The sequence below is a fragment of the Trinickia acidisoli genome (assembly GCF_017315725.1).
In the GTDB taxonomy this organism is placed as follows: domain Bacteria; phylum Pseudomonadota; class Gammaproteobacteria; order Burkholderiales; family Burkholderiaceae; genus Trinickia; species Trinickia acidisoli.
Genome location: NZ_JAFLRG010000001.1, coordinates 1,601,370 through 1,659,040, shown reverse-complemented (window position 1 = coordinate 1,659,040; position 57,671 = coordinate 1,601,370). Strand labels below are relative to the sequence as shown.

Annotated in this window: 53 protein-coding genes (2 of these 53 cut by a window edge); 17 read left to right on the top strand and 36 right to left on the bottom strand. The window is 64.2% G+C overall.

Translation table 11 applies throughout. The annotated features are described in order from the left end of the window. Together mutS and J3485_RS07715 are read left to right on the top strand one after the other, a co-directional pair. Positions 1-1,169, top strand: the final stretch of a protein-coding gene (mutS, locus tag J3485_RS07720; protein ID WP_206951920.1) for a DNA mismatch repair protein MutS. 1,531 nt of this gene lie to the left of the window's left edge; 1,169 of the gene's 2,700 nt are visible here — the last part of the coding sequence; its start codon lies beyond the left edge, outside the window; it ends in the stop codon at positions 1,167-1,169. Further along, positions 1,166-2,527 carry a hypothetical protein gene (locus tag J3485_RS07715; RefSeq protein WP_309476984.1) on the top strand — a complete coding sequence of 454 codons (1,362 nt, stop codon included), beginning with the start codon at positions 1,166-1,168 and terminating at the stop codon, positions 2,525-2,527. The genes mutS and J3485_RS07715 overlap by 4 nt, the downstream gene beginning before the upstream one ends. Here J3485_RS07715 and J3485_RS07710 read toward each other — a convergent pair. Further along, positions 2,504-3,046, bottom strand: coding sequence for an FKBP-type peptidyl-prolyl cis-trans isomerase (locus J3485_RS07710; protein WP_206951919.1), 543 nt, complete (start codon positions 3,044-3,046; stop codon positions 2,504-2,506). The genes J3485_RS07715 and J3485_RS07710 overlap by 24 nt on opposite strands. 31 nt (positions 3,047-3,077) lie before the next feature. On the opposite strand from J3485_RS07710, the gene J3485_RS07705 reads away from it, so the two are divergent. Further along, positions 3,078-4,328 carry a JmjC domain-containing protein gene (locus tag J3485_RS07705; RefSeq protein WP_206951918.1) on the top strand — a complete coding sequence of 417 codons (1,251 nt, stop codon included), beginning with the start codon at positions 3,078-3,080 and terminating at the stop codon, positions 4,326-4,328. A 230-nt stretch (positions 4,329-4,558) separates the two neighbouring features. Continuing rightward, the gene (locus tag J3485_RS28855; RefSeq protein ID WP_242538517.1) at positions 4,559-4,846 is read left to right on the top strand and encodes a hypothetical protein; all 288 of its coding nucleotides are present in this window, start codon (positions 4,559-4,561) and stop codon (positions 4,844-4,846) included. 136 nt (positions 4,847-4,982) lie between these two features. On the opposite strand, the gene J3485_RS07700 is transcribed toward J3485_RS28855, so the two are convergent. The 10 genes from J3485_RS07700 to J3485_RS07655 form a co-directional block, all read right to left on the bottom strand. Further along, positions 4,983-5,765: an MBL fold metallo-hydrolase gene (locus J3485_RS07700; RefSeq protein WP_206951917.1), complete on the bottom strand. Its 783-nt coding sequence runs from the start codon at positions 5,763-5,765 to the stop codon at positions 4,983-4,985. Positions 5,766-5,775: 10 nt separating this feature from the next. Then, entirely contained in the window at positions 5,776-6,912 is a 1,137-nt protein-coding gene (gene bamC / locus J3485_RS07695; protein WP_206951916.1) for an NlpB/DapX family lipoprotein, read from the bottom strand. Positions 6,913-7,027: 115 nt separating this feature from the next. Continuing rightward, complete coding sequence (dapA, locus tag J3485_RS07690) at positions 7,028-7,945, bottom strand: 4-hydroxy-tetrahydrodipicolinate synthase (protein ID WP_206951915.1); 918 nt, start codon at positions 7,943-7,945, stop codon at positions 7,028-7,030. Between the two features lie 42 nt (positions 7,946-7,987). Continuing rightward, complete coding sequence (locus tag J3485_RS07685) at positions 7,988-8,608, bottom strand: class I SAM-dependent methyltransferase (protein ID WP_206951914.1); 621 nt, start codon at positions 8,606-8,608, stop codon at positions 7,988-7,990. Between the two features lie 37 nt (positions 8,609-8,645). Then, a complete protein-coding gene (locus J3485_RS07680; protein WP_206951913.1) occupies positions 8,646-9,848 on the bottom strand; it encodes a tryptophan--tRNA ligase in 1,203 nt (400 codons plus the stop codon). Positions 9,849-9,852: 4 nt separating this feature from the next. Then, entirely contained in the window at positions 9,853-10,518 is a 666-nt protein-coding gene (locus tag J3485_RS07675; RefSeq protein WP_206951912.1) for a site-2 protease family protein, read from the bottom strand. 48 nt (positions 10,519-10,566) lie between these two features. After that, the gene (locus tag J3485_RS07670) at positions 10,567-11,199 is read right to left on the bottom strand and encodes an L-threonylcarbamoyladenylate synthase (protein WP_206951911.1); all 633 of its coding nucleotides are present in this window, start codon (positions 11,197-11,199) and stop codon (positions 10,567-10,569) included. Between the two features lie 83 nt (positions 11,200-11,282). Further along, on the bottom strand, positions 11,283-12,113 hold the full coding sequence (locus J3485_RS07665; protein WP_206951910.1) for a 3',5'-nucleoside bisphosphate phosphatase: 831 nt from the start codon (positions 12,111-12,113) through the stop codon (positions 11,283-11,285). A 169-nt stretch (positions 12,114-12,282) separates the two neighbouring features. Beyond that, entirely contained in the window at positions 12,283-13,167 is an 885-nt protein-coding gene (locus J3485_RS07660) for an alpha/beta fold hydrolase (protein WP_206951909.1), read from the bottom strand. Between the two features lie 149 nt (positions 13,168-13,316). Continuing rightward, the gene (locus tag J3485_RS07655; RefSeq protein WP_242538516.1) at positions 13,317-14,162 is read right to left on the bottom strand and encodes a ferritin-like domain-containing protein; all 846 of its coding nucleotides are present in this window, start codon (positions 14,160-14,162) and stop codon (positions 13,317-13,319) included. A 213-nt stretch (positions 14,163-14,375) separates the two neighbouring features. Here J3485_RS07655 and J3485_RS07650 point away from each other — a divergent pair, with 213 nt between their 5' ends. From J3485_RS07650 to J3485_RS07640, 3 genes are all read left to right on the top strand, one after another. Next, positions 14,376-14,900 carry a gamma carbonic anhydrase family protein gene (locus J3485_RS07650; RefSeq protein WP_206951907.1) on the top strand — a complete coding sequence of 175 codons (525 nt, stop codon included), beginning with the start codon at positions 14,376-14,378 and terminating at the stop codon, positions 14,898-14,900. 56 nt (positions 14,901-14,956) lie between these two features. After that, a complete protein-coding gene (hslO, locus tag J3485_RS07645) occupies positions 14,957-15,907 on the top strand; it encodes an Hsp33 family molecular chaperone HslO (protein WP_206951906.1) in 951 nt (316 codons plus the stop codon). An 81-nt stretch (positions 15,908-15,988) separates the two neighbouring features. Continuing rightward, complete coding sequence (locus J3485_RS07640; protein WP_242538515.1) at positions 15,989-16,390, top strand: hypothetical protein; 402 nt, start codon at positions 15,989-15,991, stop codon at positions 16,388-16,390. Between the two features lie 31 nt (positions 16,391-16,421). On the opposite strand, the gene ftsB is transcribed toward J3485_RS07640, so the two are convergent. From ftsB to J3485_RS07595, 9 genes are all read right to left on the bottom strand, one after another. Then, entirely contained in the window at positions 16,422-16,889 is a 468-nt protein-coding gene (gene ftsB / locus J3485_RS07635) for a cell division protein FtsB (protein ID WP_206951905.1), read from the bottom strand. 83 nt (positions 16,890-16,972) lie between these two features. Then, positions 16,973-18,256 carry a phosphopyruvate hydratase gene (gene eno, locus J3485_RS07630; protein ID WP_206951904.1) on the bottom strand — a complete coding sequence of 428 codons (1,284 nt, stop codon included), beginning with the start codon at positions 18,254-18,256 and terminating at the stop codon, positions 16,973-16,975. A gap of 57 nt (positions 18,257-18,313) precedes the next feature. After that, positions 18,314-19,168 (bottom strand): 3-deoxy-8-phosphooctulonate synthase, encoded by an 855-nt coding sequence (gene kdsA, locus J3485_RS07625; protein WP_206951903.1) that lies wholly within the window; start codon positions 19,166-19,168, stop codon positions 18,314-18,316. Beyond that, complete coding sequence (pyrG, locus tag J3485_RS07620) at positions 19,165-20,823, bottom strand: CTP synthase (RefSeq protein WP_206951902.1); 1,659 nt, start codon at positions 20,821-20,823, stop codon at positions 19,165-19,167. Before pyrG ends, kdsA begins: the two co-directional genes overlap by 4 nt. 65 nt (positions 20,824-20,888) lie before the next feature. Then, positions 20,889-21,704, bottom strand: coding sequence for an alpha/beta hydrolase (locus J3485_RS07615; RefSeq protein WP_206951901.1), 816 nt, complete (start codon positions 21,702-21,704; stop codon positions 20,889-20,891). 29 nt (positions 21,705-21,733) lie between these two features. Then, complete coding sequence (locus J3485_RS07610) at positions 21,734-24,331, bottom strand: DNA internalization-related competence protein ComEC/Rec2 (RefSeq protein WP_206951900.1); 2,598 nt, start codon at positions 24,329-24,331, stop codon at positions 21,734-21,736. Positions 24,332-24,423: 92 nt separating this feature from the next. Beyond that, entirely contained in the window at positions 24,424-25,212 is a 789-nt protein-coding gene (locus tag J3485_RS07605; RefSeq protein ID WP_206951899.1) for a TatD family hydrolase, read from the bottom strand. 33 nt (positions 25,213-25,245) lie between these two features. Continuing rightward, complete coding sequence (gene lolD, locus J3485_RS07600) at positions 25,246-25,989, bottom strand: lipoprotein-releasing ABC transporter ATP-binding protein LolD (protein ID WP_242538700.1); 744 nt, start codon at positions 25,987-25,989, stop codon at positions 25,246-25,248. 4 nt (positions 25,990-25,993) lie between these two features. Further along, positions 25,994-27,247 carry a lipoprotein-releasing ABC transporter permease subunit gene (locus J3485_RS07595; protein WP_206951897.1) on the bottom strand — a complete coding sequence of 418 codons (1,254 nt, stop codon included), beginning with the start codon at positions 27,245-27,247 and terminating at the stop codon, positions 25,994-25,996. A gap of 141 nt (positions 27,248-27,388) precedes the next feature. Between J3485_RS07595 and J3485_RS07590 the strand changes: the two genes are divergently transcribed. The 5 genes from J3485_RS07590 (at position 27,389) to J3485_RS07570 (ending at position 33,998) form a co-directional block, all read left to right on the top strand. Then, on the top strand, positions 27,389-28,468 hold the full coding sequence (locus tag J3485_RS07590; protein WP_206951896.1) for a regulator: 1,080 nt from the start codon (positions 27,389-27,391) through the stop codon (positions 28,466-28,468). 103 nt (positions 28,469-28,571) lie between these two features. Then, on the top strand, positions 28,572-30,269 hold the full coding sequence (gene recJ / locus J3485_RS07585) for a single-stranded-DNA-specific exonuclease RecJ (protein ID WP_206951895.1): 1,698 nt from the start codon (positions 28,572-28,574) through the stop codon (positions 30,267-30,269). 56 nt (positions 30,270-30,325) lie between these two features. Further along, positions 30,326-31,430, top strand: a protein-coding gene (prfB, locus tag J3485_RS07580) for a peptide chain release factor 2 (protein WP_206951894.1) whose coding sequence is annotated in 2 segments (ribosomal slippage) — positions 30,326-30,406 and positions 30,408-31,430 — 1,104 coding nt in all. Because the reading frame shifts where the segments join, the coding sequence is not laid out codon by codon here. A gap of 16 nt (positions 31,431-31,446) precedes the next feature. Further along, the gene (gene lysS / locus J3485_RS07575; RefSeq protein ID WP_206951893.1) at positions 31,447-32,973 is read left to right on the top strand and encodes a lysine--tRNA ligase; all 1,527 of its coding nucleotides are present in this window, start codon (positions 31,447-31,449) and stop codon (positions 32,971-32,973) included. Positions 32,974-33,224: 251 nt separating this feature from the next. After that, the gene (locus tag J3485_RS07570) at positions 33,225-33,998 is read left to right on the top strand and encodes an outer membrane lipoprotein (RefSeq protein WP_206951892.1); all 774 of its coding nucleotides are present in this window, start codon (positions 33,225-33,227) and stop codon (positions 33,996-33,998) included. Positions 33,999-34,112: 114 nt separating this feature from the next. On the opposite strand, the gene iscX is transcribed toward J3485_RS07570, so the two are convergent. The 12 genes from iscX to J3485_RS07510 form a co-directional block, all read right to left on the bottom strand. Beyond that, positions 34,113-34,310, bottom strand: a complete 198-nt coding sequence (gene iscX, locus J3485_RS07565) for a Fe-S cluster assembly protein IscX (RefSeq protein WP_206951891.1) — start codon at positions 34,308-34,310, stop codon at positions 34,113-34,115. 16 nt (positions 34,311-34,326) lie between these two features. Further along, the gene (fdx, locus tag J3485_RS07560; protein WP_206951890.1) at positions 34,327-34,668 is read right to left on the bottom strand and encodes an ISC system 2Fe-2S type ferredoxin; all 342 of its coding nucleotides are present in this window, start codon (positions 34,666-34,668) and stop codon (positions 34,327-34,329) included. Positions 34,669-34,748: 80 nt separating this feature from the next. Next, positions 34,749-36,614 carry a Fe-S protein assembly chaperone HscA gene (gene hscA / locus J3485_RS07555; RefSeq protein WP_206955699.1) on the bottom strand — a complete coding sequence of 622 codons (1,866 nt, stop codon included), beginning with the start codon at positions 36,612-36,614 and terminating at the stop codon, positions 34,749-34,751. Positions 36,615-36,762: 148 nt separating this feature from the next. Then, positions 36,763-37,290 (bottom strand): Fe-S protein assembly co-chaperone HscB, encoded by a 528-nt coding sequence (gene hscB / locus J3485_RS07550; RefSeq protein ID WP_206951889.1) that lies wholly within the window; start codon positions 37,288-37,290, stop codon positions 36,763-36,765. A 147-nt stretch (positions 37,291-37,437) separates the two neighbouring features. Continuing rightward, positions 37,438-37,761: an iron-sulfur cluster assembly protein IscA gene (iscA, locus tag J3485_RS07545; RefSeq protein ID WP_115534432.1), complete on the bottom strand. Its 324-nt coding sequence runs from the start codon at positions 37,759-37,761 to the stop codon at positions 37,438-37,440. Positions 37,762-37,774: 13 nt separating this feature from the next. Next, on the bottom strand, positions 37,775-38,194 hold the full coding sequence (iscU, locus tag J3485_RS07540; RefSeq protein WP_206951888.1) for a Fe-S cluster assembly scaffold IscU: 420 nt from the start codon (positions 38,192-38,194) through the stop codon (positions 37,775-37,777). A 44-nt stretch (positions 38,195-38,238) separates the two neighbouring features. Continuing rightward, positions 38,239-39,462, bottom strand: a complete 1,224-nt coding sequence (locus tag J3485_RS07535) for an IscS subfamily cysteine desulfurase (RefSeq protein ID WP_206951887.1) — start codon at positions 39,460-39,462, stop codon at positions 38,239-38,241. An 80-nt stretch (positions 39,463-39,542) separates the two neighbouring features. Then, complete coding sequence (iscR, locus tag J3485_RS07530; RefSeq protein ID WP_206951886.1) at positions 39,543-40,073, bottom strand: Fe-S cluster assembly transcriptional regulator IscR; 531 nt, start codon at positions 40,071-40,073, stop codon at positions 39,543-39,545. Between the two features lie 119 nt (positions 40,074-40,192). Beyond that, positions 40,193-40,678 (bottom strand): low molecular weight protein-tyrosine-phosphatase, encoded by a 486-nt coding sequence (locus J3485_RS07525; protein ID WP_206951885.1) that lies wholly within the window; start codon positions 40,676-40,678, stop codon positions 40,193-40,195. An 88-nt stretch (positions 40,679-40,766) separates the two neighbouring features. Further along, positions 40,767-41,018, bottom strand: a complete 252-nt coding sequence (locus tag J3485_RS07520; protein ID WP_206951884.1) for a hypothetical protein — start codon at positions 41,016-41,018, stop codon at positions 40,767-40,769. A gap of 163 nt (positions 41,019-41,181) precedes the next feature. Then, positions 41,182-42,594, bottom strand: coding sequence for a LutB/LldF family L-lactate oxidation iron-sulfur protein (locus J3485_RS07515; RefSeq protein ID WP_206951883.1), 1,413 nt, complete (start codon positions 42,592-42,594; stop codon positions 41,182-41,184). Positions 42,595-42,633: 39 nt separating this feature from the next. Then, on the bottom strand, positions 42,634-43,362 hold the full coding sequence (locus tag J3485_RS07510) for a (Fe-S)-binding protein (protein WP_206951882.1): 729 nt from the start codon (positions 43,360-43,362) through the stop codon (positions 42,634-42,636). 176 nt (positions 43,363-43,538) lie between these two features. On the opposite strand from J3485_RS07510, the gene J3485_RS07505 reads away from it, so the two are divergent. Beyond that, positions 43,539-44,357, top strand: a complete 819-nt coding sequence (locus J3485_RS07505) for an IclR family transcriptional regulator (RefSeq protein WP_206951881.1) — start codon at positions 43,539-43,541, stop codon at positions 44,355-44,357. Positions 44,358-44,486: 129 nt separating this feature from the next. Here the strand turns inward: J3485_RS07505 and pbpG are convergent, their stop codons facing one another. Next, the gene (pbpG, locus tag J3485_RS07500) at positions 44,487-45,656 is read right to left on the bottom strand and encodes a D-alanyl-D-alanine endopeptidase (protein WP_206951880.1); all 1,170 of its coding nucleotides are present in this window, start codon (positions 45,654-45,656) and stop codon (positions 44,487-44,489) included. 633 nt (positions 45,657-46,289) lie between these two features. On the opposite strand from pbpG, the gene J3485_RS07495 reads away from it, so the two are divergent. Beyond that, entirely contained in the window at positions 46,290-46,871 is a 582-nt protein-coding gene (locus tag J3485_RS07495) for a phasin family protein (RefSeq protein WP_206951879.1), read from the top strand. Positions 46,872-47,072: 201 nt separating this feature from the next. Here J3485_RS07495 and lpdA read toward each other — a convergent pair whose 3' ends face one another. From lpdA to aceE, 3 genes are all read right to left on the bottom strand, one after another. After that, on the bottom strand, positions 47,073-48,848 hold the full coding sequence (lpdA, locus tag J3485_RS07490) for a dihydrolipoyl dehydrogenase (protein WP_206951878.1): 1,776 nt from the start codon (positions 48,846-48,848) through the stop codon (positions 47,073-47,075). 26 nt (positions 48,849-48,874) lie between these two features. Next, the gene (gene aceF, locus J3485_RS07485; RefSeq protein ID WP_206951877.1) at positions 48,875-50,536 is read right to left on the bottom strand and encodes a dihydrolipoyllysine-residue acetyltransferase; all 1,662 of its coding nucleotides are present in this window, start codon (positions 50,534-50,536) and stop codon (positions 48,875-48,877) included. A gap of 85 nt (positions 50,537-50,621) precedes the next feature. Next, positions 50,622-53,318, bottom strand: a complete 2,697-nt coding sequence (aceE, locus tag J3485_RS07480; RefSeq protein ID WP_206951876.1) for a pyruvate dehydrogenase (acetyl-transferring), homodimeric type — start codon at positions 53,316-53,318, stop codon at positions 50,622-50,624. Positions 53,319-53,591: 273 nt separating this feature from the next. On the opposite strand from aceE, the gene fixL reads away from it, so the two are divergent. The 3 genes from fixL to folD all read left to right on the top strand — a co-directional run. Beyond that, the gene (fixL, locus tag J3485_RS07475; protein WP_206951875.1) at positions 53,592-56,108 is read left to right on the top strand and encodes an oxygen sensor histidine kinase FixL; all 2,517 of its coding nucleotides are present in this window, start codon (positions 53,592-53,594) and stop codon (positions 56,106-56,108) included. Beyond that, the gene (fixJ, locus tag J3485_RS07470) at positions 56,105-56,749 is read left to right on the top strand and encodes an oxygen response regulator transcription factor FixJ (protein ID WP_206951874.1); all 645 of its coding nucleotides are present in this window, start codon (positions 56,105-56,107) and stop codon (positions 56,747-56,749) included. The genes fixL and fixJ overlap by 4 nt, the downstream gene beginning before the upstream one ends. A gap of 340 nt (positions 56,750-57,089) precedes the next feature. Further along, positions 57,090-57,671, top strand: the 5' portion of a protein-coding gene (gene folD / locus J3485_RS07465; protein ID WP_206951873.1) for a bifunctional methylenetetrahydrofolate dehydrogenase/methenyltetrahydrofolate cyclohydrolase FolD. It continues 276 nt past the right edge of the window; the window shows 582 of its 858 coding nt (coding positions 1-582); its start codon is at positions 57,090-57,092; the stop codon falls past the right edge of the window.

The window sequence follows — 57,671 nt, the reverse complement described above, 5'->3', positions numbered from 1 at the left end:
GCCGGCAGACGCTGAAGAATGCGGAGCGTTACATCACGCCCGAGCTCAAGGCGTTCGAGGACAAAGCGCTGTCGGCGCAAGAGCGCGCACTCGCGCGCGAGCGAGCGCTTTACGAAGCGCTGCTGCAAACCCTACTGCCGTTCATCGAAGATTGTCAGCGCGTGGCCGCGGCGCTCGCCGAACTCGATCTGCTCGCCGCGTTTGCAGAACGCGCGCAGGCGCTCGGCTGGGTTGCGCCGGAATTCTCCGAAGACGGCGGGATCGACGTCGAGCAAGGGCGCCATCCCGTCGTCGAGGCGCAGGTCGAACAGTTCGTCGCCAACGATTGCCGTTTGAGCGCGGAGCGCAAACTGCTTTTGATCACGGGCCCGAATATGGGAGGTAAATCGACCTTCATGCGGCAGACCGCGCTCATCGCGCTGATGGCGTACGTCGGCAGCTACGTCCCCGCGCGCCGTGCTCGCTTCGGCCCGATCGATCGCATCTTCACGCGCATCGGCGCGGCCGACGATCTCGCCGGCGGCCGCTCGACGTTCATGGTCGAGATGACCGAGGCCGCCGCGATCCTGAACGATGCCACCGAGCGCAGCCTCGTGCTGATGGACGAGATCGGCCGTGGCACGTCGACGTTCGACGGCCTCGCGCTCGCTTGGGCCATCGCGCGCCACCTGTTGTCCGCCAACGGCTGCTACACGTTGTTCGCGACGCATTACTTCGAACTCACGCAGTTGCCCACCGAGTTCGCGCAGGCGGCCAACGTGCACTTGTCGGCCGTCGAGCACGGCCACGGCATCGTGTTCCTGCATGCCGTCAGCGAAGGGCCGGCGAGCCAGAGCTATGGCTTGCAGGTCGCGCAGTTGGCCGGCGTGCCGCCGGCCGTGATTCGGGCCGCGCGCAAGCACCTTGCCCATCTCGAACAGCAGTCGATCGCGCAGGGCACGCCGCAACTCGATTTGTTCGCGACAGCCGTTTATGCCGAAGACGCACCCGGCGATATGCACGGCACGCGCGACGAAGCAATCGCATCCGCGCCTCATCCCGCGCTCGAACGGCTCAAAGGTATCGACCCGAACGAGCTTCGGCCGCGGGAGGCGCTCGATCTGATCTACGAGTTGCAGGAACTCGCGAACGCCGCAAGCGGGAGCTGCGGGCCGGAGTGCGAGCGGTGAAGGCAACACGGCCGATGGGTACGCGCGGCGGCGGCGTGCTGCTCGCGCTGGCACTCGTCTGCCTATCATCGCTCGCCGCGCGCGCTTATGCGGCCGAGCCACACTATGCCTTCGCAGTAGTGTCGGGCATCATGCAACGCCCGACGGACGAGGCCGCCGCGCAGCGCTTGATCGAAGCCATCGGACTGGATCAAGGCCTCTCGTTCGTCGTCTACGACGGCAATATCAAAGGTGCCGACGAGCGATGCGCCGATACGCTCTACGACCGGCGCCAGCAGTTGCTCGAAGCGTCTACCGTGCCGCTCGTCGTCATCCCCGGTCAGCATGATTGGGCCGATTGCGGAACAACCGCGGACGGCGGCTACGACGCCGCGGAGCGGCTCGATTTTCTGCGGCAGACGCTGTATTCGGACTCGACCTCATTGGGGTCGCCCACGCTCGCACTGACGCGCGAAAGCGAAGCCGCGCGATTTCATTCGTTCCGCGAAAACGTTCGATGGGAGAGGGACGATACGGTCTTCGTCGGCCTTAACGTCGTCGGCGGCAACAATCACTACTCGGATGCGGGCGGCCGCAACGGCGAGTTCGACGATCGCGCTATTGCGTCGGCATTTTGGCTCGAACATGCGGCCGAGTATGCGAAGCGTCATCGCGCAAAAGCGCTCGTCGTCTTCGTCGAGGCGAATCCGAATTTCTCACGCTACGAAGAGCACGTCGACCGATTCGCATGGCTTCGCTTCGCGCGACATCGCAAGCCCGACGGGTACCTCGAATTCAAGCGAAGCCTCGTGAACGCGGCGCAAACGTTTCGTGGGCCCGTCATTCTGATTCATCACGACGCGCGCGCGCTGGCCGGCGGATTCGCTATCGATCAGCCGCTTTACAACGACAAGGGAGTGCGTGTCGCCAACTTGACACGCATTGCGATCGCGCCGCACGACGCGTCTAGGCAATGGGTTTTATTCGATGTGAATTACGGCCGACGCGCGCCGTTTCGTGTCAGCGTACGGGCGGTGCCGAAGACACTGCCGACGCCTCCTGCCGCCGTGACGACCGTCCCTATGCAAGCGCCGGCTTCGATGGCCGGCGCTCCCGGGCCGGCCATCGCGCCGCTGCCGGGCATCCAGTACGTAATGCCGGCGCCTCCGCCGGCCGTGACACTTCCGGCGTCCGAGCCGCAACCGCAACCAGCGCCGGCAATGCCCGCCTCCGAACCGCCGCTGCTACCCGATAGCTTCACCGAAGCGCCGCCGTCGGCCGCCTCCGAAACACAAACGCCGCCCGCAAGCGCGCCGCCGGCATCCGGCAACGCGCTACCGCCCGCGGTTCAGCGTTCAGTGCAAGGTGGGGGCGCCTGAAGCGTCTTCCTCGTCGTCATCGTCTTCGTCGACGACCTCGATGCCTTCCGCGCCATGGACATGCGCGTGCTCGATCTCGTCGGCCGTGGCTTCCCTCACTTCCTTCACGGTCAGCGCGAATCGCAAAGCCATGCCCGCCAGCGGGTGATTGCCGTCGAGCACGACTTTGTCTTCTCCCAGGTCGGTGACCGTATAGATCAGCGCGTCGATATCGTCGTCACCATCTTCGGGCGTGCCCTCGAACTGCATGCCGACTTCGAGCGGCTCGGGAAAGCGATTGCGCGGCTCGACCTTCACGAGCTCGGGATCGTATTCGCCGAATGCGTCTTGAGGTTCGAGCTGGATCTGCGCTTGAAAGCCCGGCTCGTGGCCGTCGAGCTCTTCCTCGATTTTAGGGAACGTGCCATCATAACCGCCGTGCAGATAGACCATCGGCTCGTCGCTTTCTTCAATGAGGTTGCCCTGGGCATCCGAGAGCTTGTAAGCGACCGACACAACGGTGTTCTTTGCAATTTTCATTCGAGTCTCCAAAATACGGTCCCATTATACGATGCCCAAGCGGCCCCTCCATCATCGGGCCGGTATGTCCGCCCTGTCTGCCCTGTCCACGTTACCGGCAACGCCTGCGGCTCCCCCGTCGCCCGATGTTGCCACCCCGCTGTTGGGCGGCCTCACGCCGTCGCAATTCATGCGGCGCTACTGGCAAAAAAAGCCATTGCTGATACGCGGCGCCATACCTGACGCCGCCGCCCCGCTCTCTCGCGACGCGCTGTTCGAACTGGCCGCGAGCGAAGACGCCGAATCGCGGCTCGTCTCGCAGATACGCGGACGCTGGCGCCTCGAGCATGGCCCCTTCGACACCGATGCGTTGCCGAGCGTCAAGCGCCGCGAATGGACATTGCTCGTGCAGGGTGTGGATCTGCACGACGACCATGCGCGCGCGCTCCTCGACCGGTTTCGCTTCGTGCCGGACGCCCGCCTCGACGATCTGATGATCTCCTACGCGACGGACGGCGGCGGCGTCGGCCCGCATTTCGATTCTTACGACGTCTTTTTGCTGCAGGTGCACGGCAAGCGTCGGTGGCGCATTTCGGCGCAGCGCGATCTGACGTTAAAACCTGGACTGCCCTTGAAGGTTTTACAGCATTTCGAACCCGAGCAAGAATGGCTGCTCGAGCCCGGTGACATGCTGTATCTGCCGCCCCACATCGCGCACGACGGCGTCGCCGAGGGCGAATGCATGACCTGCTCGATCGGATTTCGAGCGCCGTCCGCCAACGAGCTCATCGGCCAATTTCTCTACTATCTGGCCGAACGCGGCGATACCGCGCGCACGCAAGCGGGCGAGCGGCTCTATCGCGACCCGCACCAGAGCGCCGTCGCCCATCCGGCCGCGCTGCCCGCCGCCCTGATCGACGAGCTTGGCTCGATCCTTGCGCGCGTAAGCTGGACGGAACGCGATTTGGCCTCGTTCCTCGGCAGCTATTTGAGCGAGCCGAAGTCTCATGTGGTGTTCGACGCGCCCGATCGGCCGCTCGGCGAAGCGGCATTCATCCGGCGCGCACAGACGTCGGGCGTGCGCCTCGACAACAAGACGGCGCTCCTCTATGGCACACGGAGCTACTTCATCAACGGCGAGGAATCGGCTTTTCCGCGCGGCCGCAAATGGCTCTTCGAATTAGCCGATGCCAGGCGAATTGAGGGGAAACGCTTTGTAACACTATCGGCTGACCGAGCGATGACAGCGCTGCTATACGAGTGGTATTGTGCCGGCTGGGTTCGAGTCGGCGCATCCTCATGACGCTGGCCGCGCCTACCCTATCGCATACGGTTGAATTCTGTATGAGAAAGGCAACGTATTGACCCTGCTTTGTCGACGGTCGGTACGAAAGTGCATATAATTTCCGCCCAAGCCGTGGGAAAGATTCACGCTCTGAAGTGCGTCCCACCAGCGGCCTAGGTTGGTGTTGGAGCACATTACCGGTATTATTTCGCGCTGTTGCTTACCTTTAACCATAAAAGGACGTGATCATGAAGAAATCCCTCCTCGTAGCATCCCTGTTGGCGGCTGTTGCACTGGCTGCGTGCAACAAGAGCAGCGACCAAAACGCTGCCGCTCCGGCTAGCGACACGACGGCTGCATCGGCTCCGGCTGCTGCTGCTTCGGACACGGGCGCTGCTGCTTCGAGCGCTGCCGCTGCTGCGAGCGACTCCTCGGCTGCTGCGAGCGACGCTGGTGCTGCTGCTTCGGGCGCTGCTGCTGCCGCTTCGGACGCTGGCGCTTCGGCCGCTGCTCCTGCTTCGGGCGCAAGCCAGTAAGCTTTTGCCTGTCACGAGGCAACAAAAAACCGGCCCTGAGCCGGTTTTTTGTTGCCTGCGCGAAGCAATCACAGCGTATTGTCGAGCGCCACCCACCGTTGGCATCCCGGCCTTCCCTCTCGAATCCCCCTGCCGCCTAGCCTGCGCCGCAGCCGAGCCAATCGAACCCGCACTCCTGCGAGGCGACCATCACTTCGCCGGCCGCAGCACCGAGCACGCCCGCCAGGGCTGTCTGCGCAAGCTCGGGTAGATTGTTTTGCTGACTCAAATGTGCCGCGACAACATGCGTTAGCCGCGACCTATCCAACGCCGCCAGAATCGACGCCGCCGCGTCATTGCTCAAATGCCCATGATTGCCGCCGATACGCGCCTTCAACGACTGCGGATAGCGGCTCGTTGCGAGCATCCGCACGTCGTGATTGCATTCGAGTACGAGCGCATCGCAGCCGCTCAGCATGCTCGTGATGTGCGGCGTCGACGTACCGACATCCGTTAGGATACCTAAGCGACGCGCACCGTCGGAAAAGACGAATTGAAGCGGCTCACGAGCGTCGTGAGGCACAGTGTAGGGCAACACCTGAAGATCGCCGATGGCGGCCGTCTCGTCGCCCCAGAGCACGTGCAAATCGACGTCGGCACTATCGGCCCCGACCGCCTTTGCCGTGCCCCAACTCATATAGAGCGGCAGCGACCACTTGCGCGCGAGCGTCAACGCGCTGCCGATGTGATCGCTGTGTTCGTGCGTGATGAGGATGGCGTCGAGCGCATCGACGCCACATTGAAGCCGCGCAAGGCGACGCTCGAGTTCTTTTGCGGAGAACCCGCAGTCGAGCAGCACACGCGTGGTGGTGTGACCGCTCGCCGCCTCGACAACGAGTGCATTGCCCTCGCTACCGCTGCCGAGGCTAGCAAAGCGCATGGCGTGAAGATCAGTTCAGTTGCGCGTGCAGCAGCGAAATCAAGCTCTTTGCCTCGGACGACGTATCGATCTGGCCGCTCGCATCGACGACGGACACTTCGGTGCCGGCGCCGTTCGCGTGAACGTTGACGAGGAATTCCTTGGTGGGCTTTTGCTTGGACGATTTGCTGAAGAACAACTTGCCGAACAAGCCATCGCCCTTGAGTTCCTGCTCCGAATCGGCGTAGCGAACGTAATAGATGCCCTTTTCGCGATCGCGATTGTCGACGGTGAAGTTCGTGCGATCGAGCGCGAGCCCCACGCGCAGCCAAGCAACGTCGAAGCGATCCGCCAGAGCGAGGGTTGTCGCGCCCCCGCTCATGTCGATCTTGGCCGGCGCCGCAGCGGGCTGCGCGTCGACGAGCAATTGCTTCGATTGCGCGTCGGTGAGGCCGAATTTCTCCATCAGCTTCGACAGGAACACGGCCTCGAGCACCGGGTTGCGCGGGCGCTCGACCCAGCGCGAGGAATCCTTGTCCTGCCCCGTCAACACCTCTTCGAGCGCGCTGTGCGTGATCGAGACGTCCGTCGCCCCCCCCGCGCCGCGCACCACGAGCGTTCGGAAGCGGTCGCGCGTGCCCGAGGAATAGGCGAAATCGATGACATGGCCGATTGTGCGGCGGAACCAGTCGTCGGAGATGTTCGCGCGATTTTCGGCCCAGTCGGTCGTCATGATGCCCGTTGCGGGCGAGTCGGTCTTCAGCACGAAGCCGTTGTCGCGCCAGAACTCTTCGAGCTGGGGCCAAAGTTGATCGGGCGTGCGACCGTCTATGACGAGCCAGCGGCGGTCGCCGTCACGCTCGATATGCATGCCGAGCGGATCTTGCGCGGTCGGCACGCCCTCGCTCGAATTGCCGGCCACCGTGACGTTGCGCTTCGGCGCACCGCCCAGCGCCGCGGTAACGGGCGGCGCCGTGTACTGCGACTTGACTGTCGCCTCCGTGAGGTCGCTAGGCACCTGCAGCGGCGGGGCCGAACCCGTCGCCTTGTAATCGACGCGGTCGGAAGAGAACCAGTCGTTGAGCGTGTCACACCCCGCGAGCGTCGAGATGGCAAACACGAGCGCCGCTGCGCGGATGGCATGGAGAGAAAAAGCAGAACGTTTCATGAGGTCCTTCGTAATGCGCAACACATGCCTGCGACGACGCTGAGCGTGTGACTCGATATCGACGTCGATGAATGCGGACAATCCAATGCGGCGACAACACTGCTCGCCGGACGCTTTAGGCGAGCACGCCCGCTTCGACGAGCGCCGAGCGCACCGCCTCGTGGCAGCGTGCGTCGAGCGGCGTCAGCGGCAGCCGGATGCCACCCTTCATCCGCCCCATCTGCTCGAGCGCCCACTTCGTCGGAATCGGGTTCGACTCGATAAACAGATTCTTGTGCAACGACAACAGTTTCAGATGGATCTCGCGCGCTGTCTTGGCATCGCCCGCGATCGCCGCCTTGCAAAGCTCGCTCATCGCGCGCGGCGCGACGTTCGCCGTCACGGAAATGTTGCCGTGCCCGCCGAGCAGCATCAGGGCAATCGCCGTCGGATCGTCGCCGCTGAAGATCGAGAAATGCGTGGGCGCCGCTTTGATCAGATGCGCCGCGCGATCGATGTTGCCCGTCGCCTCCTTGATGCCGATGATGCCCGGCACTTGCGCGAGGCGCAGCGCTGTTTCGTGCGACATGTCGGCCACGGTGCGGCCCGGCACGTTGTAGAGAATGACGGGTAGGTCGACCGATTCAGCGATTTTCGCGAAGTGGCGATAGATCCCCTCTTGCGTCGGCTTGTTGTAGTACGGCACGACTTGCAGCGTGGCGTCGGCGCCGACGGCCTTCGCTTGTTTCGTCAGCTCGATCGCTTCGACCGTCGAGTTGCCGCCCGCGCCGGCAATGACGGGAATGCGCCCGGCCGTGTGCTCGACGGCCGTCTTGACCATGAGGATGTGTTCGTCGACCGACAGCGTGGCCGATTCACCGCTCGTTCCGACGACGACGAGCCCGTCCGTCCCTTCGTCGATGTGCCAGTCGATCAACTTGCGAAACGCCGGCAGATCGAGCCCGCCGTCTTCGAGCATCGGCGTGACGATCGCCGGAATGCTGCCGCGAATACGCAGGCCGCCCTGGGTGCCGCTGGATGTGCCGTTAGCCATGAAACGCCATGAATTCAAACGTGAAAGCGCGATTGTAGCGGATTAGCCGGCCAAATCGTAACGCGCGATCGCAGCGCCCTCCGCCGCGATCGACGCAGGCGGCTGGGCGGGCAGGACAGCGCATATCCGTTGGACGAAAGCGGGCCGCGGAGCGGCTTCGTAACCGTCTTCGAAAGCCACGACGACGAGGCGGCCGCGCACGGCCTCGAGCAATTCGCCCGGCGCCAGTAAAAACGCCGGATTCGACGGCTTGCCGACCGTCTCGTTGCCGCATGTGAACGTTTCATACAACAAAATGCCACCCGGCGCCAACGTCCTCACGAGCCGCGGCAGCAGCGGACGATGAAGGTAATTCGTGACGACGACGGCGGCAAAGCGCTGCGTGTCAGGCAGAGGCCAAGGGCTGCCATCTTCCAGATCGGCCGACACGGACTCGACGCCCTCGATGCCGCCCAGCGCCGCGAGCGCCGCTTCCGCGCGCTCGATTGCCACGACGGGATGCCCGCGCGCGGAGAGCCAGCGTGCGTGACGACCACTGCCCGCCGCGACGTCGAGCACCGGACCGCCCGGCGCGAGCAGATGGGCCCAGCGCACGATCCACGGCGACGGCTCTCCGGCACCGTCCACGAGCACGCCCGCGGCGGCGGCGCGCGGGCCCGTCATCGCGGCCCGCCCCCGCCTTGGCGGCAACGCGTGACGATCATGAGTACGACAGCCCCATCGCCTCGCGCACGTCGCGCATCGTCTCCGTCGCGAACTTGCGCGCCTTGTCGCAGCCGTCGGCGACGATCGCGCGAAGCAGCGAGGGATCGTCCATGTACTTTTGCGCGCGCTCGAGCATCGGTTGCTGCTCGCGCAATATCCCTTCGATGACGGGCTGCTTGCATTCGAGACAGCCGATCCCCGCGGAACGGCAGCCCTTTTGCACCCAGTCGTGCGTCGCTTCGTCGGTGTAGACCTGATGCAGTTGCCAGACAGGGCACTTGTCCGGATCGCCTGGGTCGGTGCGGCGCACGCGCGCGGGATCGGTCGGCATCGTGCGGACCTTCTTCGTGATCGTCTCGGCATCTTCGCGCAGGCCTATCGTATTGCCGTACGACTTCGACATCTTCTGCCCGTCGAGGCCCGGCATGCGCGAAGCCTTCGTCAGCAGCACCTGCGGCTCGACGAGAATGATCTTGCGCGAACCTTCGAGATAGCCGAACAGCCGCTCGCGGTCGCTCATCGACAAGCTCTGCGATTCCTGCAGCATTGCGCGCGCCTGCTCGAGCGCTTCGTCATCGCCTTCCTGCTGATACGCATTGCGCAACTCGTGATAGAGCTTCGCACGTTTGCCGCCGAGCTTTTTCGCGGCGTCCAGCGCCTTCTCGTCGAAGCCCGGCTCGCGTCCGTACAAGTAATTGAAACGGCGCGCGATTTCACGCGTCATTTCGACGTGCGGCACTTGATCCTCCCCGACGGGCACGAGCGACGCACGGTAGAGCAGGATATCGGCGGCCATCAACACGGGATAGCCGAGGAAGCCGTATGTCGACAGATCCTTGTCCTTGAGCTTCTCGATCTGCTCTTTGTAGGTCGGCACGCGCTCGAGCCAGCCGAGCGGCGCGCTCATGCCGAGCAGCAGCGAGAGTTCGGCATGCTCGGGCACGCGGCTCTGAATGAACAGTGTTGCCTGCGCCGGATCGATACCCGACGCTAGCCAATCGATCAGCACTTCCCAGACGTTCTTTTCGATGACCTCCGGCGTCTCGTAGTGCGTCGTCAGCGCGTGCCAATCGACGACGCAAAAGAAGCATGGATATTCCGACTGAAGCCGGACCCAGTTCTTGAGCACGCCGTGATAGTGGCCAAGATGAAGCGACCCTGTCGGGCGCATGCCGGAGAAGATGCGGTCTGGAAACATGGTGTCAGTTGAGAAGCAAAGCAAGAGGAGTCAGGATGGTCGTCACGGCATCGTAGCTGATCGAAACCAACGGGCGCAGCCAAAGCTTCGTCAGGATGCCCGTCATTACGAGCGCCATCACGATGAAAAAACCGTACGGCTCGAGGCGAGCGAGCGCAATCGCCGGCCGCGGCGGCAGCAGCGCAGTGAGCACACGCCCGCCGTCGAGCGGCGGCAACGGAAAGAGGTTCAATACGAAGAGCACGAGATTGACGATGATGCCCGCGCCGGCCATCCGCGTGAAAAACGGCTCGTCGATGCCAAGCCTTGCAAGCACCAAGCCGACGATGCCCCAGAGCAACGCCTGGATGAAGTTGCATAGCGGGCCGGCCAGTGCGACCCAAAACGTGCCCCAGCGCGGATTGCGCAGATTGCGAAACGCCACGGGAACAGGCTTGGCATAGCCGAACATGAACGCTCCGCCCGTCACGAAATAGAGCAGCAACGGGATCGCGATCGTGCCGAGCGGATCGATGTGGCGCATCGGGTTGAACGAGACGCGTCCCATCATGTAGGCGGTGTTGTCGCCGAGCAGGCGGGCGACATAGCCATGCGCGGCCTCGTGCAGCGTGATCGCGAAGATCACCGGCAGCGCGTAGACGACGATCGTCTGGATCAAGGAGGGATTCATGAACGTATTGTAACAAGCGGCCGGGCCCGCCCCGCGCCGCGAATGCGGCTACGACGCGGCAAGGCCGAACGGTTCGAGCGCGCCGCGTCCCGCACGCACGAGCACAGGCTCCTCACCGGTTAGATCCACGACGGTAGACGGCTCGCGCCGGCACGCCCCACTGTCGATGACGAGATCGATTTGCTTTTCGAGACGCGAACGGATTTCCTCGGGATCGTTCAGCGGTTCTTCCTCCGAAGGCAGAATCAGCGTCGTCGCAATCAGCGGCTCGCCGAGCGCCTCGAGCAGCGCGAGCGTGATCGCATGCTCGGGCACGCGCAGGCCGATCGTCTTGCGCGATGGATGCGAGAGCCGCCGCGGCACTTCCTTCGTCGCGAGCAGAATGAAAACGTACGGCCCCGGCGTGACGGACTTGATGAGCCGAAACTGCCGGTTGTCGACCATGGCGAACGTCGCCAACTCCGACAAGTCGCGCACGAGCAGCGACAAATGCTGCCGCTCGTCGAGCCCGCGAACGTGGCGCAAGCGCGTCACGGCGTCCTTGTCGTCGAGCCGGCACGCGAGCGCGTAGCTGGAATCGGTAGGCAGCGCAATCACGCCGCCGTCCTTCACGATCTGGATGGCCTGCGAGATCAGGCGCGGCTGCGGATTGTCGGGGTGAATCCTGAAGAATTGGGACATGAGCGAGCAGTCGATGGGCCGGCGGAAACGACGACGCCTATCGCAGGCGTCGCCGGGCATGACACGCGATTTCGGCGTGGACGCTAGAGCCAGCGCTCCCAAACCGGTGTGAGATCGGACGGCAGCGGCGGCAGTTTGCCGAGTTCGGTGCGCCCCTCTCCGGGCGCGTGGAAATCCGAGCCGCGCGACGCCTCGAAACCGAAGCGGCGGGCTACGTCCGCGTATTCGCGGTACTGGTCGGGCATATGGCTGCCCGTCACCACCTCGATCGCCTTCCCACCTAGGTCGAGAAACCGGCCGAATAGCGCATCGAACTCGAGCGGGGTGTACTTGTAGCGGCCCGGGTGCGCTACGACGGCCACGCCGCCGGCGCCTCGAATCCATCCGACCGCGTTCTCGAGCGAGGACCACCGGTGAGGCACATAACCGGGCTTGCCCTCGCCGAGATAGCGCTCGAAAACATCGGCCGTCGACGCCGCGTAACCCATTTCCACGAGAAAACGCGCGAAGTGCGTGCGAGAAATGAGATCGGGGTTCGATACGTAGCGCAACGCGCCCTCATAGGCACCGGCCACGCCCTGCGCCGCGAGCGCATCGCTCATCGCCTGGGCGCGCGCCGCCCGCCCATTGCGCGTCGCGTAGAGCCCGGCGACGAGCGCCTCGCACGCCGGATCGATGCCGAGCCCGACGATGTGCACCGTGCGCGAAGCCCATGTGACCGAAATCTCCACGCCGTTCACGTAGCGCATGCCGAGCGCCTCGGCTTCGCCGCGTGCTTCGGCCTGCCCTGCCACTTCGTCGTGATCGGTCAGCGCCCAGAGCGTGACGCCGCCCGCATGCGCACGGCGCGCGACGTCGGCGGGCGCAAGCCGGCCGTCGGAAACGGTCGAATGACAATGGAGATCGGCGTTCATACTATCGGGATCGAGTGATCTTTCTATTTTACCCGGAACCCCCGAAATAAGCGGCTAAGCCGTTCGGCCAAAACGCCGGGTTTCGCGTGAGCGCGACAGCCCGAGCCCGGCGCGGGGGCGGCATCGTTCGCGCGCCCGTTCGCTCAGCGGCCGCTCACGCCGGCGTCAATCATGCACAAAACGCCTCGATGAGCGCAGCCACCTGCTCGGGCTGATCGTGATGGACCATGTGGCCGGCATCTTCGATGAGCTTTTCGCGCCAGTCGGGAAACGCCGTGAAGCGCGCCTTGTATTCGGTCAGCGGGATCGCCCCCGCCAGCATCGCCAACGTCGGTGAGGCCACGGCCTCCACGTGCAGGACCTTCGCGGTGACGGTCGACCAGACGGCCATCACTTCGTCGAGGCGATATAGCAGCGGCCCGTAATGCTTGTGCGCCGGATCGGCCAGCAGCATGTAGCGGCCGTCGTCGCCACGCTTGGCCCAGTGCCGGGCCAGGAACCGTGCGCGCTCCGGAGTCAGCCGCGGATTGGTCTTGACGAGGCGCGCGGCGACCTCGTCGAACGTCGCGTACGTTTTCAGGCTGGCGGGTTCGCGGATGTCGTCGAGCCACGTCGCCAGCCGACGCGGCCATTCGCTCGGGCGCGCCGGCGCGAGGCCGAATCCTTCCAGGTCGACGACACGCCGGACGCGCTCGGGCCGCGCGCCCGCATACAAACACACGACGTTCGCCCCCATGCTGTGCCCGACGAGATTGACCTGTCCGGTCGGCGCATAGTGATCGAGCAGCGCTTCGAGATCGCTCAGATAGTCGTAAAACCAGTAGTGGCCGCCGCCATGCTCGGCGACGGGCCAATCGGACAGCCCGAACCCGCGCGCATCGGGCGCAATGACCTGCCAATCTCCGCCGAGCGCGTCGACGACGAACTGAAACGATGCGGAAACGTCCATCCAGCCGTGCAGCATGAAAAGTGTCGGTGCATCGGGGCTTCCCCAAAGGCGCACGTGCAGCTTGACGCCGCGCACGGTGACGAAATCGGATTGCGGGTTGTTCATTTTGAATGTCGGCGAGTCTCGCCAAAAAAAGAATGGTCGTTCGATTATATCGGCGTATCGACGGTTTGGCCGCCACCGTGTGCGCTATCCGTTAGGCACTCGCCTCGACTGGGACACCGCACCCGCACGGCGCGGCTATGTGTCCCGTGTCAGCCCTTATCGCCCGCTACCGGCTCGCCGCTCTCCGGATGCGCTGCCAGGGCCGCGAGTTCTTCCTCGTCGAAGCCTGCGTCGCGCCGCGCGTCGAAGTTGAACGGTCCACGCAGCCGCGGCGCACGATACTGCTCGGCAAGTCGCGCGTACGTTTCGTGCGGTTCGAGTGCCCGCTGATCGCATAAATGCCGAAACCATCGGTTGCCGATGCGCACGTGCCCGATCTCGTCGCGCAAAATCACGTCGAGGATCGCCGCCGATGCCGCATCGCCGGCTTGCATGAGGCGTGCACGAATCGGCGGCGAGGCGTCCAGCCCGCGCGCCTCCAGCGTGCGCGGCACGAGCGCCATGCGGGCGAGGACGTCGTCGCGCGTGCGCGCACACATGTCCCACAGGCCGTCGTGAGCGGGAAAGTCGCCGTAAGCATGACCGAACTCGCCCAAGCGCGCTTGCAGCAGCGCGAAGTGATGCGCCTCCTCGGCGGCGACGCGCAACCAGTCGGCGTAGAACGTTTCGGGCATACCCGGAAATCGCCAGACGGCATCGAGCGCCAAATTGACCGCATTGAATTCGATATGCGCGAGCGCATGCAGCAAAACGGCGCGCCCCTTCTCGGTTTGCATGCCGCGATGGCGCAACAGTCTCGGCTCGACGAGCGCGGGACGGGCGGGACGGCCCGGTAGGTCGGGCGGCTCGCCGATGACGGCATCGGCCTGACACGGCGCCCCGCCGGCCAAATAACGGGCATGCAAGGCGTTGACGGCGGCGGCTTTGGGACCCGGCTCACGCTCGCGCAACGCCGCCAACGCCGCATGGCGCATGCTGCAAGCGGGATCGTGCATGGAAATCGGGTTGGGTCGAGGCAAATTCATCGATAGGGAACAAACAGCATGCGGAACGAAAAGCGGCGGCCGATGCACGCGGTGGGCCCCCGCCTCGCCGCGTCTTGCGAGCGGACCGTTTACAATATGCGATTCGACACGCGCGCGTGGCCGCGCCCCGATGCCGCGGCATTGTACCGGCCGACCGTGCCCCGCTCGCCCAAAGGAGACATTGTGCCGATCTACAAGCTGGGAGAACACGCCCCGACGATTCACGAAAGCGTTTTCGTGGCCGACACCGCCGCGATCATCGGCAAAGTCACGCTCGAAGAGAATGCGAGCGTCTGGTTCGGCGCCGCCATCCGAGGCGACAACGAACCGATCACAATCAGCTCGAGCAGCAACGTCCAAGAAAACGCAGTGCTCCATACCGATCCCGGCCGCCCGCTGTCCATCGGCCGCGGCGTGACGGTCGGGCACCAAGCGATGCTGCACGGCTGCACGATCGGCGACGGATCGCTCGTGGGCATACAAGCGGTGATCTTGAATGGCGCGGTCATCGGCCGTCATTGTTTGGTCGGCGCGGGCAGTGTCGTCACCGAAAACAAGACGTTCCCCGACCGGTCGTTGATTCTGGGTTCGCCGGCCCGCGTCGCCCGAGAACTGACGGACGAGGAAGTCGAACACCTCGTGCAAAGCGCCGAAAGCTACGTGGCGCGCCGTGAGCTATTCAAGGCACGAGTCGTGCGGATCGGCTAACGTGTACCGCTTCGCCGCCGGCCGCGCCGGCGGCATCGATGATTGAAGGAAGAGTTGTGGACGACCAGTTGCAAAAATTCATGTTCGCCACCGCGCCCGTGCGCGGCGAGATCGTTTCGCTGCGCAATACGTGGCAGGAAGTGCTCGCGCGACGGCAATATCCCGCCGCCGTACGCGACATCCTCGGCGAGATGATGGCCGCGTGCGCGCTGTTGTCGGCGAACCTGAAGTTCGACGGCACGATGATCATGCAAATATTCGGCGACGGGCCGATCAAGATGCTCGTCGTGCAATGCAATTCGGCGCTGACGATGCGCGCGACGGCAAAGATCTCGAGCGAGTTCGACGCAACGCTGAACGAAAATCTGTCGTTCGTCGAACTGCTCAACGCGAGCGGCCACGGCCGCTGCGTCATTACGCTCGATCCGAACAACAAGGTCCCCGGCCAGCAGCCCTATCAAGGCATCGTGCCGTTGAGCAGCCACGACGGCCCGCTGCAATCCATCGCCGAAGTGCTCGAGCACTACATGCATCATTCCGAACAGCTCGATACGCGTTTGTGGCTCGCGGCGAACACCGAACGCGCCGTCGGCATGTTGCTGCAAAAATTGCCCGGCGACGGCGGCATCGTCCCCCACGGCGGTGAGCACGATGCGGACACCTGGGAGCGAATCTGCGTGCTCGGCGGCACGCTCTCGCAGGATGAACTGCTCAAGGAAGAGCCGCAGACCATCTTCAAGCGCCTGTTCTGGCAAGAGAACGTGCAGCACTTCGCCCCGACGCTCACGCGCTTCGAATGCAGTTGCTCGCGCGAGCGCGTCGGCTCGATGCTGAAGATGCTCGGGCGCGACGAGGTCGACGGCGTGATCGTCGAGCAAGGTCAAGTGGAAATCCACTGCGAATACTGCAATCAACGCTACGAGTTCGATCCCGTCGACGTCGCGCAGCTATTCGCGGCCAGCGAGGTGTCGGCCGGCGTCGCGCCGGCGCAGTCGCAACGGCACTGAATCCCGCGTCGAGTGTGCCAGGTGCGCCCGCCACGGTCCGCCCCCCTCTCTTCGTTTGTCGAGATACTCGGAGTTCGATCCATGAACGCACTGCTTCGCCCGCTAACGTCGATCGCGCGATCACCGCGCCGCATCGCGAGCACGGCCATCTGCGCCGCTTTCGCCGCGGCACTCTCGGGCTGCGTCGTCTGCCCGCCGCCGGGGCCGGTTCTGAGTCGTCTCGCACCAGGCCAGCCCGGCGCCGCCGAGAGCGCGCATCCGCTCACGCCCGAAGAGCAAAAGCGCTACGCCGAAATCGACAAACAGGTGCTGCACGAGCAAAACGAGGCGATGTCGGCCGATGCCTGGGCGCGCTATTACGCGCCGTACTACTACTCGGCGCCAGTGACGGTCGGCGGGTATTACGGCGGATGGAACAGCGGTTGGGGGATGAGCTACTACAGCCCGGGCTACTACGGCCCCGGCTACTATCCGGGCTGGTAGTGGTAACGCACGCGCAGAGGCGACCGCCAGGTCAGCCGGCGCTATGACGCTTTTGCACGGGCACGCGCTTGGCCTTCTCGGCCGCGTGCTTGGTTTCCGCGCGTTTGGTCTTCTTGGGCTTTTCGCGTGAAACCGGATTCGGCACCATGCTGACAGGCGCGGCCGACACCTCGCCGCGCGTCGACGTGTTACTCGGAACGAGCGTGGCGGGCACGCTCGACGTCGCGTTCGGCGACACGAACTGCACGAATACTTCGCCGTCCTTGACCATCCCCATCTCGTAACGCGCGCGCTCTTCGACGGCGGCGGTGCCGTTTTGGAGGTCCTGCACCTCGCCCTCGATCCGCTCGTTGCGCAGCTTTTCGTCGTCGTTCTTCTGCTGCTGCGTGGCCAATTCGCCGCGCAAGTCGTGCACGCTCAGCCATCCGCCGTGGCCCCACCACAGCGGATACTGGATCAGCGCAAGCAGAGCGACGAGGACTACGGTGACGAGACGCATTCAGAAAACCGCACATTCAAAACCGCCCCGTGCGAAGCAAAGCACGGGGCGGCATGCAAAACGATCGAGTAGGGCTGAGCGCGTCAACGCAGGTTATAGAACGTCGACTTGCCCGGGTAGCTCGCGATATCGCCGAGATCTTCCTCGATGCGCAGCAATTGGTTGTATTTCGAGATGCGATCGCTGCGCGAGAGCGAACCCGTCTTGATCTGACCGGCGTTCAAGCCCACGGCGATGTCCGCGATCGTCGAATCTTCCGTTTCGCCCGAGCGGTGCGAAATGACGGCCGTGTACCCGGCCCGCTTGGCCATTTCGATCGCCGCGAACGTTTCGGTGAGCGTGCCGATCTGGTTGATCTTGATGAGAATCGAGTTGGCGATGCCCTTGTCGATCCCTTCCTTCAAGATGCGCGTGTTCGTCACGAACAGATCGTCGCCCACGAGTTGGATCTTCTTGCCAAGCTTGTCCGTCAGCAGCTTCCAACCGTCCCAGTCGCTCTCGTGCATGCCGTCCTCGATCGATACGATCGGGAACTTGTCGGCGAGCGTTGCCAGGTAATCGGTGAATTCGGCCGACGACAGTTGCAGCCCTTCACCGGCCAATTGGTACTTACCGTCGTGGTAGAACTCGCTCGCGGCGCAATCGAGCGCGAGCAGCACGTCTTCGCCCGCGCGATAGCCGGCCTTCTCGATCGCCTGCAGAATCGCCGACAGGCATTCGGCGTTGCTGCCGAAATTCGGCGCAAAACCGCCTTCATCGCCCACCGCCGTGCTCATGCCGCGATCGGACAAAATCTTCTTCAGCGCATGGAACACTTCCGCGCCGCAACGCAGCGCTTCGCGGAACGTCGGCTGGCTCACCGGCACGATCATGAACTCTTGAATGTCCAGGCTGTTGTTCGCGTGCGCGCCGCCGTTGACGATGTTCATCATCGGCACCGGCAGTTGCATCGCACCCGAGCCGCCGAAGTAGCGGTACAGGGGCAGACCCGCTTCTTCAGCCGCGGCCTTCGCAACCGCCATCGAGACGGCCAGCATCGCGTTCGCGCCCAAGCGCGACTTGTTGTCGGTGCCGTCCAACTCGAGCAGCGTCTTGTCGAGGAACGCCTGCTCCGATGCGTCCAAACCCATGATCGCTTCGGAAATCTCGGTGTTGATATGCTCGACCGCCTTGAGCACGCCCTTGCCGCTGTAGCGGCCTGCTTCGCCGTCACGCAGCTCGATCGCTTCGCGCGAGCCCGTCGACGCGCCCGAAGGCACCGCCGCGCGACCCATCGTGCCCGATTCGAGCAGCACATCGCATTCGACGGTCGGGTTGCCTCGGGAGTCCAAAATCTCACGGCCGATGATATCTACGATTGCACTCATGATTTCCTCTAGAAATTACGATGAATTCTCTTTATTGACGGGTCGGTCAGTCGAAAGTCAGTTGAAATCGCGCTCGATGAACGGAGTGCGTTTCACGACGGTATCCAATGCGGCCAGCGTCTCCAGCAGGTCGCTCATGCGGCGCAGCGGCACGGCGTTCGGGCCGTCCGACAGCGCGCAAGGGGGATTGGGGTGCGTCTCCATGAACAAGCCCGCAACGCCAACCCCAACGGCCGCGCGCGCGAGCACGGGCACGAATTCGCGTTGCCCGCCCGAGCTCGTGCCTTGCCCGCCCGGCAGTTGCACCGAGTGCGTGGCGTCGAACACGACGGGCGCCCCCGTCTCGCGCATGATCGCGAGCGAACGCATGTCGGAGACGAGGTTGTTGTAGCCGAACGACACGCCACGCTCGCACGCGAGGAAGCGGTCCTCCGACAGGCCCGCTTCACGCGCCGCGTCGCGCGCCTTGTCGATCACGTTCGTCATGTCGTGCGGCGCGAGAAATTGGCCCTTCTTGATGTTCACGGGCTTGCCCGAGCGCGCGCAGGCTTGAATGAAGTCGGTCTGACGGCACAGGAACGCCGGCGTTTGCAACACGTCGACGACCGAGGCCACCTGTTCGATTTCATCGATGCTGTGCACGTCGGTCAGCACGGGCACGCCTAGCTGCCGCTTCACCTCGGACAGGATGCGCAGCCCTTCGTTCATGCCGAGCCCGCGAAACGACTTGCCCGAACTGCGATTGGCCTTGTCGTACGAGGACTTGTAGATGAACGGGATGCCGAGCTTCGCGCAAATTTCCTTGAGCTGGCCGGCTGCGTCGATCGTCATCTGTTCGGATTCGACGACGCAGGTACCCGCGATCAGGAAAAACGGCTTATCGAGACCGACTTCGAAGTCGCACAGCTTCATACTTTCTCCTTGTGCACTTCGTGGCAGGCGAGCGCTGCTTCGACGAACGACTTGAACAGCCGGTGCCCGTCGCGCGGCGTCGACGTGAATTCAGGGTGAAACTGCACGCCGACGAACCACGGATGCATGTCGCGCGGTAGCTCCATCATTTCAGGCAGATCCTCGCTCGGCGTGTGCGCACTGATGATAAGGCCGCCGGCTTCGAGTTGCGGCACGTAACGGTTATTGACTTCATAACGGTGACGGTGACGCTCGTTCACATCCTTGCCGTAAATCTGCTCGGCCAGCGTGCCGGGCTTGATCGGGCAGCGTTGCGAGCCTAGGCGCATCGTGCCGCCGAGATCCGATTCTTCCGTCCGCGTCTCGACACGGCCTTCGCGGTCGTACCACTCGGTGATCAGCGCCACCACGCGATGAGGGGTAGCCGCGTCGAACTCGGTGCTGTTCGCCTCTTTCAGGCCGACGACGTTGCGTGCGAACTCGATCACGGCCAGTTGCATGCCGAGGCAGATGCCGAGATACGGCACCTTCGCTTCGCGCGCATAGCGGATCGCCGCGATCTTGCCTTCGGTGCCGCGACGGCCGAAGCCGCCCGGCACGAGCACGGCATCGAGATGCTTGAGGCTTTCGACGCCCTCGGCCTCGATCTGCTCCGAATCGATGTACTCGATGTTGACCTTCGTCGACGTATGCACCGACGCGTGGCGCAGCGCTTCGATCAGCGACTTGTACGATTCGGTCAGATCGACGTACTTGCCGACCATGCCGATCGTGACTTCGTGCTTCGGATACTCGAGCTTGTCCACGATCGCCGACCACATCGACAAATCGGCCGGATTCGGCTGCAGCTTCAACTCGTCGCAAATAATGCCGTCGAGCCCTTGATCGTGCAGCATCTGCGGAATCTTGTAGATGCTGTCGACGTCCCAAACCGAGATGACGGCGTCTTCGGGGACATTCGAGAACATCGAGATCTTCTTGGACTCGTCGTCCGGGATGCGGCGATCGGCACGGCACAGCAGCACGTGCGGCAAGATCCCGATCTCGCGCAGCTTCTGCACGCTGTGCTGCGTCGGCTTCGTCTTCAGTTCGCCGGCCGTCGCGATGAACGGCACGAGCGTGAGATGGACGAAGCAGGCGCTGTTGCGGCCCAAACGCAAGCTCATTTGCCGCGCGGCCTCGAGGAACGGCAGCGACTCGATGTCGCCGACCGTGCCACCGATTTCGACGATTGCGACGTCGGGCTCGCCGCAGGTGGCCGATGCCGCACCGCGTTCGATGAACGCTTGAATTTCGTTCGTGATGTGCGGAATCACCTGCACCGTCTTGCCGAGGTAATCGCCGCGGCGCTCCTTGCGGATCACCGATTCGTAGATCTGCCCCGTCGTGAAATTGTTCGCGCGACGCATCTTCGTGCTGATGAACCGCTCGTAGTGACCGAGGTCGAGATCCGTCTCAGCGCCGTCTTCCGTCACGAACACTTCGCCGTGCTGAAACGGGCTCATCGTGCCGGGGTCGACGTTGATGTAGGGATCGAGCTTGAGGAGGGTGACTTTGAGACCGCGCGATTCGAGGATCGCGGCGAGAGAAGCGGCGGCAATGCCCTTGCCGAGAGACGACACTACGCCGCCGGTGACGAAAACATATTTAGTCATCGCTGAATGCTCGCGGGAAAAACGGATTATACCTTAAGGCCCGCACGAACCACAGCGCCTAACGGCTATCGGACGGGCCGCCCCGCGTCACGCAGCGCGTTCAGCATTCTCTGCAGCGCGCGTGCCGTTTCGATCGGCCGCTCCATCGGAAACAGGTGGCTGCCCTCCATCCATTCGATGCGTCCGAGCGCCGCGCGCCGCGTCGCATCGAGCCCGACTTGGCGGATTTCCTTCGAGCGGGTGCCGGCGATGAATCCCAGCGGCACCGGTGCGCCGTGCGAGAGCCGCGGGCCGAGCGTGCGCGGCAACGTCCGGTAGATCCGATATTCGATGTCGCGATCGAATGCGAGCGTGCGCGTACCATCCGCCACGCTTTGCGGAATGCCGAAGTCGATGTAGTCGGACAAAACTCGCTCGTCCCAGCGTGCGAAAGCGCTCTTCGCATGAAAATGACGCCACGCTTCTTCACGGTTCGCCCACTGCGTGCGGCGCGTACGCGTGGCCGCGGCCGGCGAAAGCCGCTCGTCGAGGCCTGTCCACTGCGTAAAGCGCAGCACGTTCGCGCGCCAGCCCGCGATGACCGGCGAATCTAGCATCACGACGCCGCGCACCCAATGCGGATGTTTGAGCGCGGCCATCAGCGAGAGATAGCCGCCGAGCGAGTGGCCGACGAGCCAGACCGGCCGCTCGTAGCGGCGGCCGATATCGGCGAGCAGTTCGTCGACGAGATGCGGCCAATCGCTCGTGATGGGATAACGGGCATCGTGGCCGATGCGATCGATGTAGCGCAACTCGTAATCATCGGAGAGCTCGGCGAACAGCGTCCGGTAAATCGACGCCGGAAAACCGTTCGCATGCGAAAAGTGGATGACGTCTTTCAAGCGCCGCTGCCTCCAGGTTCGTTCGTCTCTTATCGATCCATCCAGTAGCGGGCGTGCGACACCCGATAACGCTCGAGCGTCGGCCGGCCATTCTCGATCGCGACACGTACCGCGCCGTCGCGATCGGTTCGAGCCAGCGAGGCGCCGCGCGCATCGAAGCGGGACCAGACGCTCGGATGGGGATGGCGAAAGCGATTGCGATAGCCTACCTGAAATACCGCGATGCGCGGATCGACCGAATCGAGGAAAGGCTCGGTCGACGACGTCTTGCTGCCATGATGCGCGACGAGCAGCACGTCGGCACGCAACGCCTCGCTCGCGCGGCTGACGAGCACGCGCTCGGCAGGTGCGCCGATGTCGCCGGTCAGCAACGCACTCACCCCGTGCGCGCTGACCTTCAACACGCACGACTGTTCGTTCGATTGCCTCGGTAATGGGCCCGGGTCGGGCCAGAGCATTTCGAACTCGACGCCGTCCCAATGCCAGCGTTGCCCTGCCGCGCAGCGCAGACGATCCGTGCCTGGCCCGCGCGCCGCATCCCACGCACGATGCATGGGCGGCAACCCGCCGAGCATCTGCCGCACCTGCGCCGACGCGATCACCGCAGGCACGCCGCCAGCGTGATCGGCATCGCCGTGACTCACGACGAGCGCATCGAGCCGGCTGACACCGTTCGCGCGCAGATACGGCGCGACGATACGTTCGCCGGCGTTCGTCGATTCGGGACCAGGGCCGGCATCGAACAGCAGCGCACGGCGACGCGTCTCGACGAGAATCGACGTACCCTGCCCGACGTCGAGCGCCGTCAGCCGAAACGCGCCCTCTTCGACGCGGGGCGCGCCCGGCACGACGAGCGGCAACCACGCGAGCGGCGCCGCAAACCGCAACGGCCAGCCGCGCGGCATCAGGCACCATGCGACGCCCGCGAGCGCGGCCCCCAACGCCGACAACGACGGCCGCGGCGGATGCCGGTCGGCCCACGGCGATTGAGCAAGGGCATGCAGCACGTGCATCAGCGGCTCCAGCAGCGCATGCGCCAATTGGTAGGCGAGCGCATCGAGCGGCGCGGGCAACGCGATCGCGACGAGCACGACCGGCACGACGAGCACGCTGACCCATGGCACCGCAATCGCATTCGCCAGCGGGCCGACGAGCGAGACTTGCGAGAACCAGAACGCCGTGAGCGGCGCGAGACCGATCGTCACGGCCCACTGGGCGCGGATCGCATCGGCGCATCGCCTGCGCGCGCGTGCCAGCCGCCTTCGCCACCGCGAGCGCGGCCGATCGACGCCGTCCGCCTGAACCGGCGGCGCCATCCACGTGGGATCGCTCGCGCGCGCCGCATCGAGCGCGTCATGCGCCGTATTGCCTTCTTCTCGTACGCGCAACCGGCCGCGCATCGCGAACGCAATGAGCGCGACGGCCCCGAACGAAAGCCAAAAGCCGGCCGCCGTCACGGCCCACGGATCGACGATCAGCACAAGCGCCGCTGCCCATGCGAGCACGAGCGAAAACGCGACGCTGCGTCCGAGCACGAACGCCACACTCACCGCGACGAGCATCCATAGCGCACGCTGTGCCGGTACGTTGAAGCCCGCGAGGACCGCATAGCCTGCGGCGCTCGCGACGGCGGCCGCCGCCGCGACGATCGGTGTCGGCAAGACGAGCGGCCATTCGCGTGTGCCACGGCGCGCAAGCATCGCACCGATCAAACATGAGCGCCGCCACAACCAGGCCGCGAGCGCGGCGCACAGACCGGCGACGAATCCGATGTGCAAACCCGATACGGCCACGAGGTGACTCGTGCCCGTGCGGCGCAATGCGAGCCGGTCGACCGCGGCGATGGCGTCTTGCGTGCCGATCGCGAGCGCGGTGACGATACCGCCATGCGCCGCGCCGTCGAGCACCTGCGCCATGCGTTCGCGCAGCGCGAAGCGCAAGCGGCCGATTGCCGTGCCGATGCCGCCCGCCGTACCGGGCAATCGCTTCGCCGCGCTGCCCGCAACGACGTAGCCCGTCGCACGCACGCCGCGCGCGAGCCATGCGACTTCCGCGTCGTGAACCGCGAAATTCGCGTGACCGTGCGGGCGTTTCAGTCGCACCATCAAGCGCCAACGATCGCCGGGTTTTAGCTGCGACATGCCGTGGCCGCCACGCCCCGCCCAATTGAGTTGCACAATCGACGGGAAGCGCTCGATACCCGTTCTGCGCCGCACGTCGTCGACATCGACGGCAAACAAGAACCTTGCACTCGCCGTATCTTGGGTGGGCAAGCCGCGCACGTGTCCCGTCAACGCTAGTTCGCGGAGTTCCCAAGCATTCGGCAATGCTTCGGCGAGACGTATCTCGGCACGCACGGCCGCGTAGGCGTAACCGGCAACGACGGCGGCACCCGCCAAAGCCGCGGGCGTGGCGATCGACCTACACCACGCGGCCCACGGCGCTACCGTACCGCGCGTGGACGAGCGCACCGAAGCGATCGCCGGCGACGCACGCACCCATACGGCCATGCCGCACGCCGCTACGAACAGCACAGCGAGCGCCGCCCATTGCCAACGCCCCGGCAGCGTCGCCCGCTGCTGCAGCGATACGATGCCAAGCGCGAAACCGACCAGCATCGCCCGCATTCGCCCTCCGTCGATCAACGCGCCGACGTGCGAATACGGCCGAGCGCATCGGCTCGTCTGCTCATCCAATGAACGGCGCTAACGATCGTCGATTATGCGCAAGCAAATGCGAGCCGGGGGAGCGCGACGTAAGCGTTGGCCATTGTGCCTACCGCCAGCGCATCGACGCCCATGCCGCGCAGCTCGGCGACGACCGCACCGATTCGAGGCACTTGATCGGGCGTATTGCGCTGCTTGTAGAGCCAGGACGGGGGAATATCGGGCGCATCGGTTTCGATGACGAGGGCTTCGAGCGGCAACTCGGCAGCGAGCCGCCTGATTTGGCGAGCGCGCTCGAACGTGACGTTGCCGCCGAAGCCGAGCCGCATGCCTTGGTCGATGAAAGCCTGCGCCTGCTGGAAGCTGCCGTTGAACGCATGCGCGATGCCGCGCTTCACCGCGTGACGGCGCAGGCCCGCCAGCACGAGATCCTGCGATTTGCGCACGTGGCAGATGACGGGCAGATCGAACTCGCGGGCAAGCTTGAGTTGGGCGTCGTAGAAAAAGCGCTGGCGCGCATCGTCGAGGTCCGGCACGAAGTAGTCGAGCCCGATTTCGCCGATTCCGACAAAGCGAGGATCGTCCAGGCTCGCCTCGATCTCACGGCGCAGCGCAGCGAGATCGTCGTCGTGCGCTTGCCGTGTGAACAACGGGTGGATGCCAAGCGCATAAACGCCGCCCGTCACGCGATGGGCCAGCGAGCGCACCGCGGCAAAGTTCTGGCGCGCCACGGCCGGGATGACGATGCGCCCCACCCCGGACGCGAGCGCCGCCCGCGCAACCGCTTCGCGATCGCCGCCGAACTCGCCGGCATCCAGATGACAGTGCGTATCGATCCACATGGCGGCGTTCGCGGCGCGTGCGCGCAGCGTGCGTTAGACGGGCACGGACGGCTCTTCGTGCAGCAAGCCGTCGCGCAGGCGCAGGATGCGATCGCAGCGCCCTGCCAAATCGACATCGTGCGTGACGATGACGAAGCTCGTCTCGAACGTGGCCGATAGCTCGAGCATCAGATTGAAGACGTTGTCCGCCGTCGCGCCATCGAGATTGCCGGTTGGCTCGTCGGCCAGCACGCAGGCCGGCTTGGTCACGAGCGCGCGCGCGATCGCGACGCGCTGCCGCTCGCCGCCCGACAGCTCGCCGGGGCGATGCTTCGCGCGGTGCGCCAGGCCGACGCGCTCGAGCGTCGCGAGCGCCTCCCGTCGGGCCTCGTCGGCCGAGAGCCGCCGAATGCGCAGCGGCATCGCGACGTTATCGAGCGCGCTGAATTCCGCGAGCAGATGATGAAATTGATAGACGAAACCGAGTGCGCGATTGCGCAGGTCGTTGCGCTCGCGCTCGGCCAACTGCGTGAAGGGGCGGCCGAGCAGCGACACGCTGCCTGCGCTCGGCTCGTCGAGCCCGCCGAGCACGTGCAAGAGCGTGCTTTTGCCCGAGCCCGACGCGCCGACGATCGCGAGTTTTTCTCCGCGCCGCACGGAAAGCTCGGCACCGCTCAGCACCGGCACGTTCAAACCGCCTTGGACGAACGCCTTCGAGATGCCGTGTGCCTCGAGCACGTAGGGCGCCGCATCGGACGCGTCGGTGGCGGCGCGGCCCGCCGTGGGTTTCTCGACCATGAATTCATTCATAACGCAGCGCCTCCGCCGGTCGCACTTTCGCACCGCGCCAGCTCGGATAGAGCGTTGCGAGCGCCGACAAAACGAAGGCGATGACACCGATTCTCACCACGTCGCTCGCGACCAATTCCGAGGGCAGTTCGCTGATGAAATAGACGGATGGCGGCAGGAATTGCACGCCGAACAGGTGCTCGATCATCGGCACGAGCCACGGAATGCTCCAGGCGATGAGGCAACCGAGCGCGATGCCCACCCCCGTCCCGGCAAAGCCGATCGTAATGCCTTGAACGAAGAAGATCTTCATGATCGAGCCGGGTTGCGCGCCGAGCGTGCGCAAGATCGCGATGTCGGCCTGCTTGTTCGTCACCGTCATGACGAGCGACGACACGAGGTTGAAGGCCGCAACCGCGATGATCAACGTCAGAATCACGAACATCATCCGCTTCTCGATCTTGACGGCCGAGAACCACGTCTTGTTCTGCTGTGTCCAGTCGCGAATGTAGAGATCGCCCGACAGCGTATGCGAAAGCTCGCGCGCGACGCGCGGCGCTTCCTCCATGTCCTTGAGCCTGAGCCTCACGCCCGTCGGCGCGGTGATGCGAAACAGCACTTCGGCATCGTGAATGTTGATGAGCGCGAGCGTGCTGTCGTACTCGTAGTGACCAGACTCGAACACACCCGTGACCGTGAACTGCTTCAGGCGCGGCAGCATGCCGGCGGGCGTCAGCGAGCCTTCGGGGGCGACGAGCGTGATCTTGTCGCCAACCGAAACGCCGAGGTTGGTGGCCAAATCGGCGCCGAGCACGATGTTGAACTGTCCGGGCTCGAGATCGGTCAAGCGGCCAGCCTTCATGTCTTTGTCGATGTCGGACACTTGAGGCTCGAGCGCCGGGTCGACGCCGCGCAGCGCCACGCCGCTCACGGCGTCCTGGCGCGTGAGTAGCGCCTGCGCGTCGACGTAAGGGGCCGCGCCGATCACTTCCGGGTTGCGGCGCGCCTCGAAGCTCGTGACCCGCCAATCGGGCATGGACCCCGTCGGCGAGAAGATCTCGACGTGCGCGAGGACCGACAGCATCCGGTCGCGCACCTCTTTCTGAAAACCGTTCATGACGGAGAGCACGACGATCAGCGCGGCCACGCCGAGCGCGATGCCCGCCATCGACGCCAGCGCGATGAACGAAATGAAGCCGTTGCCCGTCGTGCGCTTGCCGGCGCGTGTGTAGCGCCAACCGATTTGCCATTCGTAAGGGAGTTTCAAGCGAATCCTTCCATTCTCTGCTGCAACCACGCGCGCCGCCGACATCAGCGGCGCGCCGACCGGCCCGCAATGCGCGTGCCGCGCAGGCGGGGCGCCGCCGTGAATCGGAGAGCGCCGATCAAGCGCGCAGTTTGCCATACAATGCGCACCATCATGCATTCCAACCGTCTTCATCTCCTGTTGCCGTTCGCGCTGCCGGCCGCTGCCGATGCCTCCAGCGCGCTGCACGAGCTACACAGCCCGGCGCTCGACAAACTGCTGGCCCGCGCGGCGCTCGTCGAGCGCGTGGCCGGCGAAGACTTCCAGCGCACGCTGCCGCACGAGCGGTGGATCGCCCGCCAGTTCGGCGCCGTCGCCGGAAACGCAGCCGACGAAGCACCGCTCGCGCCCTATATGCTACTCGCCGACGGCGGCACGCCTGGCGAGAACGAATGGGCTTGCGTCGAGCCCGTGCACGTGCGGATCGCGCACGATCACCTCGTGCTGATCGACCCCTCGGCGCTCGAATTGACCGACGAGGACGCCGCCACCCTGCTCGCCGTGGCGAAGCCGTTGATCGAAGAGCTGGGCGTGTGCGTCGAGGCGCCCTGTCCGCGGCGCTGGTACCTATCCGGTGACGTCCTGGGCAAGCTCGCAGGTGCTTCGCCGCTGCGCGCGAGCGGGCGCAGCATCGAAATCTGGCTGCCCCACGACGCGCATTCGGGCCAGCGTTCGCGCATCTGGATGAAGCTGCAAAACGAAGTGCAGATGGGCTGGTTCGAGCATCCGGTCAACGAGGCACGCGAAGCGCGCGGCTTGCCCGCCGTCAACTCGATCTGGCTACACGCGCAAGGCGTGGCGCAACGCGTGCGCAGCCCATTCGCGCGCGTGCTGTCCGATGCGGCCGCCACGCGCGGGCTCGCGCTGGCCGCCGCGGCGGAGGTAGCAAGCGCGCCGGCCTCGTTCAAGGCGCTGCCGCCGCTCGAGGCCGGCGTCACGCTCGTCGAGTTGGGCCCGTTCACCGCACCGTTCATCGCCCAAGATTGGGCCGCCTGGCAGGCCGCGCTCGACGAACTCGAGCGCAATTGGTTCGCGCCCGCACTGGACGCGCTCACGACGGGGCGCCTCGGCGCGCTCTCGCTGACGCTGGCGGGCGATACCGGCTCGGTCACGCTGAGCGCGACCCGCGGCGACCTGCGCAAGTTCTGGCGGCGGCGCGTTCTCGCATCGCTGTTCGAATGATCCGATACGTCTTTGCCGCCCGCCTGGCGTCGCTCGATACGGCGCCGCGCAGTCCGCATTGCCTCCCGCTTCACCGGCCGCCCTCCCTTTTCCACTCGTTCGCATGACTCGAATCGTCACACGCGCGGGCTCGCCCGCCGACGAAGCGGCGCTGATCCGCCACGGCCTGCACCCGATTTTGGCTCGCCTTTACGCCGCCCGCGGCGTGCGCCTGCCCGACGAAATCGAAACCGCGCTCACGCGACTCGTGCCGCCGGTCGAACTCAAGGGAACGCACGACGCGGCCGAGTTGCTTGCCGACGCCATCGCCCAGCGCAAGCGCCTGCTCGTCGTCGCCGATTACGATTGCGACGGCGCCACGGCATGCGCCGTCGCCGTGCGCGGCCTGCGCATGTTCGGCGCGCAGGTCGACTACCTCGTACCGAACCGGTTCGAATACGGCTACGGGCTTACGCCCGAAATCGTCGAGCTGGCGGCCCAGCGCAAGCCCGACCTGCTCATCACGGTCGACAATGGCATCGCGAGCGTCGATGGCGTGGCCGCGGCCAACGCACGCGGCATCGACGTGCTCGTGACCGACCACCACTTGCCCGGGGAGACCCTCCCCCCCGCGCGCGCGATCGTCAATCCGAATCAGCCGGGGTGTACGTTTCCGAGCAAATGCATCGCCGGCGTGGGCGTCATGTTCTACGTGCTGCTCGCGCTGCGCGCGCGGCTGCGCGAACGCGGTGCATTCGGCGATGCCAGCGTGCCCGAACCGCGGCTCGACGGTTTGCTCGACCTCGTCGCGCTCGGCACCGTGGCCGACGTCGTCAAGCTCGACGGCAACAACCGCGTACTCGTCGCGCAAGGGCTCTCGCGCATCCGCCGCGGCCGCATGCAGCCAGGCATCGCGGCCCTGTTCCGCGCCGCCGGACGCGACGCGCGCAGCGCTTCGGGATTCGATCTCGGCTTCGCGCTGGGCCCCCGCCTGAATGCCGCCGGACGGCTCTCCGACATGTCGCTCGGGATCGAGTGCCTGACGACGGACGACGTCGGCCGCGCGTGGGAACTCGCGCAGCAGCTCGACGCGATGAACCGCGAGCGGCGCGAAATCGAAGCCGGCATGCAGCAGCAAGCGCTGGGCGAGATCGCCGCGCTCGATCCCGAAGGCCGGGCCACGATCACGCTGTTCAACGAGACCTGGCATCAAGGCGTGATCGGCATCGTCGCCGGGCGCCTGAAGGAAAAGTACCATCGCCCCGCTTTCACGTTCGCGCTGGCCGACGAGCGCGGCGAACTCGTCAAAGGCTCCGGCCGCTCGATTTCCGGGTTCCACCTGCGCGATGCGCTCGACCTGATCGCCAAGCGCGAGCCCGATCTCATCGTCAAGTTCGGCGGCCATGCGATGGCGGCAGGCTTGACGCTCGCGACGGTCGACGTACCGCGCTTCGCGGCTGCCTTCGAAGCGGTCGCGCGCGAGTGGCTCGACGACGATGCGCTCGCGCGCGTCGTGATGACGGACGGCGAGTTGGAAGATGCGTATTTCACGCCGCAAGTCGTCGAGGTGATCGAGGCCGCGGTCTGGGGGCAGGGTTTTCCGGCGCCGACGTTCTCGGGCGAATTCGACGTCGTATCGCAGGCGCTCGTGAAGGACAAGCACCTGAAGCTGCAGCTCGCACGCGGGCGGCAGCGCTTTCAGGCGATCTGGTTCAACCACACCGACACACTGCCGGCGCGCGCGCATCTCGCCTATCGGCTCGCGGCCGATAGCTGGAACGGTGTCGTGCGCGTTCAATTGATCGTCGAACACGCGGTCTGAGGCGAGGAGGCCGCATCGGCTATAATTTTTTCTTTTCACGAAGCAGAAAAGATCAAATGGAAGCCGAACGTCTGAATGCGATCGAAGGCTCTCTCGCGGACTTGCGCCGACGCGCAGGCGAGCTACGGGGGTATCTTTGACTACGACGCCAAAACCGCGCGTCTAGCCGAAGTCAACAAAGAGCTCGAGGATCCGAACGTCTGGAACGACTCGAAGCATGCCCAGGCCCTCGGCCGCGAGAAGAAGTCGCTCGAAGGCGTAGTGCTGACCCTCTCGGCCCTCGACACGGATCTGCGCGACGCGCAGGATCTGTTCGACATGGCCCGCGAAGAAAGCGACGACGACACGCTCGTCGCCTGCGAGGCCGACACGCAAAAGATCGAAGCGCGCGTCGCCGATCTCGAATTCCGCCGGATGTTCTCGAACCCGGCCGACCCGAACAACGCGTTCATCGACATTCAAGCCGGCGCGGGCGGTACCGAAGCGTGCGACTGGGCGTCGATGCTGCTGCGCCAATATTTGCGCTACTGCGAGCGCAAAGGCTTCAAGACGGAAGTGCTCGAAGAGTCCGAAGGCGACGTCGCCGGCATCAAGAACGCGACGATCAAAGTCGAAGGCGAGTACGCCTACGGTTTTTTACGCTCCGAGACCGGCATCCACCGCCTCGTGCGCAAGTCGCCGTTCGATTCGTCGGGCGGCCGGCATACGTCGTTTTCGTCGGTATTCGTCTATCCCGAAATCGACGATTCGATCGAAGTCGACATCAACCCGGCCGACCTGCGCATCGATACCTATCGCGCGTCGGGCGCCGGCGGTCAGCACATCAACAAGACCGATTCCGCCGTGCGGATCACGCACATGCCCTCGGGTATCGTCGTGCAGTGCCAAAACGACCGCTCTCAGCACCGCAATCGCGCCGAAGCGATGGCCATGCTCAAGTCGCGCCTGTACGAAGCCGAGATACGCAAGCGTCAAGCCGAACAGGACAAGCTCGAGTCGAGCAAAACCGACGTGGGCTGGGGCCATCAAATTCGTTCGTACGTGCTCGATCAGAGCCGCGTGAAAGACTTACGCACGAACGTCGAAATCAGCAATACGAAGGCCGTGCTCGACGGCGACCTCGACGAATTCATCAGCGCCAGCCTGAAGCAAGGCGTCTGAGCGCAGCGGATACCCCATGACCGAATCGACTCTCCCCTCCCTCGACACAGCCGTCGACGAGAACAAGATCATCGCCGAGCGGCGCGAGAAGCTACGCGCGCTGCGCGAGGCGGGCATCGCCTACCCGAACGATTTCCGTCCGACGCACCATGCGGGCGAACTACAGTCGCGCTACGCCGACACCGACAAAGACGCACTGGAAACCACGGCGCTCGAGATCGCCGTCGCGGGCCGCATGATGCTCAAGCGTGTAATGGGCAAGGCGAGCTTCGCGACCGTGCGGGACGGCTCGGGCCAAATCCAATTCTTCGTGACGCCGGCCGACGTCGGCGGAGAGACGTACGAAGCCTTCAAGAAGTGGGACCTCGGCGATATCGTCGCCGCCCGCGGCGTGCTGTTCCGGACGAACAAGGGTGAGCTGTCGGTGCGCTGCACGGAACTGCGCCTGCTCTCGAAGGCGCTGCGCCCCCTGCCCGACAAGTTCCACGGCCTGTCCGACCAAGAAACGCGCTACCGTCAGCGCTATGTCGATCTGATCGTCACGCCCGAGGCGCGCAATACGTTCGTCGCGCGCACGAAGGCGATTTCGTCGATCCGCAAGTTCATGTCCGATGCCGACTTCATGGAAGTCGAAACGCCGATGCTGCATCCGATCCCGGGCGGCGCGGCGGCCAAACCGTTCACCACGCATCACAACGCGCTCGATATGCAGATGTTTCTGCGCATCGCGCCCGAGCTTTACCTGAAGCGGCTGATCGTGGGCGGCTTCGAACGCGTCTTCGAGGTCAACCGTAACTTCCGCAACGAGGGCGTGTCGCCGCGGCACAACCCCGAATTCACGATGATGGAGTTCTACGCCGCGTACACGAACTACACGTGGCTCATGGACTTCACCGAGCAGTTGATTCGCCAAGCCGCCATCGATGCGCTCGGCACGGCGAACATCGTGTATCAGGGCCGCGAGCTCGATTTGTCCAAGCCGTTCCATCGGCTGACGATCACGCAGGCGATCCGCAAGTACGCGCCCGACTACACCGACGCGCAGCTCGCCGATGCCGCCTTCCTGCGCACGGAACTCAAGCGTTTCGGCGTCGATACGACGCAGCCGATGTTCTTGAACGCCGGCATCGGCGCGCTGCAGCTTGCGTTGTTCGAAGAGACGGCCGAAGCACAGTTGTGGGAGCCGACGTACATCATCGACTACCCCGTCGAGGTGTCGCCGCTCGCGCGCGCGTCGGATTCGGTCGAAGGCATTACCGAGCGCTTCGAGCTCTTCATCACGGGCCGCGAAATCGCGAACGGATTCTCCGAGCTCAACGACCCGGAAGACCAAGCGGCGCGCTTCAAGAAACAAGTCGAGCAAAAAGATGCCGGCGACGAAGAGGCGATGTACTACGACGCCGACTACATTCGCGCGCTCGAATACGGCATGCCGCCGACGGGCGGCTGCGGGATCGGCATCGACCGTCTCGTGATGCTGCTCACCGACAGCCCGAGCATTCGCGACGTCATCCTGTTCCCGCACCTGCGTCGCGAGGACTGACGCGCGCAAGCCACGCCGAGTTTGTAACGATCGGTAAAAGCCGTCCGCAGCATTGCTCCGGGCGGCTTTTTTACGCCCGATCCGACCCTTGCAAACCGTCAAATCCGCCGATTCAGCGCCGCACCGCCGTGCCCTGACACCATTGCGCGCGCCGCAGATCGTTACAAATTGAAACGATGGTGTTCGTGCGATGGCGGACACTATGATCGTTACTCAATAAGAGCCTCTTCAGTTTCGACGGAAGGTACGTCATGAACAATCCGACCACATCGTCGCGCCGCCTGCACCCGTTGATTGCGGTCGCAGCGGGCACCATCATCGTCGCGAGTCTCGCCGCCACTGCCGCCATTACCGGTGTCTTTCCCAAGGCGTCGAGTTCGAGCGTCCAAAACGATCAATCGCAGACAGCACAAGTTGCGTCTCAGCCTGTCGTCGATTCGTCCGCCCCCGCCACGGCAGCCGCGATGACCGGCGAACAACAACCGGCACAACCGCCCGCGCCCACGCCAACTGCACCGACCGCGACGCAGGCGCAAGCCACACCTGCGGCACCGGGCCAAGTGCCCTACACGGGGCAGCCGGGCCAACCTTCGTACGCACAGCAACCGCCGGCACCCCAGCCTCCCGCGCAACAGCAGCTTGCCCAGCAACCGTATGCGCAGCCGCAGCAACCTCCCGCGCAATCAGCGTATTGCGCGAGTTGCGGCACCGTCGAATCGGTCGTGACCGAGCGACGCGAGGGCCGCAGCACCGGTATCGGCGCCGTGGGCGGCGCGCTGGCCGGCGGCCTGCTCGGCAACCAATTCGGCCGCGGCACAGGCCGTGCGGCGATGACGGTGCTTGGCGCCGTGGGTGGCGGCTTCGCCGGGAACTCGGTCGAAAAACATCTACGCAGCAACACCGAATATCAAGTGCGGGTGCGAATGGAAAACGGCCACCTGCGCTACTTCACCTATCGCGAACCGCCGCCGTTCCAGCACGGCGAACGCGTTCACATCGAACGCGGCACGCTCGCCGCGGGCTGACCACGCCGGCCTATCGGCCCGGAACCGGACGTAAAAAAGGCGACCTCTATAGATCGCCTTTTTTCGCTTGCGCATGGTGAACGCTACCATCGAATCACCATCGCTCGGCACGCTTCACTCGGCCGCATCCTCGATCCAGGCAAGCTGGATGGCCTCGAGAATCTTCTCGCTCGATCGGTTGGGATCATCGTCGAAACCGTCGAGCTCCATCACCCACCGGTGCAGATCGGTAAAGCGAATCAACTGCGGATCGAGGTCGGGGTGCTTGTCGGTGAGGGCCATTGCGATTTCTTGTACGTCGGTCCACTTCATGGCTACTCCCTCCTTATCAGTGATTTTCTTTGGCGTGGTTGATCGAATAACGCGGAATCTCGACAACGACGTCCTTGTCCTGCGGCACGCGCGCCTGGCACGACAACCGCGAGGTCGGCTCTAGCCCCCACGCCTTGTCGAGCAGATCGTCTTCGTCCTCCTCCGACGGCGTGAGCGCTTCGAAGCCTTCACGCACGATCACATGACACGTGGTGCAAGCGCAAGACTTTTCGCACGCATGCTCGATTTCGATGCCGTGCTCAAGCAGCGCATCGCAGATGCTTTCGCCCGGCGCGGCCTCGAGCACCGCCCCTTCCGGGCACAGTTCGACGTGAGGCAGGACAACGATTTGAGGCATAGAGGTTCCGTTCTGACTGTATTGTGCGGAGCGGCAAGCGTCGCTCGCCCCTGTCATTGTAGGGGCGGCGCGCTCGCCTGTTAGAGGTCGTCGAGCTTGCGGCCTGTCAGCGCTGCGCGGATGCCCTTGTCCATCCGCCGCGCGGCAAACTCGTCGGTCTGCGCCGCGAGTGCCTTCGTCGCGGACTCGATCGCATCGGTATCGGTCCCTTGCGCCGTCTCATGCAACCGCGTCAGCGTCGCATCGACCTGCGCCCGCTCGTCGTCATCCAGCAATTCGCCGTCGGCAACCAGTGCCGCCTGCGTCGCCTCGACCATGCGCTGCGCCTCGACCTGCGCCTCGCGCAACGCCCGCGCCCGCATATCGATCTCGGCCGTGCGGAAGCTGTCCTCGAGCATACGCGCGATATCGTCGTCGGCTAGGCCATACGAGGGCTTGACGACGACCGACGCCTCGACGCCGGAGTGCTGCTCGCGCGCGAACACCGACAGCAACCCATCGGCATCGACTTGATAGGTCACACGAATGCGCGCCGCGCCCGCCGTCATCGGCGGGATACCGCGCAACTCGAAGCGCGCGAGCGAACGGCAATCGGAGACGAGTTCGCGCTCGCCCTGCACGACGTGAATGGCCATAGCCGTCTGGCCATCCTTGAACGTCGTGAACTCTTGCGCACGCGCGACGGGGATCGTCGAGTTGCGCGGAATGATCTTCTCGACGAGCCCGCCCATCGTCTCGACGCCGAGCGACAGCGGAATCACGTCGAGCAGCAGCCAATCGTCGCCGGTGCGATTGCCGGCGAGCAGATCGGCCTGAATCGCCGCGCCGAGTGCGACGACTTGATCCGGGTCGAGATTGGTCAGCGGCGGTGCGCCGAAAAACGCTTCGACGGCGCGGCGTATCACCGGCATGCGCGTCGCTCCGCCGACGAGCACGACGCCCTTCACGTCCTGCTGCGTGATCTTCGCATCGCGCAGCGCTTTTTTCGTCGGCACGAGCGTGCGCTCGACGAGCGAGCGCACGAGCTCGGCGAACTGCGTTTCGGTCACCGAGACGTCGATCGGCGTCCCGTCCGCCAGCGTCGCCTCGACGATCGCTTGCGGCGCGGCGGATAGTGCCTCCTTCGTGCTGCGAACGCGATCGAGCAACAACCGCACGTCTTCGGGCGCGAGCCCTTGCGGTGCTAGATCTGCCTGCGCCAGTACATGGCGGAACAAGACGTGGTCGAAATCGTCGCCGCCGAGCGCCGAATCGCCGCCGGCCGCGAGCACTTCGAATACGCCCTTGGTCAGCTTGAGAATCGACAAATCGAAGGTGCCGCCGCCGAGGTCATAGACCGCATAGAGTCCTTCGGCCCCTTGGTCGAGCCCGTAGGCAATCGCCGCTGCAGTCGGTTCGTTGAGCAGACGCAGGACGTTCAAGCCGGCGAGCCGGGCCGCATCCTTCGTTGCCTGCCGCTGCGCCTCATCGAAATAGGCCGGCACCGTGATGACGGCGCCGACGAGTTCGTCGCCAAGCGAATCCTCGGCGCGTTGCCGCAGGGTCGCGAGAATCTCAGCCGACACTTCGACGGGGCTCTTCACGCCGTCGATCGTGCGAATCTGCACCATGCCCGGCGCATCGACGAATTCGTACGGTGCGTTTTCCGCGCCCTCCACTTCCTGCTTGCCCCGCCCCATGAAACGCTTGACCGACACGATCGTGTTGAGCGGATCGAGCACGGCCTCCGCCTTCGCCGAATGGCCGATGCGGCGGCCGCCGCGTTCGAGGTAACGCACGACCGAGGGCAACAGGACGCGGCCCTGCTCGTCCGGCAGCGCTTCGGGAATGCTGTTGCGCACGGCGGCGACGAGCGAATTCGTCGTACCGAGATCGATGCCGACGGCCAAGCGCCGCTGATGCGGCGCGGGCGCCATGCCGGGTTCGGAGATTTGCAGTAGGGCCATGCTGGTCTGTGTGGGTTCGTGCACCGCCGCAAACACGGCGGACACGTCGATTATCTCGCGAGGCGCAGCCCGAGCGTGCTGTACCTATCGTTCGTAGGGGTTTCGGGCGATCTTTTCAGGCGATCCTTCCCTCGATGCCGACCCGGCCTCAGTGCTCTAGCCGCTCGATCTGGTGCCCGATTTCACCGGCAACGCGCTCCAGAAACATCAGTTGCCGCACGGCCTCGGCCGCCGGCTGATCCGCGCCGCTATCGAGCAACACCGACAGCCGCTCGAAGCGCACGCGTTCGTCGTCGCGCAACTCATCGAGCAGCATCATCAAGGCGCCCACGTTTCTCGCGTCGGCCGCATCCTCGACGCGTTCGCGCCACTCCATCTGCTGCATCAGGAACGCCGGCTCCATCGCCGTGTTTTCGGAGGCGCCGACGTCGACCCCGCGCAGCGACAGCAGATACGTCGCGCGCTTGAGCGGATCACGCAGCGTCTGATAAGCCTCGTTCGCGCGCGTGGCCCACTGCATCGCGATGCGCTTTTGCGCCTCGCCGGCCGCGGCGAACCGATCCGGGTGCACCTGCGCCTGCACCGTCCGGTAAGCGTGCTCGAGCGCTTCGAGATCGAGCGCGAAGCGTGTCGGCAGATGGAATAGATCGAAGTGGCTGTCTTGGATCGAGGACATGAAGTCAAACGTCGATTTAACGTGAAACAAGGCAGGGAACGGCTGCGCATTCGCCGCGCAGGTGAGCGCGACGTCCAACCGCTGCACCTAGAAACAAAAAGGCGGCCCGCGCCGCCTTATCGCCCCGCCCGAGGCGGCAGGATTGCGTCATACGCGAAACGACTCGCCGCAGCCGCATTCGTCCTTCACGTTCGGGTTGTTGAACTTGAACCCCTCGTTCAGCCCTTCGCGTGCGAAATCGAGTTCGGTACCGTCGATATAGGCAAGGCTTTTCGGATCGACGACAACCTTCACGCCATTGCACTCGAAGACTTGGTCCTCGGGTTCGAGGTCGTCGACGTACTCGAGCTTGTAAGCGAGGCCCGAGCATCCCGTCGTGCGCACGCCCAAGCGCAGCCCGAGCCCCTTGCCGCGGCGGACAAGATACTTCTGCACGTGCTGCGCGGCCTTTTCGGTCAATGTGATCGCCATGGTTCAGGTGCGCTTACGCGACTTTCTGCGTGGCCTCGTCGGCCGCGGGCGCGGCGCCGTGACGCTGCTTGTAATCGGCCACCGCCGCCTTGATCGCGTCTTCCGCGAGGATCGAGCAGTGGATCTTGACCGGCGGCAACGCGAGCTCTTCGGCGATCTGCGTGTTCTTGATGGAGAGCGCCTGGTCGAGCGTCTTGCCCTTCACCCATTCGGTGACGAGCGAACTCGAGGCGATAGCCGAACCGCAGCCGTACGTCTTGAACTTCGCGTCTTCGATGACGCCGTCGGCGCCCACGCGGATCTGCAGCTTCATGACGTCGCCGCAGGCCGGCGCGCCGACCATGCCGGTGCCGACCGTTTCGTCGTCCTTGGAGAACGAGCCGACGTTGCGCGGGTTTTCGTAATGATCGAGAACTTTATTGCTGTAAGACATGATCGAACTCCTGAATTCGTTTGAAGCCTGTATTCACGCGGCGCTCAATGCGCGGCCCACTTGATCGTCGACAGGTCGATGCCGTCTTGATGCATTTCCCACAAAGGCGACAGATCGCGCAGCTTCGCGATCTTGTTCTTGAGTAGGTTGACGACGTAATCGACGTCTTGTTCCGTCGTAAAGCGGCCGACCGTGAAGCGGATCGAACTGTGCGCGAGTTCGTCGTTGCGGCCAAGCGCCCGCAGCACGTACGACGGTTCGAGCGAGGCCGACGTGCAGGCCGAGCCCGACGACACGGCCACATCCTTGATCGCCATGATCAGCGATTCCCCTTCGACGAAGTTGAAGCTGATGTTCAAGTTGTGCGGCACGCGGCGCTCCATGTCGCCGTTGACGTAGACCTCGTCCATCTGCGTCAGGCCGTGCAGCAAGCGGTCGCGCAACATGCGGATACGTTCGTTCTCCGTCGCCATATCCTCGCGCGCGATACGGAACGCTTCGCCCATGCCGACGATCTGATGCGTCGCCAGCGTACCCGAGCGCATACCGCGCTCATGGCCGCCGCCGTGCATCTGCGCTTCGATGCGCACGCGCGGCTTGCGGCGCACGTACAGCGCGCCGATACCCTTCGGCCCGTACGTCTTGTGAGCCGAGAACGACATCAAGTCGACCTTCAGACGATTGAGGTCGATTTCGATCTTGCCCGTCGCTTGCGCCGCATCGACGTGAAACACGATGCCCTTGGCACGGCAAATTTCGCCGATCGCTTCGATGTCTTGAATGACGCCGATCTCGTTGTTCACCGACATGACGGAGACGAGAATCGTATCGGGCCGCAACGCTGCTTTGAGGACGTCGAGGTCGACGAGGCCATCGCTCTTGACGTCGAGGTACGTGACCTCGAAGCCTTCACGCTCGAGTTCGCGGCACGTATCGAGCACGGCCTTGTGCTCCGTCTTCACGGTGATGACGTGCTTGCCCTTGCTCTTGTAGAAGTGCGCGGCGCCCTTGATCGCGAGGTTGTCCGACTCCGTTGCCCCGGACGTCCAGATGATTTCGCGCGGATCGGCGTTCACGAGCGCGGCCACCTGCTCGCGCGCCTCCTCGACCGCACGCTCCGCGTCCCAGCCGTACGAATGGCTGCGCGAGGCAGGGTTGCCGAACTGCTCGCGCAAATACGGGATCATCTTGTCCACCACGCGCGGGTCGACGGGGGTCGTCGCGCTGTAGTCCATATAAATGGGCAGGTGGGGCATCTCGTTAGTCATCAATGGCTCCGGGGAAATCGTTGTAGCTCGTCGTTCATGCGGTTCGTTCGACTCGCGCGCTCTATGCTCTGGCGCCGCCGTCACGAACTCGCAATGTTGAATACGGAATTCGGCCCTTTCGGCACGACGCGTGCCGCCTCGGCGGCCGCGCTCTCGCTGCGCCTGTCGCGCAGCACGCTAGGCGAGCCCTCGCGTGCGCGCTGCTGATCGACGAGATCTTGCAGCGAGACGGAATCGAGGTACTCGACCATTTTCTGGTTCAGCGTCGACCACAACTCGTGCGTCATGCAGTGGCCGTCGTGCTGCTTCGTGCCCTCGCACGACCCTTTGCCGCCGCACTGCGTGGCGTCGAGCGGCTCATCCACGGCGATGATGATGTCCGCCACCGTCACTTCCTGCGCACGGCGGGCAAGGTTGTAACCACCACCGGGCCCACGCACCGATTCGACGATCTCATGGCGACGCAGCTTCCCGAACAATTGTTCGAGATAGGACAACGAGATGCGCTGACGCTGGCTGATACCGGCGAGCGTCACCGGACCTTGCTCCTGGCGCAGGGCCAGATCGATCATCGCCGTAACGGCGAAACGGCCTTTCGTGGTGAGTCTCATAGGGACGGGGAACCCGAATTCTCGACGATTTTGGTCAAGTATAAATACATGACATTTTTAGTCAAGTATCCCCCCTTCGTCGGTTAGGTTATTGGTTCCGGACTGAACGCACACGCCGGCTACTCCTGGGCAAGCTGCGCTTGCAGGTACGCCAACAAACCCCGGCAAGCCGCCTCGCACTGATCGAGGACGACTTCGAAGCCTTCGCCACCGCCGAAGTAGGGATCGGCCACCTCGCGGCTCCCGCCCTCGGGCGCGAACGCCATCAATAGACGCACGCGTTCGCGGCGCCCGGGTGGACAGATCTTCTGCAAATTGCGGAGGTTGGCTTCGTCCATCGCCAGCAGAAAATCGAAACGGTCGAAGTCGAGCGCAGCCACTTGCCGTGCTCGCAGCGGCGACAAATCGTAGCCGCGCAAGCGCCCCGCCCTCTGCGCGCGCTCGTCGGGCGCCGTGCCGACGTGCCAGTTGCCGGTGCCCGCCGAATCGATCAAGATCCGCTCGGTGAGGCCCGCCGCTTCGACCTGGGCACGCATGACCGCCTCCGCCGTGGGCGAGCGGCAGATATTCCCGAGACAAACGAAACAAATAGAAACAGTTTTCATCGATCGAACGCGAAAGGCCGGCCAGCGCGCGCGATTCGAAACGCGCTGGCCGAACGGCCTAATCCGCCATTATATCGGGCTGCACCCCTCACGACGCCTGTGCCGTCGGCGACGCAACATGGCGCACAGCCGACGCCGCGTGCACGGACACCGAATCGATCAACCCGTACGACACCGTGCGCGCCAGCTCCGCCGTCACCTGATCGGCCGCCAGCGGCTCGCGCGGCGCAGCGCTGCCGCCGTAGGCATGCAGCATGGCGGCGGCAATCAACGCCAGCGCAAGCGCCACGGGCCAATAGCTGGAAAAATTGGAGAAATAGCCCGATTTGGTCGTTCTCATAGCCGTGCCCCTGTCTTGGCGGGTACGCGCCGATGGCGCACCCGCTCCCATTCATGACACGTATTCTATAAACGATATCTATCGAGACAAAGACGCGAATAGTGAATTCAGCGTTGCGTGCCGATAAACAATCGCACGCTGCTGTGCTTGAGGTCGAGGGCGCTCAACCCTGATGACTGCGCTGTGCCGCGTACAACTCGCGAAACGTGCGGCCGACCGGCGCCGGCATCTCGCGCGTCGACGTCCAGCCTTGGCCGAACGGCAGATACGCGATCGAGCGGCGACTCCCGCCGGCGCGTTCGAGCACGCGCACGGCGAGCTTCGTGACGAGCCGGTAGAGTGCCGGCCGCATGGCGACGAAGCCCCAAATGGCCAGTGCCGCCCGTTCCGACGCCGGCCGCAAGCGCCGCTCGACCTGCTTTTCGCGCAATTTGCGCAGCAGATCCGACAGCGGAATGCCCACGGGACAGACGGCATTGCATTCGCCGCACAGCGTCGCCGCTTGAGGCAAGTCGAGCGCCTTGTCGAGGCCGGCATAGCTCGGCGTCAGCACCGATCCCATCGGCCCCGGGTAGACCCAGCCGTAGGCATGGCCGCCGACTTTCTGATAGACGGGGCAGTGATTCATGCATGCACCGCATCGAATACAGCGCAGCATCTCCTGGAACGCGCCACCGATCAGCCCCGTACGCCCGCCGTCGACCAGCACGACGTACATGTGCTCGGGCCCATCGAGATCGCCTTCGCCGCGCGGGCCCGTCAGCAACGAAAAATAATTGGACGTGGTTTGCCCCGTGGCGCTGCGCGGCAACAGCCGCATCGCCAGCGCGAGATCCTCGAGCGTCGGCAGCACCTTTTCGATCCCGGTGACGGCCACGTGCACGCGCGGCATCACGGTGCACATCCCCTCGTTGCCCTCGTTCGTGACGAGCGCGACCGAGCCCGTCTCGGCGATGAGAAAATTGCCGCCCGTCACGCCCATATCGGCGGACAAGAAGTGCGGACGCAATACCTCGCGCGCCTCGCGCGTCATGTCGGGAATCTCGGTGAGCCGCGCGCGACCGTGCGTGGCCGCGAACAAATCCGCGATTTCTTCCTTGTCCTTGTGCACGACGGGCGCAATGATGTGGCTCGGCGGCTCGTTGTCGTTGATCTGAAGAATGTATTCGCCAAGATCGGTTTCGATCGACTGCACGCCCATTTCGCCGAGCACGGCGTTGAGCCGCATTTCCTCCGACACCATCGATTTCGTCTTGATGACCTTTTTGACATCGTGCTTGCGCGCGATGTCCGCCACGAGCCGCGCCGCATCGCGCGTCGTTTCGGCGTAGAGCACCGTGGTGCCGCGGCGGGCGGCCTCGCGCTCGAACGTTTCGAGCCACACGTCGAGATTCTCGAGCGCCCGATTGCGGCGCGCCTTCAATTCCGCGCGCGTCGCGGGAAAATCGATCGCATGCATCGCAGTGGCCCGCGCCGACACGAACTTCGTCGACAGCTTCTGCAGGTTCTGCTGCAAACGCGGATTGGCAAGGCTATCTTTTGCGCGCGCCTTGAAGTGCATCGATTGAACTTGCATGGAGGGCCCGATCGGTTCGGTGGACTTGAGCGGCGCGGCTCAGCGGTCGGCGTCGCCGGCCAGGACTTGAGCGATATGCAGCACGCGCGTCGTGGTGTCGCCGGTGCGGCGCAACCGCCCTTCGATGTTCAGGATGCAGCCGAGGTCGCCAAGCACGACGCAGCCTGCGCCGCTCGCCTGGACATTGGCGCATTTCTCGTCAACGATGGCCGTCGAAATATTGCCGTATTTGACCGCGAAGGTACCGCCGAAGCCACAGCAGTGCTCGCAATCCTTCATTTCCGTCACGGCCACGCCGCGCTGCGCGAGCAGCGCGCGCGGCTGCGCCTTCACGCCGAGTTCGCGCAGCCCCGAGCAGGAATCGTGGTAGGTCACCGGGCCCACGAACGAACCGGGCTCGAGTTGCACCTTCGCGACGTTGACGAGGAAATCGGTCAATTCGTAGACTTGCGCGCGCAGCCGTTCGTAGCGGCCCATCAGTTCGGGATCGTCGCGAAAGAGGTCCCCATAGTGCGCGGCAATCATCCCGCCGCACGAACCGGAGGGAACCACCACGTAGTCGAACTGCTCGAACTCGCGCAGCATTTTTTCGGCGAGGTCGCGAGCGACGCGTCGCTCCCCCGAGTTGTATGCCGGTTGCCCGCAGCAGGTTTGCGCCGGCGGCACGATGACCTCGAAGCCCGCCTGTTCGAGCAGCTTGATGACGGAGAACCCAATCTCCGGGCGCATCAGGTCAATGAGACAAGTAACGAACAGTCCGACTCGCATGGCGGCCACAAGTGAACGAAACGGGTCGATTATCCGTCGTTTGCGCCAACGGGCGACGGAAAAAGTCGAAAAAACTGCGGACCGACCATCCGAGGACGCGTTCAAACAGCGTTCGCTTTTTTCACAATACGAGATACAATGGGTTATCCATTAATTGCCGTGTCAATCGATTTCCAATGAGCGAGACGAATCCGGGCTCCAAAACGTCGATCCAGGTGATCGAACGCATGATGCGCCTGCTCGATGCTCTGGCTGCCCATACCGATCCGGTCAGCCTCAAAGAGCTCGCGCTGCGCACCGAGCTGCATCCGTCGACGGCGCACCGCATCCTCAACGATATGGTGACTTGCCGTTTGGTCGACCGCTCCGACCCGGGCACCTACCGCCTCGGTATGCGGTTGCTCGAGCTCGGCAATCTGGTCAAGGCGCGCCTGTCGGTGCGCGACGCGGCGCTCGCGCCGATGCGCGAACTGCACCGCATGACCGGGCAAACGGTCAATCTGTCGGTACGGCAAGGCGACGAGATCGTCTATATCGAGCGCGCCTACTCCGAGCGCTCGGGAATGCAGGTGGTGCGGGCGATCGGCGGGCGCGCGCCACTGCACCTGACCTCGGTCGGCAAGCTGTTTCTGGCAGCAGACGAAGCCACGCGCGTCCGCGCCTATGCCATGCGCACGGGGCTGTCGGGCCACACTCAAAACAGCATCACCGACATTTCCCGGCTCGAGCGCGAACTCACGCAGGTGCGCCAACAGGCTTGCGCGCGCGATAACGAAGAGCTCGAACTCGGCGTACGCTGCATCGCCGCCGGCATTTACGACGATACCGGCAAACTGGTCGCGGGCTTGTCGCTGTCAGCGCCGGCCGATCGTTTGCAAGACTCGTGGCTCGGCCAACTGAGCAGCACGGCCCTCGTCATTTCCGAATCCCTCGGCTACCACTCCGAGGCGGCAGCCGCCGCAGACCCTCACCACCGCAAATCGGGCGCGCACTGAGCAGCAACGCAAGCGCGGGCCTTCACCTACCCTCACGCACCTTCATCCGACGACGAAAAGCCCCGCTCTAGGCGGGGCTTTTCGTTCCTGCGGAGGTTCGAATCGAGCGCGCCGTGGCGCGGTCCGATCTCAGGTGCCGCGTCCGCCAGCGTCGGCGCTCGTCATGCGCTGCCCGCCGAAATCGTCAAGCCACTTGCGCAAGCGCGTCGCGTCGGCAAATCGAGAGTATTTGCCGGTCGAATCGAGCAGCACCATGATCATCGGGCGGCCGTGGATCATCGCTTGCATCACGAGGCATTCGCCGGCCTCGTTGATGAAGCCCGTTTTCTGAAGACCGATGTCCCACGTCGGGTTGCGCACGAGCGCATTCGTGCTGTTGTAGGCCAGTTCGCCCTTGCCCGGGTAGACGTCGTAGCTGCGGTCCGTCGAGAACTTGCGGATCAGCGGGTACTGATACGCCGCGTTGATCATCTTGACGAGATCGCGTGCCGTCGACACGTTTTGACTCGTCAGCCCGGTCGGGCTCTCGAAGTGCGTAGCGTTCATGCCGAGCGCCTTGGCCTTCGCGTTCATCGCCTCGATAAACGCCGGACGGCCGCCCGGGTAGTAGCGCGACAACGCAGCGGCGGCACGGTTCTCAGACGCCATCAGCGCGATATGCAGCATGTCCTCGCGCGAGAGCACCGAGCCCACGTGCAGGCGCGAGCCCGTGTGCTTGATGAAATCGCGATCGTCGTCGGTCACCTCGATTTGATCGGTCAGCGGCATCTTCGAATCGAGCACGACCATTGCCGTCATCAGCTTCGTGATCGACGCGATCGGCACGACCAACGTCGAGTTCTTGTCGAGCAGCACCTCCGACGTGTTCTGATCGACGACGAATGCGACATTCGAGCGCAGCGCGACGCCTTCAGGCGTCTCTTGGAGCCCGAAGGCCTGGCCGGCCGTGGGCGAGCGCGGCTCGAACGCGACGCGATGCACGACCGGATGGCGAACGTGCGCGCGTATCGTATACCTCACGCGTTCGTGCGCCATGCGCTCCCTGTCGCGAGTCCGCACCTCGGCCGCCGCAACCTTCGGCGTGGCAGCGTTCGCAGCGGCCTTCGAGATGGCCGCATGCTCTTCTTTCTTGAGGTGTTTCTTGTGGACGGGGTGGTGAACCGGCGTGGCCTCGGCGGCGAGCGCATCGACCGGGGCCGCAAGCGTCGCAATGGCGAGCGCGCTGGCAACCGCGGACACGACTGTGCCAAGCGCCACGCCTCGAATCACGTTGAGCGACGAAAACAGAGCGATTTTCATTGATGTCTGAAGCAGGAGTGGCGGACGGTTGTCGGCAAGTGTAGTAAAGCTACGAAAAATTAGCAATATTAAGCACTTATCGGCCATCCTTGATCCAATTTGTAAATTGGGGAAGCGTCGGTCATGCACGATTCTTGCGCGAGCGCCGCTTCACCTGTGGGGCCATGACCGCATAACGGCGATGTTTGTCCAAACTTGAGCGAAATGGTTCGCGCGAAACCCAGACGCGGCGTGGATTTGCGGCTCGAACCGCCCCGCGCAGCGAAGCAAGTCAGCTTAACGCACCAGCCTCACGATCGGTTTACAGCGTTTTCCGCCAGATCACCGCTCGCTGGCGCACGATGACGGAGATGGGCGCTCCCTGCTGGCGTTTTGCCGCTCCGGCGCCGCGGCAAAACGACCGAAAACGATTCCGCCCTCATGTCCCTAAATATGCGTAACGCATTGTTTTATCGATAAATTCGGACAATTGTGCGACGCACAAAAAATACTTGACATTTGTTGAGGCCATCCTAAAATGGGAACCGTTGTTGCGACGCACAAAACACGTCGGACCAAAGAAGGCGCCTCGCCAGTTTAGCCATTCCACCATCTTCGACCTGACGAAACAGGTCGATCTCCAGGAGCGAAAACATGACTCTGCTGACACCTGAGCAATTCGCGGCAGCACAGAAAGCGAACCTCGAAGCCCTGTTCGGTCTGACGAACAAGGCGTTCGAAGGCATCGAAAAGCTTGTCGAACTGAACCTGCAAGTGGTCAAGTCGACGATCGCCGAAAGCCAGGAAAACGCACAACGTGCGCTGTCGGTCAAGGACGCGCAAGAATTCGTCGCGCTGCAAGCCAGCCTGACGCAGCCGGTGGCCGAAAAAGTGTTGTCGTACGGCCGCCATCTGTACGAAATCGCCTCGGCCACGCAAGCTGAATTCGCGCGCGTCGCCGAAGCCCAGTACGAAGAGCAAAACCGCAAGGTGCAAGCGCTCGTCGAGAACGTCGCGAAGAACGCGCCGGCCGGTTCGGAAACGGCCGTAGCGGTCATCAAGTCGGCGATCACCGCGGCGAACACGACGTACGAAACGGTTCACAAGGCCACGAAGCAAGCCGTCGAAATCGCGGAAAGCAACTTCAACGCTGCCGCTACGGCTGCGCAGAAGGCTGCGCAACAAGCTGCCTCGCAAGCGTCGCGCGCCGCCGCAACGAAGAAGTCGGCAGTTTAATACTTCGGCACTCGCTCCGCGCCGACGTACGAAAGTACAAAAACGGCGCGCTCCCATCGGGGAGCGCGCCGTTTTTTATTGTCTAGAGATGCCGCACCGAAGACTTTTCGCTCGGGGCTGCCCACAGAAAGACGCTCACGGCCACCAAAGAGCCCGCCGCCGGCTCGCGAGCCAAGCGGCGGAACACGCGTTACGCCCAGATCATTTCTTGCGCTGCGGCGGCAAGTCCGTGCAGACGCCCTCGTAGAGCTCGGCCGCCATCCCGATCGATTCGCCGAGCGTCGGGTGCGGATGAATCGTGCGACCGATGTCGGTCGCGTCCGCCCCCATCTCGATCGCCAGACACACTTCGCTGATCAGATCGCCCGCGTTCAAGCCGACGATGCCGCCACCGATCACGCGATGCGTCTCTTCGTCGAAGATCAGTTTCGTGAAACCCTCGTCGCGGCCGTTCGCGATCGCGCGGCCCGATGCGGCCCACGGGAAGACGGCCTTGCCGTACTTGATGCCCTCGGCCTTGCACTGGTCCTCCGTCTTGCCGGCCCATGCGACTTCCGGGTCGGTATAGGCGACCGACGGAATCTGCAGCGCGTCGAAATACGACTTCTCTCCGTGCGCCACCTCGGCGGCGACGTGCCCTTCGTGCACGGCCTTGTGCGCGAGCATCGGCTGGCCGACGACGTCGCCGATCGCAAAGATATGCGGCACGTTCGTGCGCATCTGCTTGTCGACTTCGATGAAGCCGCGATCCGTCACCGCCACGCCCGCTTTGTCGGCACCGATCTTCTTGCCGTTCGGGCTGCGGCCGACGGCCACCAGCACGAGGTCGTAGCGCTGCGGTTCGGCCGGCGCCTGCTCGCCTTCGAACTTGACGTAGATGCCGTCCGACTTCGCTTCGGCCGATGCCGTCTTCGTGCGCAGCATCAAGTTCGAGAAGTGCTTCGCGCTGTACTTCTGCCAAACCTTCACGAGATCGCGATCAGCGCCCATCATCAGGCCGTCGAGCATTTCGACGACGTCGATCTTCGCGCCGAGCGTCGCGTAGACAGTTGCCATTTCAAGGCCGATGATGCCCCCGCCGATGACGAGCATGCGCTGCGGCACCTGCCGCAGTTCGAGCGCGCCCGTCGAATCGACGACGCGCGGGTCCTCGGGCATGAACGGCAGCTTCACCGCTTGCGAACCGGCCGCGATGATCGCCTGCTTGAACTTCACGATCTTCTTGCCGCCCTCGCCTTGCACTTCCATGTGATACGGATCGACGAACGCGCCGACGCCGGTCACCACTTCGACCTTACGCGCTTTGGCCATGCCCGCCAGGCCCGTCGTCAGCTTCTTGACGACACCCGACTTGAAGGCGCGCAGCTTGTCGAGATCGATCTGCGGCTTGCCGAACGTGATGCCGTGATCGGCCAGCGCCGCAACTTCATCGGTGATCAGCGCCGTATGCAGCAGCGCCTTCGACGGAATACAACCCACGTTCAAGCAGACGCCGCCGAGCGTCGAGTAACGCTCGACGAGCACCGTCTTCATGCCGAGGTCGGCCGAGCGAAACGCAGCCGAATAGCCGCCGGGGCCAGCGCCGAGCACGAGCATGTCGCATTCGATGTCGGCCGAGCCGGAGAAACGCCCGGCTTGCGGCGCGGCAGCGGGGCCCGCCGCCGCGGCCTTTTCCGCGGACGAGGCCGCCGCGGCCGGTTGCGGCGCCGGCGCGCGCTTAGCGGGCGCATCGGCCGCAGCCGCGGCTTCGACGAGCGCGACGACGGTGCCTTGCGACACCTTGTCGCCGGCCTTGATCCGGACTTCCTTGACCGTACCGGCCACATCGCTCGGCACTTCCATCGACGCCTTGTCCGATTCGAGCGTCAGCAGCGACTGCTCCTGCTCGATGACGTCGCCGGGTTTGATGTTGACCTCGATGACGTCGACATCCTTGAAATCGCCGATGTCCGGCACCTTCACTTCAACGAGACTCATTCACGTCCCCTTCTTGTTGTCGACGATCAAAGGATCACGCGCCGAAAATCGGCGAGCAGAGCCCCGAGGTAGGCGTTGAAGCGCGCGGCCGCGGCACCGTCGATCACCCGGTGATCGTACGAGAGCGAAAGCGGCAACGTGAGGCGCGGCACGAATTGCTTGCCGTCCCACACGGGCTTCATCGCGCCGCGCGACAAACCGAGAATCGCCACTTCGGGCGCATTGATGATCGGCGTGAAGTGCGTGCCGCCGATGCCGCCCAGCGAGGAGATCGAGAAGCACCCGCCTTGCATCTGGTCGGGCTTGAGCTTGCCGTCACGCGCGAGCTTGGAGAGTTCGGCCATTTCCTTCGCGATCTCGATGAGCCCCTTCTTGTCCGCATCGCGAATGACCGGCACGACGAGGCCGTTCGGCGTATCGGCCGCGAATCCGACGTGGTAATACTGCTTGAAGATGAGGTTGTCGCCGTCCAGGCTGGCGTTGAACGTCGGGAATTGCTTCAGTGCCGAGACGACGGCCTTGATCACGAATGCGAGCATCGTGATCTTCACGCCCGACTTCTCGTTTTCCTTGTTCAACTGCACGCGCAGCGCTTCGAGCTCGGTGATGTCGGCTTCGTCGTTGTTCGTGACGTGCGGGATCATCACCCAGTTGCGGTGCAGATTGGCACCCGAAATCTTCTTGATGCGCGAGAGCGGCTTGGGATCGATCGGGCCGAACTTCGTGAAGTCGACCTTCGGCCACGGCAGCAGGTTCAGTTCGCCGCCGGTGCCCGCGGCCGCTGCCGGGGCCGCGATCGAGCGCTGGCCCGTCATGACGCCCTTGACGAACGCCGTGACGTCTTCCTGGGTAATACGGTTCTTCGGCCCCGTGCCCTGCACTTGCGAGACGTCCACGCCCAGTTCGCGCGCGAACTTGCGCACCGAAGGCGAGGCATGGCTCGGACGGCGCGCGCCGCCTTCGCCGGCCGGGATGACCGGCGCTTGCGCCAGCGCGGACGGATGCGCCGGCACGCTATGCGGCCTGTCTTCGCGCGGCGAATCGATCGGCGGCTCGATACTCTTGGCCGGGGCCGCCGGGGCAGCCGCTGCGCCATGCGCTTCCACGAGGACGATCAGCGTCCCTTCGGACACCGAATCGCCCACCTTCACCTTCACTTCCTTGACGACGCCGGCCACCGGGCTCGGCACGTCCATCGTCGCCTTATCCGATTCGAGCGTGACGAGCGACTGCTCTTTCTCGACGGTATCGCCAACCTTGACCGCGATCTCGATCACGGGCACGTCTTTATAGTCGCCGATGTCGGGCACCTTCACTTCTTGCACCCCGCCGCCCGCCGCGGGCGCGGCCGGCGCGGGTGCCGGCGCGGCTTGCGCGGGCGCACTCGGGGCAGCGGGCGCGGCAGCGCCGTTCGCCTGCGCGGGTTTGGCGGCTTGCGCACCGCCGCCGGCCGGCTCGAGCAGCACGATCAGCGTGCCTTCCGACACGGAATCGCCCTGCTTGACCTTCACTTCCTTGACCTTGCCGGCTCGCGGGCTTGGCACGTCCATCGTCGCCTTGTCCGATTCGAGCGTGACGAGGGACTGCTCTTCTTCGACGGTGTCACCGACCTTCACGAGAATGTCGATGACGGGCACGTCTTTGTAGTCGCCGATGTCCGGCACCTTGACTTCGATCGCTTCACTCATTGTTCGTGTCTCCAGGGCACGCGCAAGGCGCGCCCGCCGTGTTTCCAAGCGGCGGGCGCGCATAGCCTCGCGCGAAGGCGCTGCCTTAAACGGTCATCGGGTTGGGTTTGTTGGGATCGAGACTGTACTTCGCGAGCGCGTCGGCGACGACCTTGCGCTCGATCGTGCCCTCGTCGGCCAGCGCGTTCAGCGCCGCGACGGTGACCCAGTAGCGATCGACTTCGAAGAAGTGGCGTAGTTTCTCGCGCGTATCCGAACGGCCGAAGCCGTCGGTGCCGAGCACGACGAAGCGACCCGGCACGTAGCCGCGAATCTGATCGGCCAGCGCACGAACGTAGTCGGTCGAAGCGATGACGGGACCCTTCGCGTCCTTGAGCAGCGCCTCGACGTGCGAGAGCTTGCGCGGCTCGCTCGGATGCAGCAGGTTCCAGCGCGCGATGTCCTGGCCTTCGCGAGCAAGCTCGGTGAAGCTCGGCACGCTCCAGATGTCGGCGTCGACGTTCCAGTCGTTCTTGAGCAGATCGGCCGCAGCGATCACTTCGTTCAGGATCGTGCCGGCACCCATGAGTTGCACGCGCGGCTTCTTCGATGCGCCGTCGGCCTTTTTGAACGAGTACATCCCCTTGATGATGTGCTCGGCCACGTGCTCGCCCTGCGGGATCGCCGGGTGCTCGTAGTTCTCGTTCATCACGGTGACGTAATAGAAGACGTCTTCCTGGTTCTGCACCATGCGACGCAGCCCGTCCTGCATGATGACCGCAAGTTCGTAACCGAACGTCGGGTCGTAGCTCAGGCAATTCGGCACCGATTGCGCCCACAGCAGCGAGTGGCCGTCTTCGTGCTGCAGGCCTTCGCCGTTGAGCGTCGTGCGCCCCGCCGTGCCGCCGAGCAGGAAGCCGCGCGAACGCATGTCGCCGGCCGCCCAGACAAGATCGCCGATCCGCTGCAAGCCGAACATCGAATAGAAGATATAGAACGGCACCATGATCTCGCCGTGCGTCGAGTACGACGTCGCGGCCGCGATCCAGTCGCACATCCCGCCGGCTTCGTTGATGCCTTCCTGCAGGATCTGGCCCGTCTCCGATTCCTTGTAGAACATCAACTGGTCGGAATCCTCGGGCACGTACTTCTGGCCTTCCTGATTCCAAATGCCGATCTGGCGGAACAAGCCTTCCATGCCGAACGTGCGCGATTCGTCGGGCACGATCGGCACGACGCGTTTGCCGAGCGCCTTGTCCTTGAGCAGGATGTTCAAGATCCGCACGAACGCCATCGTCGTCGAGATCTCGCGGCCCTCGCCCGTACCTTTGAGCAGCGGTTCGAACACGGCAAGCTCGGGCACCGGCAGCGATTCGGCCTTCTCCCGGCGCGCCGGCAGGTAGCCGCCGAGTTCCTGGCGCCGCGCGCGCATGTACTCGAGTTCCTTCGAGCCTTCCTCGAACTTCAGATACGGCACGTCGACGATGTCTTCGTCCGAGATCGGCAAGCGGAATTGATCGCGGAACTCCTTGAGCTGAGCCACCTGCATCTTCTTTTGCTGGTGAGTGATGTTCATGGCCTGACCGGCCTCGCCCATGCCGTAGCCCTTGATCGTCTTCGCGAGGATGACGGTCGGCTGGCTCTTGGCGTTCGTGGCCTCATGGAAGGCCGCGTAGATCTTGTGCGGATCGTGGCCGCCGCGGTTCAAGTTCCAAATGTCTTCGTCGGACCAATCGGCGACGAGCGCCTTCAGTTCGGCCGTATTGAAGAAGTGCTCGCGCACGAAGGCGCCCGATTCGGACTTGTACGTCTGATACTCGCCGTCCACGACTTCCATCATGCGGCGCATCAACGCGCCCGTCTTGTCGCGCGCGAACAGCGCATCCCAGCGGCTACCCCAAATGACCTTGATGACGTTCCAGCCGGCGCCGCGGAACTCGGATTCGAGTTCCTGGATGATCTTGCCGTTGCCGCGTACCGGGCCGTCGAGACGCTGCAGGTTGCAGTTGATGACGAACACGAGGTTGTCGAGCCGCTCGCGCCCAGCCATGCCGATCGCGCCGAGCGATTCGGGCTCGTCGGTTTCGCCGTCGCCGAGGAATGCCCAGACCTTGCGGCCGTCCGTCTTCGCGATGCCGCGCGCCTGCATGTACTTCATGAAACGCGCTTGATAGATCGCCATGATAGGGCCGAGGCCCATCGACACGGTCGGGAATTGCCAGAAATCGGGCATCAGCCACGGATGCGGATACGACGAGATGCCCTCGCCGCCCACTTCCTGGCGGAAGTTGTCGAGCTGGCTGTCCTTGAGCCGGCCGAGCAGGAACGCGCGCGAGTAGACGCCCGGCGACGAGTGGCCCTGCACGAACACGAGATCGCCGCCGTGGTTATCCGACGGCGCGTGCCAGAAGTGGTTGAAGCCAACGTCGTACAGCGTGGCGGCCGACGCGAACGACGCGATGTGGCCGCCGACGTTCGTGTCCTTGCCCGCGCGCAGTACCATCGCGATCGCGTTCCAGCGCGTATACGAGCGGATGCGGTGCTCGAGGTCCTGGTCGCCCGGAATCTTGGCCTGGCGCGAAACAGGAATCGTGTTGATGTAGGGCGTCTTCGCCGAGAACGGCAGATGTTCGCCGTGCACGCGGGCAAACTCGATCTGCTTTTCGATCAGGTAATGCGCACGGTCGGGACCGACGGCAGAAATGACCCCTTCGAGCGCGTCGAGCCATTCGCCGGTTTCCTGGGGGTCGTCGTCTTTATCAGCGGCGACATATTTCATGACTTCGTCGGGCACAGCGGACATTCTCGTCTCCTGGATGTGGGGAATGCTCTACGAATGGACGACGCAGACCGGGTCGGACCGCGGCAGATGTCGGCGATTGTAAAGAGGCTTGCCGCGCCTTAGCAAACAATTTTTCGAATTACGAGATCATTTCTCATAATGCGGAATATTGCTGCAATGCATCCAAAAATGACGGTATTCGTGCGGCAATGTGCCGTCAGTTGCATCAAACGACGGAGGAATACCCCCGTATTACGCCAATTGGCCGTGGCGCGCTGCGCTACAATTCGAGCCATGTTGACCGATCGGCTTTTCGCACGTTCGGCGCGGCCGTCCGGTCCTCGGACGGACTCGGCGCCGTCTCGCTGGCACCACGGACCGTGGTGGTCCAATTCGTACTTGCTCACGCCGCTGTTGTCCATCCTCGTGTTCCTGGTGGTGATGAGCCTCATCCTCTGGAGCTTGAACCGGCGGGAGCAGCAACAGCAGGAAGACACGCTCTACCGCAACGTGGCGTGGGCACAGCAGCAAATCCGGCTGTCGATGACGGGCGCGCAGGAACAACTGCAAGCGCTCGCGCGCGACATCGCGGCAGGCCATACCGACCAGCACGCGTTCGAGATGTCGACGGCCGACATCATGCAGGCGCACCCTGAGATCCTCTACCTGAACTGGTACACGGTCCTGAAAACGCCGCGCTGGCCCGACACCCCGCTGCCGCTCGCGGGCCAACGCTTCGCGCGGCTAACGGACGCGCAGATGGACGAGGCCGTGAAAGCCGCGTTCGGCGATGCGCGCACGACACGGCGCCAGATCTACTCGCCGCTCATCTACGACGATCTCGGCAACGGCTATCTCACGCTGCAAACGCCGATCTATCGCGACCGCGAGTTCCTCGGCTCGATCGCGGCCGTATTCTCGATCGAAGGCATCCTCAAGCACGACATCCCGCCCGAGTTGTCCGCCAAGTACAAGATCTCGATCACCGACGCGAACAACCGCGAGCTCGCGACGACCTCGACGCGCCCGCGCTTGCCGCGCGACATCTTCTACGACTTACCGCTCGATCCGCCCGGCCAAGGCGTGACGGTGCGCGTCTATGCGTTTCCGCAGGTCACGAATTTCACGAACAACACGCTCGTCTGGCTCGTGGCCGGTCTGTCGTGTTTCGTGCTGTGGAGCCTTTGGAGCCTCTGGAAGCACACGCGCCAGCGTTTCGAAGCACAGCAGGCGCTCTACGCCGAAGCGTTCTTCCGCCGCGCGATGGAGAACTCGGTGCTGATCGGCATGCGCGTACTCGATATGCATGGCCGTATCACGCACGTGAACCCGGCGTTTTGCCGCATGACCGGCTGGGACGAGAGCGATCTCGTCGGCAAGACGGCGCCGTTTCCATACTGGCCGCGCGATTCTTATCCCGAGATGCAGCGCCAGCTCGACATGACGCTGCGTGGCAAGGCCCCTTCGTCCGGCTTCGAGCTGCGCGTTCGGCGCAAGGACGGCTCGCTGTTCCACGCGCGCCTTTACGTCTCGCCGCTCATCGATAGTTCCGGGCGCCAAACGGGCTGGATGTCGTCGATGACCGACATCACCGAGCCCAAGCGCGCCCGCGAAGAGCTGGCCGCCGCGCACGAGCGCTTCACGACGGTGCTGGAAAGCCTCGATGCGGCCGTGTCGGTGCTCGCCGCCGACGAAGCCGAGCTGCTGTTTGCGAACCGCTACTACCGCCATTTGTTCGGGATTCGCCCGGACGGGCATCTGGAGCTGGCCGGCGGCGGTTTCGACAGTGCGCAGGCGTCGTCCGATTCGATCGACATGGTCGATGCCTACGCCGGGCTGCCGGCCGCGGCGCTGACCGAAAGCGCGGCCGACGCTCAGGAAATCTACGTTCAGAGCATCCAAAAGTGGTTCGAGGTACGTCGCCAGTACATCCAGTGGGTCGACGGCCACCTCGCGCAAATGCAGATCGCCACCGACATCACGACGCGCAAGCAGGCGCAGGAACTCGCGCGCCAACAAGAGGAAAAGCTGCACTTCACGAGCCGCTTGATGACGATGGGCGAAATGGCGTCTTCGCTGGCCCACGAACTCAATCAGCCGCTCGCGGCGATCAACAACTACTGCTCCGGCACGGTCGCGCTCGTCAAGGCGGGGCGCACGACACCCGACACGCTGCTGCCCGTGCTCGAGAAAACCGCCCAGCAGGCGGTGCGCGCCGGCATGATCATCAAGCGCATCCGCGAGTTCGTGAAGCGCAGCGAGCCCAAGCGGCAAGCGGCACGCGTGTCCGACATCGTCGCCGATGCCGTGGGGCTCGCCGAGATCGAGGTGAGAAAGCGGCGCATTCGGATCCTAACGGAAATCCGCTCGCGTCTTCCCGTCATCTACGTCGACCCGGTGTTGATCGAACAGGTACTCGTCAACCTGCTCAAGAACGCCGCGGAAGCCATGCACGAAGCGCGTCCGAACGCTACGGACCCGACCATCCGCGTGGTTGTCCGCCTCGATTCGGGGTTCGTCTCCATCAGCGTCATCGACCAAGGGCCCGGTGTCGATGAGGCGGCGATCGAACGGCTGTTCGAGCCGTTCTACAGTACGAAGTCGGACGGCATGGGGATGGGATTGAACATCTGCCGCTCGATCATAGAATCGCATCGCGGGCGTCTGTGGGTTGTCAACAACGTCGATGCGCACGGCAAGATTACAGGCGCCACGTTTCACTGTAGTCTGCCGATCGGCGAGCCAAGCGATCCGAGCCATCAAGGCACGGTCGAAGCGCCGAGACCACAAACCGTTACGGGAGAGCTATGAGCAGCCCAGTCACCAGTCAAGAAACCGTCTTCGTGGTCGACGATGACGAAGCCGTGCGAGATTCGCTGCGCTGGCTTTTGGAAGCGAACGGCTATCGCGTGCAGTGCTTCTCGAGCGCCGAACAATTCCTCGAAGCGTATCAGCCCGCGCAGCACACCGGGCAGATCGCTTGCCTCATCCTGGACGTGCGCATGTCGGGCATGAGCGGGCTCGAGTTGCAAGAGCGCCTTATCGCAGAAAATGCCTCGTTGCCTATCATTTTCGTGACGGGCCACGGCGACGTGCCGATGGCGGTCTCGACGATGAAAAAAGGTGCGATGGATTTCATCGAGAAGCCGTTCGACGAAGCCGAATTGCGCAAACTCGTCGAGCGCATGCTCGACAAGGCACGCAGCGAAAGCAGCACCGTCCAGCAACAGCGTGCGGCAGCCGAGCGCCTCGGCAAGCTGACGGCCCGCGAGCATCAGGTGCTCGAGCGCATCATCGCCGGCCGCTTGAACAAGCAGATCGCGGACGATCTCGGCATCAGCATCAAGACGGTCGAGGCGCACCGCGCCAACATCATGGAAAAGCTCAACGTCAACACGGTGGCCGATCTGCTGCGCCTCGCGTTGTCGAACAAGCCGGCCAACCAGGCTTAACGCCGACAGCCGCGCGCCCGCCAGGCGCCGCCGCTGGAGCCTCTTCCCTCGCCCGGACCGCGGTCGCGGCCGGGCTGTCCCGTCGCGTCGGCGTTGCATCCGACGCTATAATTACGGTTTTGTCGCGCACCGCGGGTGAGCCTGCTTTTTAGCTTGCTTTTTAGCTTGCTTTTTATCCGCTCGTCACCGCTGGGCCCGCGGCTTCGTCGCCAGTAAATTGCGCTTCTCGCTTGCAAACGTGCTCGCGCGCTGCGCCTCGGACCACGTCGCGCCCGGCCTCGCCGCTTGTGCAACCACCGTGCGACCGCTGCTTTCCATGTCTCATTCTCGACCGACCACCATGACAGCCACACTGATCGACGGCCTCGCCCTCTCCAAGACCCTTCGCGCCGACGTCGCCGCACGCGCCGCCCAGCTCTCCGCGCGCGGCCATCAGCCGGGGCTCGCCGTGGTCTTGGTCGGAGACAACCCCGCCAGCGAAGTGTACGTCCGCAACAAGGTGAAAGCCTGCGAGGACAACGGCCTTTACTCGTCTTACGACCGCTATCCGGCCACACTCTCCGAAGCCGATCTGCTCGCACGCATCGACGCCCTGAACCGCGACCCGCGCATTCACGGCATCCTCGTGCAACTGCCGCTGCCGCCGCACATCGACAGCCATCAGGTCATCGAAGCGATCGCGCCGGAAAAGGACGTCGACGGCTTTCACGTCGCCAATGCCGGTGCCCTGATGACGGGCAAGCCGCTATTTCGTCCCTGTACGCCGTACGGCGTCATGAAGATGTTCGACGCATACGGCATCGCGCTGCAAGGCGCGAATGCCGTCGTAATCGGCCGCTCGAACATCGTCGGCAAGCCGATGGCGATGATGCTGCTCGACGCCGGCGCGACCGTCACGATCTGCAATAGCAAGACGCGCGAT

Coding starts and splice junctions, on each gene's coding strand:
- J3485_RS07710 (WP_206951919.1), bottom strand. CDS start 3,046: ATGAAAATTGCAAAGAACACCGTTGTGTCGGTCGCTTACAAGCTCTCG.
- J3485_RS07705 (WP_206951918.1), top strand. CDS start 3,078: ATGCCCAAGCGGCCCCTCCATCATCGGGCCGGTATGTCCGCCCTGTCT.
- J3485_RS28855 (WP_242538517.1), top strand. CDS start 4,559: ATGAAGAAATCCCTCCTCGTAGCATCCCTGTTGGCGGCTGTTGCACTG.
- J3485_RS07700 (WP_206951917.1), bottom strand. CDS start 5,765: ATGCGCTTTGCTAGCCTCGGCAGCGGTAGCGAGGGCAATGCACTCGTT.
- bamC (WP_206951916.1), bottom strand. CDS start 6,912: ATGAAACGTTCTGCTTTTTCTCTCCATGCCATCCGCGCAGCGGCGCTC.
- dapA (WP_206951915.1), bottom strand. CDS start 7,945: ATGGCTAACGGCACATCCAGCGGCACCCAGGGCGGCCTGCGTATTCGC.
- J3485_RS07685 (WP_206951914.1), bottom strand. CDS start 8,608: ATGACGGGCCCGCGCGCCGCCGCCGCGGGCGTGCTCGTGGACGGTGCC.
- J3485_RS07680 (WP_206951913.1), bottom strand. CDS start 9,848: ATGTTTCCAGACCGCATCTTCTCCGGCATGCGCCCGACAGGGTCGCTT.
- J3485_RS07675 (WP_206951912.1), bottom strand. CDS start 10,518: ATGAATCCCTCCTTGATCCAGACGATCGTCGTCTACGCGCTGCCGGTG.
- J3485_RS07670 (WP_206951911.1), bottom strand. CDS start 11,199: ATGTCCCAATTCTTCAGGATTCACCCCGACAATCCGCAGCCGCGCCTG.
- J3485_RS07665 (WP_206951910.1), bottom strand. CDS start 12,113: ATGAACGCCGATCTCCATTGTCATTCGACCGTTTCCGACGGCCGGCTT.
- J3485_RS07660 (WP_206951909.1), bottom strand. CDS start 13,167: ATGAACAACCCGCAATCCGATTTCGTCACCGTGCGCGGCGTCAAGCTG.
- J3485_RS07655 (WP_242538516.1), bottom strand. CDS start 14,162: ATGCACGATCCCGCTTGCAGCATGCGCCATGCGGCGTTGGCGGCGTTG.
- J3485_RS07640 (WP_242538515.1), top strand. CDS start 15,989: ATGAACGCACTGCTTCGCCCGCTAACGTCGATCGCGCGATCACCGCGC.
- ftsB (WP_206951905.1), bottom strand. CDS start 16,889: ATGCGTCTCGTCACCGTAGTCCTCGTCGCTCTGCTTGCGCTGATCCAG.
- eno (WP_206951904.1), bottom strand. CDS start 18,256: ATGAGTGCAATCGTAGATATCATCGGCCGTGAGATTTTGGACTCCCGA.
- kdsA (WP_206951903.1), bottom strand. CDS start 19,168: ATGAAGCTGTGCGACTTCGAAGTCGGTCTCGATAAGCCGTTTTTCCTG.
- pyrG (WP_206951902.1), bottom strand. CDS start 20,823: ATGACTAAATATGTTTTCGTCACCGGCGGCGTAGTGTCGTCTCTCGGC.
- J3485_RS07610 (WP_206951900.1), bottom strand. CDS start 24,331: ATGCGGGCGATGCTGGTCGGTTTCGCGCTTGGCATCGTATCGCTGCAG.
- J3485_RS07605 (WP_206951899.1), bottom strand. CDS start 25,212: ATGTGGATCGATACGCACTGTCATCTGGATGCCGGCGAGTTCGGCGGC.
- lolD (WP_242538700.1), bottom strand. CDS start 25,989: ATGGTCGAGAAACCCACGGCGGGCCGCGCCGCCACCGACGCGTCCGAT.
- J3485_RS07590 (WP_206951896.1), top strand. CDS start 27,389: ATGCGCACCATCATGCATTCCAACCGTCTTCATCTCCTGTTGCCGTTC.
- recJ (WP_206951895.1), top strand. CDS start 28,572: ATGACTCGAATCGTCACACGCGCGGGCTCGCCCGCCGACGAAGCGGCG.
- lysS (WP_206951893.1), top strand. CDS start 31,447: ATGACCGAATCGACTCTCCCCTCCCTCGACACAGCCGTCGACGAGAAC.
- J3485_RS07570 (WP_206951892.1), top strand. CDS start 33,225: ATGAACAATCCGACCACATCGTCGCGCCGCCTGCACCCGTTGATTGCG.
- iscX (WP_206951891.1), bottom strand. CDS start 34,310: ATGAAGTGGACCGACGTACAAGAAATCGCAATGGCCCTCACCGACAAG.
- fdx (WP_206951890.1), bottom strand. CDS start 34,668: ATGCCTCAAATCGTTGTCCTGCCTCACGTCGAACTGTGCCCGGAAGGG.
- hscA (WP_206955699.1), bottom strand. CDS start 36,614: ATGGCCCTACTGCAAATCTCCGAACCCGGCATGGCGCCCGCGCCGCAT.
- hscB (WP_206951889.1), bottom strand. CDS start 37,290: ATGTCCTCGATCCAAGACAGCCACTTCGATCTATTCCATCTGCCGACA.
- iscA (WP_115534432.1), bottom strand. CDS start 37,761: ATGGCGATCACATTGACCGAAAAGGCCGCGCAGCACGTGCAGAAGTAT.
- iscU (WP_206951888.1), bottom strand. CDS start 38,194: ATGTCTTACAGCAATAAAGTTCTCGATCATTACGAAAACCCGCGCAAC.
- J3485_RS07535 (WP_206951887.1), bottom strand. CDS start 39,462: ATGACTAACGAGATGCCCCACCTGCCCATTTATATGGACTACAGCGCG.
- iscR (WP_206951886.1), bottom strand. CDS start 40,073: ATGAGACTCACCACGAAAGGCCGTTTCGCCGTTACGGCGATGATCGAT.
- J3485_RS07525 (WP_206951885.1), bottom strand. CDS start 40,678: ATGAAAACTGTTTCTATTTGTTTCGTTTGTCTCGGGAATATCTGCCGC.
- J3485_RS07520 (WP_206951884.1), bottom strand. CDS start 41,018: ATGAGAACGACCAAATCGGGCTATTTCTCCAATTTTTCCAGCTATTGG.
- J3485_RS07515 (WP_206951883.1), bottom strand. CDS start 42,594: ATGCAAGTTCAATCGATGCACTTCAAGGCGCGCGCAAAAGATAGCCTT.
- J3485_RS07510 (WP_206951882.1), bottom strand. CDS start 43,362: ATGCGAGTCGGACTGTTCGTTACTTGTCTCATTGACCTGATGCGCCCG.
- J3485_RS07505 (WP_206951881.1), top strand. CDS start 43,539: ATGAGCGAGACGAATCCGGGCTCCAAAACGTCGATCCAGGTGATCGAA.
- pbpG (WP_206951880.1), bottom strand. CDS start 45,656: ATGAAAATCGCTCTGTTTTCGTCGCTCAACGTGATTCGAGGCGTGGCG.
- J3485_RS07495 (WP_206951879.1), top strand. CDS start 46,290: ATGACTCTGCTGACACCTGAGCAATTCGCGGCAGCACAGAAAGCGAAC.
- lpdA (WP_206951878.1), bottom strand. CDS start 48,848: ATGAGTCTCGTTGAAGTGAAGGTGCCGGACATCGGCGATTTCAAGGAT.
- aceF (WP_206951877.1), bottom strand. CDS start 50,536: ATGAGTGAAGCGATCGAAGTCAAGGTGCCGGACATCGGCGACTACAAA.
- aceE (WP_206951876.1), bottom strand. CDS start 53,318: ATGTCCGCTGTGCCCGACGAAGTCATGAAATATGTCGCCGCTGATAAA.
- fixL (WP_206951875.1), top strand. CDS start 53,592: ATGTTGACCGATCGGCTTTTCGCACGTTCGGCGCGGCCGTCCGGTCCT.
- fixJ (WP_206951874.1), top strand. CDS start 56,105: ATGAGCAGCCCAGTCACCAGTCAAGAAACCGTCTTCGTGGTCGACGAT.